Origin of the sequence: Micromonospora sp. NPDC049060, from assembly GCF_040649055.1 — a bacterium.
Taxonomy (GTDB): Bacteria; Actinomycetota; Actinomycetes; order Mycobacteriales; family Micromonosporaceae; genus Micromonospora; species Micromonospora reichwaldensis.
In genome coordinates this window covers 1-55,151 of the sequence record NZ_JBEZEV010000011.1, presented here as the reverse complement: position 1 = coordinate 55,151, position 55,151 = coordinate 1, and the positions used below count along the sequence as shown (strand labels likewise).

Here is a 55,151-nt window from a genome sequence, read left to right as displayed (position 1 = left end):
CCAGCAGCCGTCGGGCGGGCGCGGTCAGCGACTCCTCGGATGCCAACGGGATGTTCAGGGTCACCGTGAGCATCGGTGCGGCGGTGTTGGCGGGACGACGCTGGCCCCCCGGGGGTCGTCCGGGAACAGCGGGCTGGGACGTATGCCATCCGGCGCGCGACGAGGCGGGGCTGACCGACATGGTCCTCCTTGGCTGGTCCGGGTATCTCCCCACGGCCCGGGACGCCGCTCCATCGATGCTTCCCGGCGCCCGGGCGAGGGTCAAGGGGCGGCTGCGTTGCATGAATGTGACAATTGACGAACGCATCGGAGCCGGATGCTCGCTCTGCGTACGAAGCCTGATGATTACAGCAGAGCCGCCGGGTTGACCCGATAGGGGGGTGCCCGCCCGGTTCACGGTGGTCGGCGGGGGTGCGCCGGGAATGGATGAGCGTGGATCGCGTCGGCCCTCCGGAGGTCCGTGGGCGCGCGACCGGGGTGCCGCGCGGCGTACCGGCGACGGGACACCGCGGCCCCGGACACGGCGACGCGGCGCGCCCGGGATCGGGCACGCCGCGCGGGGTGGCGCCGTCAGCGACTGTGCTCGATCTCGATCCGGGCCTCGTCGGCGAGGCGGTAGCCCACGCCGTAGACGGTGGTCACCACGGGCATGTCCGGGTCGAGCTTGGCGCGCAGCCGGCGGACGTGCACGTCGACGGTGCGCGCCACCGCGTGCTCGTAGCCCCACACCCGACTCAGCAACTGGAGCCGCGTGAACACCCGGCGGGGCTGCTCCGCCAGGAACAGCAGCAGGTCGTACTCGATGCGGGTCAGCGGGATGACGCGGGCGCCCTGGTGGACCACCCGCGAGCCGGTGGCGATCCGGATCGCCTGGGGGTCCATGACGGCCGGCACCGGCCGGGGCGCCGCCGGCCGGTCCTCGGCGACGCCGGGACCCAACCGCCCCTCACCCGACTCGGCGAGTTCGCCGATCAGCTCCAGCAGCCGGGCCAGGCGGGGGCTCACCGACCCCGGGACGAGGTCGAGGGTGATGGTGACGGTCGGGGCGGAGCGCGGCCGGACCGCTCCGATCCGCTCGGGGCGCGCGGACGAGTGGTGTCGGGTGGGGATGGCGACGACGGACATGGAGCCTCCTGGGCGGCGGTGCCGCCACGCCCGGTGGAGCGTGACGGTCAGGACGGCGCCCGACCGGCGGTCACCGGGGGCGCGGGGGTGGGCGTGGGCTGCGGCGGGGTGGGGCCGAGCACGGGCAGGCCGGCGAGCCGCCAGGCGACGAAGCCGCCGACGACGTCCGTGGCGTGGCGCAGCCCGAGATCCCGGAGGGCGGCGGCGGCCAGCGAGGAGGTGTAGCCCTCCTGGCAGATGACCATCACCCGCAGGTCGTAGCCGACGGCCTGCGGCAGCCGGGCCGGACAGCGGGGGTCGAACCGCCACTCCAGCACGTTGCGCTCGATCACCAGCGAGCCGGGCACGGTGCCGTGGGCGGCCCGCTGGGCGGCCGGGCGGATGTCCACCAGCAAGGCCCCGCGCCGGTGCGCCAGGTGTGCGCGCTCCGGGTCCAGCCGGTCCAGCCGCGCCCGGGCGGCGGCCAGGATCTCGTCGATGCCCCGGGAGCCCGGCGGCACCACCGGGGCCGGACACGCGTGCGGGTCGTCGGTCTGCGGCATGGTCGTTCCCTCCACTGGTTGCTGACGGTGCACGTACGGCGGGGGGCCGCCGGCGCGGGGCGGGCGGCGCGCAGGGGGTCGCGGGCGCCCCGGGCGCGACGGCGTCGCGCTCACCAGGCCACCCCGGCCTCGGCCACCTCGGCGACGCGCAGCCGGCCGTCGGTGAGCCGGTAGCTGGTCATCCGGCGCAGCGCGGGCCGGTAGACGTGGACGCTCACCGCCGGCTCGTCGTCCCGGTTGGACACCAGGTGCACGTGCCGCGGGCCGAAGCGACGCCCGGACCCGGCCGGCAACCGGTGCGGGCGGAGCACGCCCCCGCCCACCGTCTCCTCGGTCAGGACCCCGGAGACGACCAGGAACGCGCCGCCGCAGCCACCGTGGTCGTGCAGGTCGGTGCCCTGGCCGGGCAGCCAGCTCAACGCCCACACCTCGTGGTCGGTCTCGTGGGCGAGCCGGGCGTACCAGCGGGAGACCGGGTCGAAGCGCAGCGGCACCGGCCAGCGGGCGGGGTCGGTGGCCCACCGCCGGGCGGTGGCGAGCAGGTCGGGTGGGCGTCGGTCGGGCATGGCGGTCCTCGCGGTTCGGCGGTGCGTCGACCAAGCATAGGCTGCAAACCCTATTGGTTTAGTAGGCATTCCCAGACGCTGGGACGCGTCAGCGGCGAACCGGCGGTTCCACCCGGTAGCCGGGGATCGACGGCCAGCGCACCGTCAACACGACCGACTCGCGCTCGGCGTACCAGGAGTGGTCCACGCCCCGCCCCCACACCACGTAGTCGCCGGGCTCGCCGAGCACCACCGTCCGGTCCGGCAACTCGACCCGGAACCGGCCGCTGACCAGCACCAGCAGGGCCGTACGCCGCTCCTGCGTGGCCCACCGGGAGCGCGCCTCCCCCGCCGGATGGACTCCCCACTTCACCTCGACGTCGACGCTGTGCCGGGCGTCGCCCGGCGGCATGAAGTGGCCGAGCAGCCAGCCGGCGTTCGTCGCCCCGTCCACGCCCGCGTTGCCCACGTACACCCTGTCGTCCATCGCACGCTCCCCCGGTACGCCGGCCGAGCAACGTACCAGGGGAGCGTCCGACTAACCTGGACCGGTGAGTGAGGAACTCGACGCGGAGACGCTGGCGTTCGCGCACCGGATGTTCGACCTGGCCCGCGACGGGGCCTCCGCCGAACTGGCCGACTACGTCGACGCGGGGCTGCCAATCGACCTGACCAACGACAAGGGCGACACCCTGCTGATCCTCGCGGCGTACCACGCCCACGCCGAGACCGTCGCCGCGCTGCTCGCCCGCGGCGCCGACCACTCCCGGACCAACGACCGGGGCCAGACGGCGTTGGCCGCCGCCACCTTCCGCAGCAGCTCCGAGGCCGTCCGGGCGCTGCTCGCCGCCGGGGCCGACCCGCACCACGGCAACCCGTCGGCGGTGGAGACCGCCCGCTTCTTCGACCTGCCCGAGATGCTCGCGCTGCTGGCCGCGCCGACCGGCTGACGCCGACGCCCGGCGCATCCGGTCCGCGCCCGGTATACAGGGTCGGTGGAGGATCCGCTGCCCGAACAGATGCGCACCGCCGCCACGGCGCTGCTCGCCGCGCTGGACGAACCCGCCCGCGCCCAGGCCGCCCACCGGTTCGACGACGAGGCGGCCCGCCGCTGGCTCGAGTACCGGCCGCGCCCCCGGCCCGGGGTCTGCCTGGCCGACCTGGACCGCGCCGGGCGCAAGGCCGCGCACCGGCTGCTGGCCACCGCGCTGAGCCCACCGGCGTACGCCCAGGCGGTGGCCATCGTCGCGCTGGAGGAGGTGCTGGACCGGGCGGAGGGATGGCGTCGGGGCCGGCACAGCGGCGACTACTGGGTGGCCGTCTTCGGCGACCCGGCCCGCGACGACGCCTGGGCATGGCGCCTGGAGGGGCACCACCTCTCGGTGAGCATGACCGTGGTGGCCGACCAGGTCTCCCCCGCCCCGATCTTCCTCGGCGCCAACCCGGCCACCGTCCGGTACGCCGGCCGCCCGGTCTCCCGGCCGCTGGGCGTGGAGGAGGACCTGGCCCGCGCCCTGCTCGACGCGATGGGCCCGGCGGGCCGGGCGGCGGCGATCGTCGCCGACGAGGCGCCCGGGGACATCATCAGCGCCACCCGCCCCCGGGTGGACGGGCCGCTGGAGCCGCTCGGGGTGCCCGCCGACCGGCTCGGGCCCACCGGGCGGGCCCTGCTGGACCAGCTCGTGGCGCTCTACCTGGACCGGCTCCCACCCGAGCTGGCGGTCCGGGAGGCGCGTCGGCTGGAGTCCGGGCAGCTGCACTTCGCCTGGGCCGGCCCGACGGTGCCCGGTCGGCGCCACTACTACCGCGTCCAGGGCGACGACCTGCTCATCGAGTACGACAACACCACCGACGACGGCAACCACGCGCACACCGTCCTGCGCCGCCCGGCCAGCGACTTCGGCGCGGACGTCCTCGCCGCCCACCACGCCGAGTCCCACCCCCGCTAGCCGCCCCAGCCCAGCCTCGCTAGCCGCCCTCGTCCCGGCCCCGCCCGCCCCCAGCCTCGCTAGCCGCCCTCGGCCTCGTCGATCAGGCAGTGGTGGTGCCCCGCGAAAGGGGCGAACAGGCCTCTACCGGCCACCACAACTGCATGATCGACGCCGCCGGGACGGGCGGGCGGGCGAACGGTCAGGGGCGGTGGTGGGCCAGGTCGACGGTGGAGTCGGAGGCGCTGGAGAACGCGTCGAAGGTGGTGGGCTCGGCCCGGCGCCCGGCGTCGAAGCGGCGGACCAGCCGGGCGCCCAGCGCGACGCCGACCGCGCCGATGCCCAGCGCCACCACCTCGGTGAGCAGCAGCACGACGGAGGCGCCCTGCTGCGGCGCGTCGGCGCGGACGAGGCAGGAGATCAGGAACAGCGCGGCCATCGCCACGTTCACCAGGTTGAAGGTGACCGCCGTGCGCCGGGTCCGGTCGACCGGCACGTCCCACAGGTCGATCATGCCGGCCACGGCGGTCAGCGCGGCGGCGACCAGCGCGGCCACGGACGTCCAGTAGCCCACCTCACCGAGGAAGGCCGGCCCGCCGAGCACGTCGGTCAGGTCGAACACGGTCGCGCTCACGAAGAGCCCGAACGGGAACGTCACCAGCATCGGTTGGATCGGGTGCCCCTGCACCCGCAGCCGGCTCTGCATGGTTCCTCCCCAGGTAGGCACACGTCACCAGTCCAGGGTGCTACCCGGGCGCCCGTACGCCGAAACGACACGCGGCCCGCGGGTCACCGCCGTCCCGCAGGTCCCGGTCGTCACACCGGCCACGAAGGGCCCACGGCGCCACCCCGGCCCGGGACGGCCGGAGCGTTCAGTTGTCCCGGGGGCGCGACACGGTGGCGACCAGCCGGTCGGCCACTTCCCGCAGCGGGATGTCCAGCGACGACGCCGCGCTGCGCAGCACGTCGAGCGCCTCGCCGGCCGGGCAGCCGCGCTGGGTCATGATCACGCCGATCGCCTGCCCGATCACCCCGTCGCCGAGCACCGAGGGGTCCAGTTCCCCGGCCTCGGCCGCCTTGCGCGCCCGGTCGCGAACCGCCGCGAGGAGCAGCCCGGCGTGCTCGGCGAGCAGCATCGCGGTGAGCTGGTGCCCCGGGGTGAGCAGGTCGGCGGCGCCGGCGTACAGGTTGATCGCCCCGATCACCTGTTCGTCGACGTCGACCGGTGCGGAGATCACCCCGTGCACGCCCAACTCCCGGGCCCGCGGCGTCCAGGACGGCCAGCGCTCCTCGCGATCCAGCCGGTCGGAGAGGATCATCTCCCGCCGCCGGATCGCGTCCATCGCCGGCGAGTCGGGGCCGTGCCGCAGGTCGTCCAGCCCCGCCAGGCGCGCGTCGGAGGCCGCGACCCCGGCCGGTTCGCCGGCGCGCAGCGCGGTGAAGCCGCACCAGCTCACGCCGGCCACCGCCCCGCGGGCGGTGCGCACCAGCGCGTCCAGCGCCTCGTCGAAGTCCTCGACCGCGATCAGGGCGGCCGTCAGCTCGCGCAGCAGGGCGGCGGTCTCCAGGACACCGAGCCGCTCCACCGTCGGGTCCCACATCTCCAGGTTCACCGCTCCACAGCCCCCACCGTCCCGGCGCGTGCTCCCGCACGGCCGACCGGCGCCGTCACGTGTTCCATCGTCTGGTCTCTCCCGACTCCTCGGACCCGGCCTACTACCCTCGCAAACCGGGATCGAAACGGCGCAAAAGGGGGCCCCTCCCGGCACCCGAAGGCGCCGGAAGGGGCCCCGGAGCGTCAGCGCGACGCGGAGCTGAGCCGCCGCCCCACCGAGGCGATCAACCGGTCCAGCTCCGAGCCGAACGGGTTGTCGTGCACGAGGTACGTCCAGGTCGCGCTCGGCCGCACCAGCTTCGCCTCGTCCGGCTCCCAGTCGTCGGTGAACTCGGTCTCCTCGAAGGTCTCGATCGTCCGCCGCTCGATCTCCGGGATCAGGTTGTTGAACGCCGGCACCGCCGCCCGGTGGAACTCGTCCAGCGGGTCGAGCCGACCCAGGGCGCGCAGGTGCACGCCCTCGCGTACCTCGGAGAGCTCCGCGAGGTGGTCCGTCCAGAGCCGGTCGAGGTGGTAGAGGGCGATCGAGCGGGCGACCCGGGCGAGCAGGTCCTCGTCCATCTCGCCGGCCTTCTCCGGCACCCGGTCCAGCAGCATCAGCGCCGCCACGTCGCTGGTCAGCAGCCTTTCCCGGCGCTCCGCGAGGGCCTTGCGCTGCTGCTCGATGACGACGCTGTAGCGCCAGGTGTTGCGGTGAATCTCGTGGTTGACGCCCTCGGCGACCCGCTGGGCGTGCTCGACGGCGTACTCGACCTGGTCGTCGGTGACCAGGCCGTCGGCGTTCATCCGGGGCGAGGCAGGGACGGCGTCGCCGGCGTGCCGGGCGACCAGGTCGTCCTCCAGGCTGACGAAGAAGACCGAACCGCCCGGGTCGCCCTGCCGCCCGGCCCGGCCGCGCAGCTGGTCGTCGACGCGCCGGCTGTCGTGCCGGCCGCTGCCGATCACGTAGAGGCCGCCCAGCTCGGCGACCCGGTCCCGGTCGGCCTGGTCGCTGCCGCCGAGGCGGATGTCGACGCCCCGGCCGGCCATCTGGGTGGAGACGGTCACCGCGCCGTACGCGCCGGCCTCGGCGATGATCGTCGCCTCCTCGTCGTCGTTCTTCGCGTTGAGCACCACGCAGGGCACCCCGATGGCGTTCAGGCCGGCCGCCAGCCCCTCGGACTCCTTCACGTCCAGGGTGCCGACCAGCACCGGCCGCCCGCGCTCGTGGTGGCGCTTGATCTCGTCGACCAGCGCCTCCTCCTTCTCGGCCCGGGTGGCGTAGATGCGGTCCGTCTCGTCCTCGCGCACGCACGGGGTGTTCGGCGGGATCACCGCCACCTCGAGGCCGAAGAACTCGCGGAGCTGGTCGCCGACCAGCACCGCGGTCGCCGTCATGCCGCACACCTTGGGGTAGAGCGCGATGTACGCCTGCACGGCGATGGTGCCGAGCACCTCGCCCTCGGCGGTGGCGTCGAGGCCCTCCTTGGCCTCCACGGCCGCCTGGAGCCCGTCCGGCCAGCGGCGACGCTGGGCGACCCGGCCCCGCATCTCGTCGATCAGCTCGACGGAGCCGTCGCGGACGATGTAGTCGACGTCGCGGTGCAGCAGGGCGTGCGCGTGCAGCGCCACGTTCACGGCGGAGAGCTGCGCGACGTGCTCCTCGTCGTACAGGTCGATGCCGAGCTTGGCCTCGACGGCGGCCAGGCCGGCGGCGGTGAAGGCGACGCTGCGGCCGTCCTCGGCCACCGTGTAGTGCTTGCCCTTGCGCAGGCCCCGCACCTGCGCGGCGGCGGCGTGCACCGGGTCCTGCTCGCCGGCGACCGAGCCGGCGAGGACCATCGGCACCCGGGCCTCGTCGATGAGGATCGAGTCGGCCTCGTCGACGATCGCCGTGCGCAGCGGCGGCTGCACCCGGTCCTCCACGTCGGTGACGAGCTGGTCGCGCAGGTAGTCGAAGCCGGCCTCGCTTACCGAGACGTAGGTGACGTCGCAGGCGTACGCGTCGCGCCGCTCCTGCGGGGTGGACGCCTCGTTGACCCAGCCGACGCTCAGGCCGAGCAGCTTGTAGACCGGCTCCATCCAGAGGGCGTCGCGCCGGGCCAGGTAGTCGTTGACGGTGAGCACGTGCACCGGGCCGTTGCCCAGCCGGACGTGCCCGTAGGCGGCGATTGTCGCGGTGAGCGTCTTGCCCTCACCGGTGGCCATCTCGGCGACCTTGCCCGAGAGCAGCGCCATCGCGCCCAGCAGCTGCACGTCGTACGGCCGCTGGTCGAGGCCGCGGCGGGCGGCCTCGCGGCCGATCGCGCAGATCTCCTCGTAGCCCGTGGTCTTGCCGGCGGCCTCGGTCAGCTCGGCGTCGTCGAGCGCCGACAGCTCGTCCTCGCGCGCCTCGACGGCCGGCAGCAGCTTCTCCAGCGGCCCCAGGTCGACCGTCGTCCCCGGGCGCTGGAGGAACCGGCGGAACCTGGTCTTCAAGCGTTGCGACACACCCATGAGCGGCAACGGTACGCGACCGGACCCGGTGTTGGCGGCCCGCCCGGCGCGCCGCCGCGCGGGTGTCGTCGCCGGGCGGGTCGCGGGCGCGGACCGCTCAGCTCACCAGGAGCTGGTGCGTGGCCAGCTCACGGTAGAGCGGGCTGGTCCCGGTCAGCTCGTCGTGGGTGCCGGTGGCCGCCACCCGGCCGCCGTCGAGCACCACGATCTGGTCGGCGTCGACGACGGTGGAGAGGCGGTGCGCCACGATCAGCAGGGTGCGCCGGGCGGCCACCGCGTCGATGGCCCGGCGCAGCGCGGCCTCGTTGCGGGCGTCGAGGTTGCTGGTCGGCTCGTCGAGCAGCAGCACCGGCGGGCCGGCCAGCAGGGCGCGGGCGATCGCCAGCCGCTGCCGCTCGCCGCCGGAGAGCAGCACCCCGCCCTCGCCCACCTGCACGTCCAGCCCCTCGGGGGCGCGCTCGGCGAGGTGGCCGAGGTTGACCTCGTCGAGCACGGCACGCAGCCGGGTCTCCGTGGCCTCCGGCGCGCTGATCAGGAGGTTCTCCCGCAGCGTGCCGGCCAGCACGGGCGCGGACTGCTCGACGTAGCCGATCCGGGCGCGCAGCGCGTCGCGGGGCAGGTCCCGCACGTCGACCCCGTCGATGCGCAGCGCGCCTCCGGTGACCTCGTAGAAGCGCTCGACCAGCGCCAGCAGCGTCGACTTCCCGGCGCCCGACGGGCCGACCAGGGCGGTGCGGGTGCCGGCCGGCACGGTGAAGCTCACCTCGTGCAGCACCGGCGGGCCGCCGGGGTAGCCGAAGCCCACCCGGTCGAACTCGACGGACGCCGGGGCCCCGCCGGGCAGCGCCCGGGACGGGACGGGCGCGGGCCGGTCGGCGGCCCCCTCGACCGGCACGGCGAGCATCTCCTCGATGCGCTGGAGCGCGCCCAGCCCGGTCTGCAACTGGGTGTAGGCGTGCACCGCCTGCCCGAGCGGAAGGACCAGGAAGAACAGGAACATGATGAAGGCGACCAGGTCGCCGACGGTGATCGCGCCCGCCCCCACCCGCGCCCCACCCACCCCGAGGACCAGCAGGAACGCCCCCTGGATGGTGACGCTGCTGGCCGGGCCGACGAACGCCTGCACCCGGGCCACCCGCAGGCCCGCCGCGTACGCCTGCGCGGCGCTGACGCCGATCGCGTCGGCCTCGCGCCGCTCCGCCCGCGCCGCGCGGATCGTCCGGGCGGCGGAGATGGCGCGCTCCACCGCCGAGGTCATCTCGCCGACGCGTTCCTGGGCGGCGCGGGCCAGGCCCCGCACCCGGTGGGCGAAGGCGACGGCGATGGCGATGCCGGCGGCCACCCCGAGCAGGGTCACCCCGAACAGCACCGGGTCGAGCAGGATCATCGCGCCCGCCGCGCCGAGCACCATCACGGCGCCGGTGACGACCTCGAACAGGCCGGAGGTGACCACCGCGCGCAGCAGGGTGGTGTCCGAGCCGACGCGGGAGAGCAGGTCGCCGGTGCGGCGGCGGTCGTACTCGGCGATCGGCAGCCGCAGCAGGTGGCCGGCCAGCCGCCGTCGGGTGCCCAGCACGACCCCCTCCGCGGTGCGTTGCAGCAGGTAGTCCCGCACCCCGCCGATCGCCGCGGCCACCAGCACCAGGGCGACCAGCGCCGCGACCAGGCCGCCCACCGATCGGCTGCCGGAGAGCCCGTCCAGCACCGAGCGGGTGAGCAGCGGCTGTGCCAGTGACGCCGCCGCGCCGGCCAGCGACAGCGCGCCTACCACGGCGAGGGTGCCGCGGTGGGCGCGCAGGTACGGCAGCAGGGCGGCCAGGCCGACCCGCCGGTCGTCCACGCTCCCGTCCGGAGCGCCGGCGGCGGTCGGTGCGGGGTCGTCGGCGGTCGTCACGGGAGCGGCGGCGGTCATGGCTGGCACGGTATCGGGCCGCGCCACCCGCCCGGGGGGCGACGCGGGGACCTCAGACGGTCAGCACCACCTGGAGCTCCTGGCGGCGCCGCTCGGCGAGATCGGTCAGCAGGGCCGGGGCCTGCTCGAACGGCACCACCGCCGAGACGAGGTGCTTGCGGATCACGTCCCCGTACGCGCGCAGCAGGTCGATCGTCTCGGCGGAGAGACGCTCCCGGTCCCAGGTGGGGGCGAGCCCGCGCGGTACCCGGCCGATCTGCGCGCACCGCAGCGACAGTCCGTTGTGGTGGAACTCCTCGCCGAACCGGACCGCGTCCGCGCCGGCCTGGTAGAAGGCCAGGTCGACGACCGTGCCCTGGGGGCGCAGCAGGCGCAGCGCGAGCTGCAACGCCCACGCCTGTCCCCGGCACTGGAACACCACGTCGGCACCCCGGTCGCTGGGCCCGTGCGCCCAGCGGGTCTTGAGCACCACCGCCGGGTCGTCGGCCTCCGGGTCGAGGGTCTCCAGGCCCAGCGCCTCGGCGACGGCCCGCCGCTGCGGGGTGGGGTCGAGCACCACCACCGAGGCGGCGCCGTGCCGCTTGGCGAACAGGGCGGTGAGCAGGGCCACCACCCCGCTGCCGACGACCGCGACCCGCCGGCCCCGCACCCCGTCGCCCAGCGACCGCACGTCGGCGCCGTGCAGGTCGGCGGCGGCGTGCAGCACCCCGTTGGCGCAGATCGGGCCCATGTGCGCGACGTAGACGCCGAGCAGCGGGTCGAGGTCCTCGGGCAGCGGCACGAACCGCTCGGCGACCGGGTCGGCCACCCAGCCGGTGCGGTGGCCGTACGTCATCGCGCCGACCGTGCCCACGGCGACGGCGGGCGTACGGCTCTCCACCACCCGGCCGACCTGCATGTAGCCCAGCCGGGTCACCGGGTACGGGGTGCTGGCCGCGCCCGGCTGGAAGAGCCCGAGGTCGGCGTTCCAGGTGACGTTGAGGTAGGGGTTGGTGCCCTTGACGTAGCTGAGTTCGGTGCCCGCGGAGACGCCGCTGAACAGCGTCTCGACCCGGAACGTGCCGTCGGTCAGCTCGGCGGCGTCCTGCTCGACCAGCTCCACCCGGCCCGGGCCGCTGACCACCACGACGTGGTCACGCATCGACGGTCACCCCCGCGGCGAGCGGCGCGGCGACGGGCGTGTCCAGCCGTACGGGCCGGCCGGTGCGGGCGGAGTCGGCGACCGCGAGGGCGAGCCGCTGGGTGCCGAGGGCCTCGGCGTACGGGACGCGGACGTCGTCGCCGACGCCCCGGACCGCGTCGACGAAGGCCCGGTCCACGGCGACCCGGGCGGCCTCGGGGTCGGCGTCGAAGCGGCGTTCCCCGTCGGCGTCGCGCACGACCAGGCCGTCCTCGCTGAGCGAGAGGGCCAGCCCGTCGGCGAGGATCTCCAGTCCGGCGCGGTGCTTCCAGCCGAGCACGCAGGCGGCGGTGAGCGTGCCGACCGCGCCGCCGGCGAAGCGCAGCGTCGCGGTGGTCACCGAGTCGATGTCGGCGCCGTCGACGGGCGGCGGGGTGCCGTTGCCGTACGCGGTGACCTCGGTGGCCTCGCCGACCAGGCACCGGATGAGGTCCAGCACGTGGGCGGCCTGCTCGACCACGGGGCCGCCGGAGCGGTCCCGCCGCGACCACCAGGCCACCGGGGGCACCTTGTCCCACCACGCGCCGCTGACCATCCGCACCGGACGGTCGCCGAGCAGTTCCCGGGCCTGCTGCACCACCGGCAGGTACCGCCAGTGGTGCCCGACGCCGGTGAGCAGCCCCCGCCCGGCCACCAGGTCGGCGATCCGCTCGGCGGTCACCAGGTCAACGGCGACCGGCTTCTCGACGAACATCGGCACCCCGGCCGCGACGACCGCCTCCTCGGCCGGCCCGTGGGCGAACGGCGGCACGCAGACGTAGACCGCGTCCGGGCCGGCGGCCAGCAGTTCCTCGACGTCGCCGAACGTCCGGGCGCCGTGCGCGTCCGCCAGTTCCGCCGCCGCCTCCGGCACCACGTCGGTCACCCCGAGCAGTTCCACGTCCGCGAAGCCGCCCAACACCCGGGCGTGGCGTTGCGCCACCCCGCCGGCCCCAACCAGTCCCACCCGGCACGTGCGCATGTAAGAGACCCCTTCGCCACAGTTTCGCGTTCGCGACTGCACTCCCCCCGCATGCGCGCAACCAAACGTTCACCAGGGCGGAACCCGGTCACGTCACTGCCGTGATCAAGCTGTTAGGCATGCTGCGGTTAGCGCGAGTGCGGTAGTGGGAAAAACAAGGAAGGTTTTTCCGCCACGATCTGGGGGTGCCTGTGCGGAATACGGAAACGATGGTGTCACCGGTGGTGGAGGCGTGGGCCACCTACCGCACCACGTCGGCGGGTGACTGGCCGGCGCGGCGGCTGATCCGCGCCAAGGGGGACAGCAGGGTCAGCGTGGTCCTGCCGGCCCGCAACGAGGAGGCCACGGTCGGCGCGATCGTGTCGACGATCCGCGAGCACCTGATGGAGCGGGTGGCCCTGGTCGACGAGCTGATCGTGGTGGACTCCCGGTCCACCGACCGCACCGCCAGCGTGGCCCGCGCCGCAGGCGCGGAGGTGGTCAGCCAGGACGCGATGACCCGGGGCCTGCCCCGGCTGACCGGCAAGGGCGACGCGCTCTGGGCGGGGCTGGCCGCGGCCGAGGGCGACGTGGTGGCGTTCATCGACGCCGACCTGCGCGAGTTCCGCCCGCACTTCGTGACCGGGCTGATCGGCCCCCTGCTGACCGATCCCTCGGTGGACTTCGTGAAGGGCTTCTACCACCGCCCGCTGGTCGGTGCGGCGAGCGTGGAGGCCGACGGCGGCGGCCGGGTGACGGAGCTGATGGCCCGGCCGATGCTGAACCTGTTCTGGCCCGAGCTGGCGGGCTTCGTGCAACCCCTCGCCGGTGAGTACGCCGGCCGCCGGGAGGTGCTGGAGCGGGTGCCGTTCGTCTCCGGCTACGGGGTCGAGACGGCGATGCTCATCGACCTGCTCGAGCTGGTCGGGTTGGACGCGCTGGCCCAGGTGGACTTGGGCGAGCGCAAGCACCGCCACCAGGACACCGCCGCGCTGGGCCGGATGTCGGCCCAGATCATGCTGACCGCCTGGTCGCGGCTGCAGCGGCGCGGCTGGGCGGCACCGGGGGCGATGCCCGCCGCGCTGCTGACCCAGTTCCGGCGCGGCGGCTCCGACGCCCTGCCGAACCTGGACCGGGAGATCGTCGTCAGCGACGTCTCCGTCGAGGAGCGGCCGCCCCTGGCCGAGCTGCGGCACCGGATCCCCCGCCGACGGGTCGCCGCGGCGTGAACACGCGACCCCCCGTGACCGCGAATGACCGGGCGCGGACGGCCCCGGCCCCCGCCGAGGGAAGGAATCCCGCATGAGCCTCACCGTCCTGATGAACGCCGGTCCGTGGCTGTCCGTGCCGCCGCCCGGCTACGGCGGCATCGAGAACGTGATCGCGACGCTGGTGCCGGAGCTGCGCCGCCTCGGCGTACGGGTGGTGCTCGCGTCGGTCGACAGCAGCACGCTGCCGGTCGACGAGAAGTTCTCCGTCTTCCCCGACGGACAGTTCCACGCCCTGCAACGGCCGTACAACCAGGTCTGCGGCATCTCGCAGGCGCACCTGAACGGGGTGGTGCGCGCGTTGCACTCGCGCGACGACATCGACCTGGTGCACGACCACGTGGAGGCGGTCGGCCTGGCGACGCTCGCCGCGATGGGCCCGGACGCCCCGCCGGCCCTGCACACGCTGCACTGGGACCTGGCCAAGCACCCGGCGCTCTACGGCAACGTCGACGGCGGCGACCGGGTCCGGGTCAACGGGGTGTCCGCCTCGCAGCTGGCCCGCGCGCCCCGGGCGTTGCGGGAACACTCGGTGGGCCACGTGCACCTGTCCACCCCGCTCGCCGTCGACGCGGACCGTCGGCCCCGGGCGGAGAAGGGCGACTACCTGATCATTCTGGGCCGGATCAACCCGGGCAAGGGCCAGGACGTGGGCGCGCGCCTCGCCCGGCGGGTGGGGGTGCCGTTGGTGCTCGCCGGGCCCGTCGGCCCGTACCACCGGCCGGAGGACCTGGCCGCCGCCGGGGACGAGGCCCGGCAGAACCCGGACGTCCGGTTCTTCTACGACGAGGTGGCGCCGCACGTCGACGGTGACCTGGTCCGCTGGGTGGGCACCGTGGCCGGGCAGGAACGCGACGACCTGCTGGCCGGCGCCCGGGCCTCGCTGTTCCCGCTGCGCTGGGAGGAGCCGGGCGGCACGGCGGTGGTCGAGTCGCTGGCCCTGGGCACGCCGGTGGTGGCCACCGCCCGGGGCTGCCTGCCCGAGCTGATCGAGCACGGCCGCACCGGCCTGCTCACCACCGACGAGGAGGAGCTGGGCGACCTGCTGCTGGCCGCCAGCCTGCTGGATCCGGACGAGTGCCGGCGCGAGGCCGCCGTCCGCTTCACCCCCGCGGTGATGGCCGAGAAGTACGTGGGCCTGTACGAGCGGGTCCGCCAGCTCGCCGCCGCACCGCGCCTGCAACCGGCCTGACCGACGATCCGCACCCCGGGGCCGGCCCGCCGTCACGGTGGGCCGGCCCCGGTCGCGTGCCGGAGCGCGTGGGTCGGGGCGCTCCTCCGGGGGCGGGGTTTGACGCCTGGAGCAGCGGGAAGGCGCGATCCACTCAGCGTTCTCGCACAGTGAGGAGACGGCGGTGACCGGTCCCATGGCGCACTCCCGCGCCCGGCACAACCCGGCCGACGGCAGGGCTCCCGTCCGGCGGGCCGCCACCGCCGTGGCGGTGGTCTTCCTCCTGGTCGGCGTGCTCGGCTTCGTGCCGGGCATCACCAGCAACTTCGGCGACCTGCGCTTCGCCGGGCACGACTCCGAATCCAAGCTGCTCGGCCTGTTCCAGGTCTCGGTGCTGCACAACATCATCCACCTGCTCTTCGGGGTGGCCGGGCTGCTGCTGGCCCGCACCGTCACGGGCGCGCGGACGTTCCTGGTCGGCGGCGGCGCGATCTACCTGGTGCTCTGGCTCTACGGCCTGGTGATCGACCACGACAGCGCGGCCAACTTCATCCCGGTCAACAACGCCGACAACTGGCTGCACCTGTTCCTGGGCCTGGGCATGATCGCGCTCGGCATCCTGACCACGCGGGACCGGACCCGCCGGTGACGCATCGTGACCGGCCGGGGCGGCGACGCCCCGGCCGGTCCGGTTTGACCCTTCACGCGGCCGGGTAGTTCGCAGATCCCGACGACGCGAAACGAGGGCACGATGCCGAGCCGGATCACCTGCGAGGTGCACGACGAGTCGCCAGTGACCGTCGTACGCCTCCATGGCGACCTCGGCATCGACACCATGCGCACGGTGCGGGGCGTGCTGGACGACTGCCTCGCCAGCCAGCCCGACGCCCTCGTGGTCGACCTCACCGACGTCACCCTCCGTGACCGGCTCGCCCTCTCGGTCTTCGCCGCCACCGCCCGTCGGGCGGCCGACTGGCCGGCGGTGCCCGTCGTGCTGTGCGCCCCGCCGCCCGAGGCGGCGACCTGGCTGGCCCAGTCGACCGCCTGCCGGGTGGTGCCCGTGCGGCACGACTGCGACGAGGCGACCCGGGTGGCGAACGCGGCGGCGGCGCCCCGGCTGCGCGCCCGGCTCGAACCGGTGGCCGAGGCCTGCCGGCGGGCGCGGGAGCTGGTCACCGACGCGTGCGCCCGCTGGAACCTGCCGGAGGCCGTCGGGCCGGCGTCGCTGGTGCTCAGCGAGCTGGTCGGCAACGTGGTCCGGCACGCCGGCACGCCGATGCAGGTGACGCTGACCCTGCGCCGGCCGTACCTGCACCTGGTGGTCGCCGACGGCAGCCGGACCTCGGTCCGGATCGGCGCCGGCGACCTGCGGGCCGAGGGCGGCCGGGGGCTGATGCTCGTGCGCGAGACGGCCCAGCGGTGGGGCAGCGCGCCGGCCGGCGACGGAAAGGTCGTCTGGGCCATACTGCCCGCGAATTGACAGAATTTACCACTCTCGCCTGAATAACCCCTGTCGCCTGGTTTCATGGGATGAGGGGCGGGTAGCCGCGCCGTCCTATCTGTCGTCTGGCGGGGTGAGAGTCACATGCCCAATCGGGTAACCACGGAACCACGCGACCGGGGACCGGCGATCCTGGCGCCGGCACGCTTCGGTGGCTACCCCGGGCCACTGCGCAAGGCGCTTCCCGGCGGCAAACTGACCCGTTTCCTGGCCACCACCGACCACAAGCAGATCGGCCTGCTCTACCTGCTGACCTCGTTCGGCTTCTTCCTGGTCGCCGGGATCCAGGCGATGCTGATGCGCGCCGAACTGGCCCGGCCCAACTTGCAGTTCCTCTCCGCCGAGCAGTACAACCAGCTCTTCACCTCGCACGGCGCGGTCATGCTGCTGCTGTTCGCCACCCCCGCGGCGTTCGGGTTCGCCAACTACATCGTGCCGATCCAGATCGGCGCCCCCGACGTGTCGTTCCCCCGGCTCAACGCCCTCGCGTACTGGCTCTACCTGTTCGGCGGCCTGATGGTGCTCGGGGGCTTCCTCACCCCGGGCGGCTCCGCCGACTTCGGCTGGACCGCGTACTCGCCGCTGAGCAGCCAGGAGCACTCCCCCGGCGTCGGCGCCAACATGTGGGTGATCGGCCTGGTGATCTCAGGGCTGGGCACCATCCTCGGCGCCGTCAACCTGATCACCACGATCCTCACCCTGCGCGCGCCGGGCATGACCATGTTCCGGATGCCCATCTTCACCTGGAACATGCTCTTCACCAGCGTGCTGGTGATCCTGGTGTTCCCGCTGCTCGCCGCCGCGCTGATGGCGCTCGCGGCGGACCGGCTGCTCAACGCCCACGTGTACGACCCGGGGACCGCCGGCCCGATGCTCTACCAGCACCTGTTCTGGTTCTTCGGCCATCCCGAGGTCTACATCATCGCGATCCCGTTCTTCGGCATCATCACCGAGATCATCCCGGTCTTCTCCCGCAAGCCGATCTTCGGCTACACGGGGCTCGTGCTGGCCACCGCCGCGATCACCGTGCTGTCGATGACCGTGTGGGCGCACCACATGTTCGCCACCGGCCAGGTGCTGCTGCCGTTCTTCAGCATCCTGAGCTACCTGATCGCGGTGCCCACCGGGGTGAAGTTCTTCAACTGGATCGGCACCATGTGGAAGGGGCAGATCACCTTCGAGACGCCGATGCTCTTCGCGATCGGCTTCCTGGTCACCTTCCTCTTCGGCGGCCTCACCGGAGTGCTGCTGGCCAGCCCGCCGGCCGACTGGCACACCCACGACACGTACTTCGTCGTCGGGCACTTCCACTACGTGCTGTTCGGCACCGTGGTCTTCGCGCTCTTCGGCGGCTTCTACTTCTGGTGGCCGAAGATGACCGGGCGGCTGCTCGACGAGCGGCTCGGCAAGGCCCACTTCTGGACCATGTTCCTCGGCTTCCACGGCACCTTCCTCGTCCAGCACTGGCTGGGCAACGAGGGCATGCCCCGCCGGTACGCCGACTACCTGCCCAGCGACGGGTTCACCGCGCTGAACACCTTCTCCAGCATCTCCGCGTTCGTGCTCGGCGCGTCCACGCTCTTCTTCATCTGGAACGCCTGGAAGTCCTGGCGCTACGGGGCGATGGTGAACGTCGACGACCCGTGGGGCTTCGGCAACTCGCTGGAGTGGGCCACCACCTGCCCGCCGCCGCTGCGCAACTTCGACCGGATGCCCCGCATCCGCTCGGAGCGGCCCGCCTTCGACGCCAAGTACGGCCCGCTCGTCGCCGACCTCGGTCGGGACCTGCCCCAGCGCAGCACCAAGCCGCCGCAGGAACTCCGCGACGAGCTGCACCGCGAGAGGCACGTGCCCGAGGCGCCGGCCGCCGAGGGGGCGCACGGCGCGCGGGAGGCCGCCGCGTACCAGCCCGCGGCGCAGTCCGGGGCCCGGCCCGTGGACGTCCCCGAACCGGACGAGATCCGTCGGCCCAGCTTCGAGCAGACCGAGGAGCCGGAGGAGCCCCGCCCCGGCGCCGACCGGGAGCCGCCGGCCAGGGAGCGCTGGCGGCATCCGCGCGGGCCCGGCGACACGCCCGAGCGCTGAGCGGGCGTACGCGAGAGAAGGGCCGGCACCCCGGGGGGTGCCGGCCCTTCCGCGTACGTGGTCTCAGCCCTCGCGGACCGCCGCCAGGCCCGCCGCCGTGAGCGAGCGGCGCACGGCCGGCTGGACGCGGGTCAGCCGCAGCGGTACCCCGGTGCGGGCGGCGGCCTCGCGGCCCGCCATCAGCGCGGCGATGCCGCCGGCGTCGAAGCCACCGGCGCCCACCAGGTCGACCACCACCTCGGCGGGCTGCCCGGTCACCGCCTCCAGCATCGCCCGGCGGAGCTGGTCCGCGCCGTCCCGGTCGACCTCCCCGCCGACCTCCACGACCACCCGGTCGCCGTTGTGCCGCACCGAGATCCTGGTCTTCGCCGGCTCGGCCGACTCGGCGGTCCCGTTCTGCCACGGCGGCGGGGCGTCGGCCAGCATCGCCTGGCGCAGCCAGGTCAGCGCCCGCGACAGCAGCCGGGAGACGTGCATCTGGGAGATGCCGAAGCGGGCGGCGATCTCCGCCTGGGTCTGGTTGCCGTAGAAGCGCATGGCCAGGATGCGCCGCTCCCGCCAGGGCAGCCGGTGCAGCAGCCCGCTCACCGTCACCCGGTCGTCGACGGACTCCAGCGCGTTGTCGGACTCGCCGACCAGGTCGCCGAACTCCGCCGAGCTCTCCCCGCCGACGGGGGCGTTCAGCGAGGCCGGGCTGTAGCCGGCGGCCGACTCCAGCGCGGCCAGGATCTCCTCCTGCGGGGTCTCCAGCCGTTCCGCCAGCTCGGCGACCGTCGGGGCCCGGGACAGCTCGCTGGTCAGCGCGGAGGTGGCCTGCCCGACCTCCAGGATCAGGTCGCGCAGCCGGCGCGGCACGTGCACGCCCCAGGTGCGGTCGCGGAAGTGCCGCTTGATCTCGCCGACGATGGTGATGGCCGCGTACGCGGTGAAGGAGCCCCGCTCCGGGTCGTACCGGTCGACGGCGTTGACCAGGCCGAGCCGGGCGACCTGCTCCAGGTCCTCCAACGGCTCGCCCCGCCCCCGGTAGCGGCGGGCCAGCCGGCCCGCGAACGGCAGGGCGAACCGGACGAGGTCGTCACGTGCCTCCTGGCGTCGTTCGGGCGGTAGCCCCTCGATCCGCGCCGCGTACGCCAGTGCGGCCGCGTCGAGGTCCTCCAGGCCCCGATCGGTCGGAGGTGGTGTGGTCGTGGTGGTCTGTCCGAACATCCGCGCCTCCCTCAGGAAGGTCCCCCGCCCGGATTCAGGAAACCGGTCGTGCGCGCGCGTGGTCGCACCACGCCCGGGCCGGAAAATGGGTCACATGACTGGGATGTCAGCGGGCGACGGCGCCACGCCGGACGGCGTGATCAGGCCGTCGCAGCCAGCGGTGTTCCCGCTCCGTAGGTACTCAATCACGGGACCCGGGGTTCGCGAGGATGTTTCGAAAGGGCCGACTCAACAGACGAGTAACCCCTGGTGGGAGCCGCCGTCGCGCAGCGCGGCGAGGGCCTCGGGGACGGTCATCGGCGGCGGCGTCGGCAGGTCGTACGGCTGCGCCCGCAGCACCTCCGTCGCCCGGCGGGTGGGCACCGAGGTGACCGGGTAGCCGCGCGCCGAGGTGCGGTCCAGCGCCCGCCGGCGGCGCCCGAAGCCGGCGACGGCCAACCACTGCGGCAGCCCGGCCAGCGCCGGCGACCGCAGTCCGGGCGGCTCGGGCAGCACGTCCACCGAGCTGAACGGCTCGCTCCCGGCGAGCCACCACTCCGCCGCCTCCACGCTGCGCCGGGTGGCGTTCTCGCACCAGTACGGCACCATCCCGGCCCGCACCACCTGCCACGGGTCGAGCAGCCGGCCGCACTCCACCACCAGCCGGTCGCCGGTCTTGCCGGCCGCGCGCAACCAGCGCCGGTACAGGTCGGCGGTCGCGGCGCTGAGCGCCTCCGGCCGCGGCACGAGGACCCGGTGCAGCGGATGCCCGTGCCCGCCGGTCCACTCCCGGACGCCGGCCTCGAAACCGGACTCCACGCCGTGTTCCGCCGGCTCGGGCGGCGAGGCGACCTCCGGCGGCTCCCAGTGCGCGCCGTCCCCGCCGGCCGAGCGGAGCACCTGGCGCAGGGCGTGGCTGTCCGGGTGGAAGTCGACCGGGTCGAGGCCGCTGCCCGGGCAGCCGACCTGGAAGCTGTGCCCGGGGGCGGAGTCGAAGACCGGCCAGGTGCGGGCGTCGCGCAGCAGCAGCACCGGGGCGCCGGGCGCCAGCCGGTCGGCCAGGAACCGCGCGTACGCGGCCGGCAGGGACCGCCACCGGGCCGCCAGCGACACCGTGGCGCCGGCCAGCGCGCCCCGGCTCGCGGGGCAGTGCACCTGGCGGACGTGCAGGTCGGCGTTGCCGCCGAGGAGACGGGCGGTGAGCGCGGCACCGTGGTCCAGGGCGGCCTGCGGCCGGTCGACGGCGCCCTGCGCCCAGTGCACGGTCATCTCGAACCCGGCCGGCAGCCAGGGCACGCCGAGCGCCATCGCCAGGTGCGCGGCCGCGCCGTGCGGGGAGCCGATCAGGACGCCCGGGTAGCGGCGGCGCGGGTACTGCTCGGCGAACCAGCGGGCGACCCGGCCCGCGTCGACCTCGGCGGTCTGGCCGGGGGTGAGCGCCACCCGGCCGGCCGCCCGGATCACCGCCGCCCGCCGCACCGGTTCGGGCGCGCCGACGAACCGCGACAGCGGCCCCGGGTGTCCCGGGTGTCCGAGGTCGGCGCAGTCGGTGCCGCGCAGCGCCCGGGCGGTGGCGGCCACCAGGACCCGCGCGGCGCTGCCGGCGGCCACCACCCGGTCGCCCGCCAGCCCGGCACCCTCGGCCGTGAGCCCCTTGCGCACCTTGTGCCCCGGCTCCACCTTGCCTCGTTCGCTCACCACGCGGCCCGGCTTCCCGTCCCGATGGGGTTCAAACGGGGCATCCCCCACCGGGCGGGAGCAATCAGAAGATCCCGGGCGGGTGACCGCCGAACCGCCGAACCGGGTGACGACGCCGGTCACGCACCGCGACGGCACGTCGGTGAGCAGGGGTTTCAGTGCCGGAGCAAGGGGCACTTCAGCGCCCATGCGCACCGACGACGACACTCCCGCGGCGGCCACCATCACCCCCTACCAAGACGGGCCGCTGCTGGTCCGGGGCGACTTCGCCCTGGTCACCCCCGACGGGGAGACCATCGACGCGCGGCGGGGCACGGTGGCCCTGTGCCGCTGCGGGAAGTCGGCGCTCAAGCCGTTCTGCGACGGCACCCACAAGGCCGTCAACTTCCGCGCCGCCCCCACCCGCGAAACCCCCTGACCCACGCCCCGCGCCGCCCCCACCCGCGAAACCCCCTGACCCACGCCCCGCGCCGCCCACGCGTCCCCCGCCGACCGGCCGCGTCGATCATGCACTTCTGGTGGGCGGAAGCTGGCGCTTCGCGGCTTTTGCGGGGCACCACAACTGCATGATCCACGGCCCGCACGCGGGCGGCCCGCCCTGCCCTGCCCTGCCGGGCGGGGCTCGCACGGCCCGCACGGGGGCGGGGTGGGGTGGGGTGAAGCCGGGTGGGTCAGGCTACGGCGGCGGGTCGGCCGCCGGGGCGCGGGCGGTCGCGCAGGTCGATGCGGATCGAGGCGGCGGTGGCGCGCAGGGAGGTGCGGCCGGCGGCCCAGGCGTCCAGCAGGTGCGCGGCGAAGAGCCGGTCCACCGCCAGCGCGGCGGCGGCGCCGAAGAGGACGTCCGGGGCGAGCGCCGGCTCCACCCGGACCAGCCCGCCGCACAGGTCGTACGCGGCGATCTGCTCGTGCACCGCGTCGGCCTCGACGTGCTCGTCGTAGAAGCGCGTGGCCGCCTCGCCCAGGCCCAGGCGGCGCAGCCCGTTGCCGTACCGGCGGTTCGGCAGCGAGGAGGTCATCTCGTACGCGGCGAGGTGCCCCAGCAGCGCCCCGCGCAGCCGCCGGTGCAGCCCGAACAGCGACATGAGGTTGTTGGTGGCCAGGGTGACCGCCGGCACGGCGTCCAGGTGGGCGGCGTAGCCGGTGTCCAGCCCCAGCTCGGCCAGGGTGACCCGGAACAGCTCGGCGTGCATCCGGTCCAGCCGCCCGTTGCCGTACTCGTCCATCTGGATCTCCACCAGGGCGGCCTTCGCCGGCCCGCCGAGGCGCGGCAGGGCCCAGCTGTGCGGGTCGGCCTCGCGCAGGTGGTAGATCGAGCGGTGCGTGACGAACTCCCGGAACTGGGCCAGCGACGCCCGGCGTTGCAGGTGTCCGGCGAGCGACGGCCCGTCGTCGGCGGCGACCACGTCGGCCAGGGCCGCCGGCACCCCGCCGGGCAGCGCCGCCGGCAGGGGTCCCACCAGCGCGCGCACCGCCGCCTCGAAGTGCCGTTCGGCGTACGCGCGCAGCGCGAGCAGGGACGGCTGCCACTCCCAGTCCTCGTCGACGCCCTGCCAGCCCCGGTAGTGCAGCTCGTAGCAGCAGAAGAGGGTGAGCTGGAGGTCCTCGTCGGTGAGGGCGTCGGCGGGGGCGAGCCCGGCGCCGAGCCCCGCCGGGAGGTCGTGCGGCGCCCGCCGCAGCGCGTCCAGCAGCGCCGCCGACACCGGCCCACGGGGCTGCGGCAGGGGCGCGGGGCCGTACCGGCGGTCCGGGGACTCTGACAAGGTGACCTCCAGCGTCGTACTGCCCGTCCTCAGTGCCCCTCGACCAGAGCGTTAAACGAGGTCGTCGACCTCCACGGCCACCCCGGCGGCGAGCATCCGGTCGCGTACCCGCCGGGCGGCGTCGCCCTCGGCGAACACCTCGCGCAGGTCCGCGAACGCGGGCTCGGGCGGCGCCAGCCGCACCGCCGGGTCGACCACCGCCTCCAGTACGCAGGGCCGGTCGGCCGCCAGCGCCTCGTCCCAGGCCGCCCCCACCAGCTCGGGCCGGTCGACCCGCACCCCGTGCAGGCCGAGCAGCCGCGCCCAGCCGGCGTACGGCACGTCGGGCAGGCGGCGCGTCGGGTCGGTCGGCGTACGGCCACCGCCCATGCCGGACAGGTCCCGGTTGTTCAGCACCAGCACCACCAGGCGGGGATCACGCCACTCTCGCCAGTGGTGTGCCACGGTGATCAGCTCGGCCAGCCCGTTGAGCTGCATCGCGCCGTCGCCGAGCAGGGCGAGCACCGGCTGGTCCGGGGCGGCGAGCTTGGCCGCCACGGCGTACGGCAGGGCACAGCCCACCGTGCCGAGCGTGCCGCAGAGCTGCGCGTTGACGCCCGGCGGCAGCTCCAGGTGCCGGGCGTACCAGTACATGACCGACCCGACGTCCACCGCCACCGCCCCACGCGGCGGGACCCGGGTGGAGAGTTCGTGCAGCACGAGCTGCGGGTTCACCGGCTCGGCGGGGGCGGTGGCGCGGTCGGCCCGCTCGGCCCGCCACCGGTCGACCGAGCCCTCGACGGTCTCCCGCCACCGGGCGTTCGGCCGGTCGGGCACCCGGGCCAGCAACGCCCGCAGCGTCTCCTGGGCGTCGCCCACGAGCGGCACGTCCACCGGGTAGCGGGTGCCGATCCGGCGGCCGTCGATGTCGATCTGCACCGTGCGGGCCTGCCCCGGCATCGGGAAGTAGTCCGTCCACGGATCGTTCGTGCCGATGAGCAGCAGCGTGTCGCAGCCGCCCATCAGCTCGGCGGCGGCCGGGGTGCCGACCTCGCCGAGCACGCCGGCGTGGAAGGGCAGCCGCTCGTCGAGCACCGGCTTGCCCAGCAGCGAGGTCGCCACCCCGGCGCCGAGCCGGTCGGCGAGGGCGACGATCTCTCCGGCCGCGCCCCGGCCGCCCTGGCCGACCAGGATCGCGCTCCGCTGGCCGTTGGCGAGCAGTTGGGCGGCCGCGTCCAGGTCGGCGTCGTGCGGCAGGACCCGGGCCAGCGGCTCGCCCGGCGTCGCCGAGAGCACCCCGGCCGCGTGGGACTGCAGGTCGGGCACGGTGGCCTCCTGCAACTGCCGCGGCAGCACCACGCAGACCGGGCTGCGGGTGGCGGCGGCGGTGCGGAACGCCTGGTCGAGCAGGGCCGGCACCCCGTCGGGGACCCGGCCGTAACGGACGAACTGGTTGCACACGTCGGCGAACAGCCGGCTCAGCCCGATCTCCTGGTGGGCGCCGCCGAGCGGGCCGGAGACGTCCTCGCCGACGATCGCCACCACCGGCTTGCTGTCCAGCTTGGCGTCGTAGAGGCCGTTGAGAAGCTGGACGGCGCTGGGCCCCTGGGTGGCCAGGCAGACGCCGATCCCGCCGGTGAACTTGGCGTGCCCGGTGGCCATGTAGGAGGCGGTCTCCTCGTGGCGGGCCGGCACGAACGCCGGGTCCCCGCCCGAGGCGTCCAGCGCCTCGAGCACCGGGGCGATGGCCTCCCCGGGGTAGCCGAAGACGCGGGGCACCCGCCAGGCGCGCAGTCGCTCGACCACCAGGTCGGCCACCGTACGCTCAGCCATCGCCACGCCCCGGCGTGCCGGTGTCGACGTAGCGCAGCACCGCGCCGACGCCGTCGGTCAGCTCCGGCGCCTCGTCCGGGCCCAGCACGGTCAGCTCGGCGTCGGTGCCGACCAGCGCGCGCACGAGGGCGGCGTCGGCGCGGACCTTCTCCGGGTCGCGTACGGACATGGCGGCGAGCTGCCCCGGCTCGGTGGCGATCTCGGTCGGGTCCGGCCCGATCCAGAGTTCCCCGGTGGCGGACGGGTCGTCGACGATGAGCATCGTCTCGACCTGGTTGCGTTGCAGGGCGGACACCACGGCGTCCAGCCCGGCGCCGACGTCCTCCTGCATGCCGAACCGGTCCAGCACGGCGGTGATCCGCTGGTCGGCCACCTCGGCGATGGTCTGCACGGTGAGGTCGTCGAGCAGGCTCTGGTCGGCGCCGCCGCCCCGGGACCCGGCGTCGGTGCGCACCATCAGGTCCTGCCAGCGGTCCGGCATCTGGGCGGCGATCACGCCGGTGGCGCGCACGTCGCCGGCGACCACCACGACCTCCGCGCCGACCTTCTCGGCCAGCTCCACCGTGGCGGCGGTGACGTCGCCCGCGTTGTGGTGCCAGGCCTCCATGGCGGCCCGCTGGTGGTGCGACTGCGACCAGCCGCCGGGCTGCACCCGGCGCAGCTGGAAGTCCTCCCGGCCGCTCACGTGGGCCCGGCGCGGCACGCCGCCGGCGCTGATCGCCATGGCGTCGGCGCCGGTCCGGTCGGCCAGCACGCGCACCCAGGCCACCTGCTCGCCGCGTTGCGCCAGCATGGGCATCACGTGCGGCAACGAGGTGTACGCGGCGAGGTCCCGCAGCGGCGGGGCGGAGAGGTACTCCGACAGCACCACCCGGCCCCGGGCGCCGAAGACCGCCAGCCCGTAGCCGCCGGGCATCGGATCGTGGCCCCGCACGACGCGTTCGACGGCGTCGATGGTGTCCACGTCGGCGCGCTGCTGTTGAAGTTGGTCACGCAGGCCGCGCCAGCGCAGATCGAGCGCCGCGTGGGCGTCCTCGACGTTGGCGGACGCGTCCAGGTACACCGAGACCCACGGCCCCGGCCGGTCGTAGAGCGGGCGCAGGAAGGACAGCTGCATGCTCGACCCCTTTCCAGCTCGGCCCCCCGCTTACCCGTGCCGCTGCGGTTGTCACCTGGCCGCCGCGAGCGCGTGACCGCATTTCATTCATGTCGTTCAACCCGGACGACCGATACCATGAGTGAACGCAACCGGACTCTGGGTGGTGTAGATGGACAGCGACCTGCACATCCGGCGGATCGTCCATCCGACCGGCCGGATCGTCACGGGGCGGATCGTCCGGCTGATGGACGGCTACCCGCGCGAGGTGCGCATCGGCCAGCCGGTGCTGGTCGCGGTGCTCGTGGCCGCCGGGATCGCCGGCCTGCTGATGGCGCTGGCCCGCTCCCTGCTCTCCGCCGGCTCCGGCGCCGCCCGTCGAAGCTTCAAGGACCTGAAGAAGGGCCCGGAATACCTCGTCACCCCGGTGCGGCTGCGCGACGCCGCCGGGCGGCTCTGCGAGGTCGAGCTGCACGGGCACCTGCCGCAGAGCGCTCTGCACCCGGCGGACCACGTGCAGCTCACGTTGCGTCCGCAGGGCGACCCGGACCTGCCGCCGAAGATCGAGCGGATCGTCAACCTGACGACGGGCCAGCTGCTCACCCCGCGCACCGCCACCCTGTGGTCGCACCTCGGGCCGCCGCTGCTGCTCCAGGCGGTGCTGGGCGGGCTGCTGGTCGCCGCCGTGCTGGCCTGGTCCGCGCTGACCTGACGGCCGGCGCGGTTTCCGGCGGCACGCCCGCGGGCACCGTGGCGGACATGTTCGAGGGATTCACGCTGGAGCGGATCGACGTCGGCGACGTCCAACTGCGGGTCCGCCACGGCGGCTCGGGGCCACCCGTGGTGCTGCTGCACGGCCATCCGCGCACCCACGCGACCTGGCACCGGGTCGCGCCGCTGCTCGCCCGCGAGCACACCGTCATCTGCCCGGACCTGCGCGGTTACGGCGCCTCGTCGAAGCCGCCGAGCGACCCGGGGCACACCACGTACGCCAAGCGGGCGATGGCCCGCGACGTGGTCGGCCTGCTCGACGCGCTCGGCCACGACCGCGCGGCGGTGATCGGGCACGACCGGGGCTGCTACGTGGCGATGCGCACGGCGCTGGACCACCCCGAGCGGGTCAGCCGGCTGGGCGTGCTCGACGGGGTGCCGATCGGCGAGGCCCTGGCGCGCGCCGACGCCCGGTTCGCGGCCCGCTGGTGGCACTGGTTCTTCCTCGGCCAGTCGGACAAGCCGGCGGAGCGAATGATCACCGCCGACCCGGACGCCTGGTACGGCGGGTCGCCGGCGGCCATGGGCGAGGAGGCGTACGCCGACTACCGCCGGGCCATCCACGACCCGGCGACGGTGCACGCGATGTGCGAGGACTACCGGGCCGGGCTCGGCCCGGACCGGGCGGCCGACGACGCCGACCGGGCCGCCGGGCGGCGGATCGCCTGCCCGGTGCTGTTCTGCTGGTCGCAGCGGGACGACATGGTCGACCTGTACGGCGACCCGGCGGCGATCTGGCGGGACTGGGCCGACGACGTGCGGGTGGCCGCGATCGACTCGGGCCACCACATGGCCGAGGAGGCCCCGGAGCAGCTCGCCGCCGCGCTGGCCGACTTCCTCGCCGGCTGACCGGTCAGCCGACGGGGGTCAGCGGCCGGTCCGGCTCGCCCGCCGTGCGCAGTATCCCCCGCCGGGCGGCCCAGCGCTCGAAGATCAGGGTGGCGAACGGCGGTACCGCGCAGGCCAGGGCCACGAGGGTGGGCCAGGGCCGCCACCGGTGCAGCCGGGCCATCGCGAGGACCAGCAGGCCGTACGCGACGAAGAGCGCGCCGTGGATCGGGCCGAAGATCTGCACGCCGATCTCGTTGCCCGGGGGGCCGTACTTGACGGCCATGCCGATCAGCAGGGCCAGCCAGGAGCAGGCCTCGGCGATCGCCGCCGCCACGAAGAGCCTGGTGATCTTCTCGCGCATCGTCACTCCCCCACCGGTTGCCGCACATGCTAACCACCCCGCCGGCCGCGCCGACGGCTCGACGGGCGGAGGCGACAGGGATCACGCGGGCCCGGGCTGGGTACGTACAAGGAGCTTCGGGTCTTCCCCGGCCCGCCCTGCGCGTGCGAGGTTAGGGGAACCAACGGTGACAGGGCGGTGACCATGGGCGAGGACGTCGGCGTACGGACCTTCAGTCGCGAGGACCGGGCCCGCTATCGCGAGAAGGTACGGCGGTGCCTGGACGTCTTCGCCGAGATGCTCCGGGAGTCCCGGTTCGACGTCGAACGGCCGATGACCGGGCTGGAGATCGAGCTGAACCTGGTCGACGACGACGCGATGCCGACCATGCGCAACGCCGACGTGCTGGCCGCCATCGCGGACCCGGACTTCCAGACGGAGCTGGGCCAGTTCAACGTCGAGATCAACGTGGCGCCGCGCCGGCTGGCCGGCACCGGCACCCGCGAGTTCGAGGAGGCCGTGCGGGCCAGCCTCAACGCCGCCGAGACGAAGGCGCGGGACGTGGGCGCGCACATGGTGATGATCGGCGTCCTGCCGACGCTGCGGCCGGAGCATTTGACCGCCGAGACGCTGTCGGCCAACCCGCGCTACGCGCTGCTCAACGAGCAGATCTTCGCCGCCCGCGGCGAGGACCTGCGGATCGCGATCAACGGCGTGGAACGGCTCGCGGTCACCGCCGACACCATCACCCCGGAGGCGGCCTGCACGAGCACCCAGTTCCACCTCCAGGTCAGCCCAGCCCAGTTCGCCGACTACTGGAACGCCGCGCAGGTGATCGCCGGCATCCAGGTGGCCCTGGGGGCGAACTCGCCGCTGCTCTTCGGCCGGGAGCTGTGGCGGGAGACCCGCATCCCGCTGTTCCAGCAGGCCACCGACACCCGGCCCGAGGAGATCAAGGCCCAGGGCGTACGTCCCCGGGTGTGGTTCGGCGAGCGCTGGATCACCACGGTGTTCGACCTGTTCGAGGAGAACGTGCGCTACTTCCCGGCGCTGCTGCCCGTCTGCGACGCGGAGGACCCGGCGGAGGCCCTGGCCCGGGGGGACGTGCCGAGGCTCGCCGAGCTGCGGCTGCACAACGGCACCGTCTACCGCTGGAACCGCCCCGTGTACGACGTGCTGAAGGGCCGTCCGCACCTGCGGGTGGAGAACCGGGTGCTGCCGGCCGGGCCGACGGTGCTCGACACCGTGGCCAACGGCGCCTTCTACTTCGGTCTCGTCCGGGCGCTCGCCGAGGCCGACCGGCCGCTGTGGTCGCAGATGTCGTTCAGCGCGGCCGAGGAGAACTTCAACGCCTGCGCCCGCTACGGCATCGACGCCCAGGTCTTCTGGCCCGGCCTCGGCTATCTCCCGGTCACCGAGCTGGTGCTACGCCGGCTGCTGCCGCTGGCCCACCACGGGCTGGACCGCTGGGGCCTCGACCCGGTCGAGCGGGACCGGCTGCTCGGCGTCATCGAGCAACGGTGCCTGACCGGCCGCAACGGGGCGAGCTGGCAGGTGGAGACCCTGCACCGGTTGGAGTCCGCCGACCATCTCGACCGGCCGGAGGCGCTGCGGGAGGTGGTGCGGCACTACGTGACGCTGATGCACACCAACCGGCCGGTCCACGAGTGGCCCATCCCCTAATGGGCCGCCGCGCCCGCCCGCCACCGCCGTGCCCCAGCGCCGTTCCGGCGTAGCCGCCGTCCACCTGTCGGCTCCGCCCGTCGTCCGGCCCGGCCGGCACGTCAGGCCGGGCCCGGGTCCTCGCTGAGGTACGCCCCCGACAGGTCCGAGCGCGCCGTCCAGCCGAGCGCGCGGTACAGGGCGCGTCCCTCGTCGGTGGCGACGAGGATCCCGGTGCGCATGCCGAGCTTCGCCGCGTGGTCGCAGAGCGCCCGCATGACGACGCTGCCCAGCCCGCGCCGCCGATGGGCGGGCTCCGTCTCGACCTGGTCGACGATGCCGAACTCCCCGGCGGCGGCCAGCCGCCCGATGGCCGCCCTGTGCCCGTACGCGTCGAGGACCGTCGCGACGACGACCCCGCCCTCGGCGACGACCCGCGTCGCGTACGGTGCGGGCGGCTCGGCCGCGCCCGGCGTCAGCGGCGCGCTCATGAGGTGTCCGGCGACGTCCAGCGTCCAGGCGTCGGGCAGGGCGGCGCGGAGGCCGGCACGGTCCCCGCTGACCTTGATCCAGGTGCCCGGCTCCGTCAGCTCCGGCCGAGCCGCCCGAGCGAGTCGGCGTCGTAGGTGTGCAGCACGTGGCGTACGCGGTGGCCGGGCCGGCCCACGTCGATCCGGAAGCCGCCGGGGACCGCGACGGGCGCGGGCGTGTCCCTGGAGACCGCCCAGCCGCACCCCCAGGCCATCACCAGCTCGGCCAGGGTGTGTGGCGGACCGTCCACGGCGGACCGGGCGGGCGCGTCGGGCATGGGTGTTCCTCTCGCGGCAGTCGTCGTCCGCCCGCCAGCTTATTGCAAAATATTGGCAACAAGGGTCGCACGGTCGCCTTCCCGATCACCCGAGGCGACGACAGGCCGGACGGCGGACGACACCCCACGTCCTTCGCGGCGCCGACCCCCGACGATCTCCAAGGCGCTTCATCCACGCGTCTGCGGCGGAGGCGGGCAGCCGGACCGTCCTGGAGTTGACCGGCACCCGGAGCGGGCGAAACGGCCCGGGAGATTGCGCACGATGGAAGAACCGAGCCGACGGCGGCCACCCCATGATGAAACGCGGACATCGACCCGTCCCCCTCCCACCGGCCCCTCCCCCACCCCGAGGAGCGCATGTGACGCAGACCCAGAGGTCTTCCCGGCGACCCGACGCGCCCGTCCGGCTCAGCCCCGACCCCGCGCGGAGCGGGACGTCCGCGTTCGTCAACGGGCACTTTCCCCGGCGGCGAGGGCTGATCATCCTCCTCAGCGTCCTCGGCGGGTTCCTGCTGACCGTCATCTGGTCGGCGGAGTTCGTGGACCGGACCATCGGCGACAACGTCGCCAACACGCTGCTCGGCCACGACGCCAAGGAGACGCCCATCCAGGGCATCGCGGCGGGCATCCTGTTCGCCTTCGTCTCCGGCATCGCGGGCACGTTCACCGCCTGCAACATCGCCGCGTTCGGCGCCCTGGCCCCGCTGACCGGCACCACGGGCAGCAGGTTCAGCCGGATCGTCGCACCGCTGAAGCCGTTGGGCTGGATGTCGGTGGGCATGGTCGCGGTGTCGGCCGCCTACGGCGCGGTCGTCGGCCTCGTCGGCACGTCGATGCCGCAGTTCTCCACCGCACCCAACGCGCCCGGCGGACTGTCCCCGAGGAGCATCCAGTCCATGGTCGTCTTCGGCGCGATCGGGCTCATCATGATCTATCTCGGTCTGGCCGCGCTGGGCGTCGTGCCGGACCCGTTCGCCCGGATCGCCCGCCGGTTCCCCAACGCCCCGATGGTGTTCATGGGCGCACTGATCGCCGGCTTCCTGATCGGCCGGCCCTTCGCCTTGTTCCGGCAGATGTTCCGCGACGCCGCCGAGAGCGGCAACCCGCTCTACGGCGCGGCGGCGTTCACGCTGCAGTCCCTCGGCAACATCGTCATCATGGCGGTGCTGTTCCTGCTGCTGGCCTGGCTCGCCGGTTCCCGCCTGCAACGCTGGTTCAGCGCCCGGCCGAGCCGCCTGGCCGTCCTGACCGCTGTCGCGTTCATCGTCGCCGGCGCGTTCACGTTCCTCTACTGGGACGTACGGCTGCTCGCCCGCCGCGAGATCATCCCCTGGTACCCGACGGCCCCCTGGGCCTGACCCGCCGCCGACGAGACCCGGGGACGGCCGGTTTCCGCCGCCTCCGGGCCTCGTCGGCGCCCGTACCGGGGCTCAGACCTTGAGGACGACCTTTGTGCACTCGTCCTGCTTCTTCTGGAAGATCTTGTAGCCCTTGGCCGCGTCCTTGAGTCGCATCCGGTGGCTGATGATGAAGCTGGGGTCGATGTCGCCGCGCTGGATGCGGTTGAGCAGCGGACGGGTGTAGCGCTGGACGTGACACTGACCGGTACGCATGATCAACGACCGGTTCATCAACGCGCCCATCGGGAACTTGTCGACGAAGCCCCCGTACGCGCCGACCACCGAGACGACGCCGCCGCTACGGCAGGCGAGGATGGCCTGGCGCAGCGCGAACGGGCGTTCCGTCTCGACCCGGGCGGCCTGCTTGGCCCGGTCGTACGCGTAGACGGCGGTGTTGCCGTGGTGCCCCTCCAGGCCGACGGCGTCGATGCAGGCGTCGGGCCCCCGCCCGGCGGTCATCGCGTTGAGCGCGTCGAGCACGTCGGTGTCGTCGTAGTTGATGGTCTCCGCGCCGGTGTGCTCCTCGGCGAGCCGCAGCCGGTACGGGTACCGGTCGATGACGATCACCCGCTCCGCGCCGAGCATCCGGGCGCTGGCCGCGGCGAGCAGGCCCACCGGGCCGGCCCCCCACACGGCGATCACGTCGCCCGGCTTGATGTCGCACATCTCCGCGCCCATGAAGCCGGTGGGCAGCACGTCGGCGAGCATCACGGCCTGGTCGTCGGGGACCTCGTCGGGCACCTTGATCGGGCCGACGTCGGCGAACGGCACCCGGGCGTACTCGGCCTGGCCGCCGGCGTAGCCGCCGAGCAGGTGGGAGTAGCCGAAGATGCCGGCCGGCGAGTGCCCCATGATCTTCTCGGCCACCCCGGCGTTGGGGTTGGAGTTCTCGCAGACCGAGAAGAGCCCGCGCTGGCAGGAGGAACAGTGCCCGCAGGCGATCGGGAACGGCACCACCACCCGGTCGCCGGGGCGCAGGTTGCGTACCTGCGGGCCGACCTCCACGACCTCGCCCATGAACTCGTGGCCGAGGACGTCGCCCTTGCGCATGGCGGGGATGTAGCCGTGGTAGAGGTGCAGGTCCGAGCCGCAGATGGCGGTCGAGGTGATCCGTACGATCGCGTCGCGCGCGTTCATGATGGTCGGGTCGGGCACGTCGACGACCTTGACGCTGTCCTTGCCCATCCAGGCGGTGGCCTTCATCGTTCGTCCTCTCGGGTGGCGGGCGGTCAGCGGCGGGCGATGGGCAGCGGCTGGGCGGGGCGTTGCATGACCTGCTGGCGCACGGAGATGCCGTCCGGGCTGCCCTCGGAGCGGACCACCTCGCCGGTCTCCACCACCTGCTTGAACCGGCGCAGGTCGTCGCGTACCTGCTGCTCGGGTTCCTCGCCGAAGAGCTTCGCCACGGCCCGGCCCAGCGCGCCGGCCGGCGGGGCGTAGCGCAGCCGCACCCGGACCTCGGTGCCGCGATCGCCCGGCGCGGGCACGAACCGGACCCGGCCCGCGTTGGGCACGCGGGTGCCGGGCAGCGACCGCCAGGCGAGCGACCGGTTCGGCTGGTCGTCGACGATCTCCGCGTCCCACTCGATCCGGCGGGCGGCCGGGCCGTGCGCGGTCCAGTGCGACCGGCGCAGGTCGTCGGCGCGTACCGACTCCAGGTGGGACATGAACCGGGGCAGGTTCTCCAGGTCCCGCCAGAAGCGGTACGCCTCGGCCGGGGACCGGTTGACGGTGACCGCGACCTCCATGTCGATCACCCGCCGGTGCGCGGCCCGGGCCCGACCGGCGCGCACGGCGGCGATCAGGTCGACGGCGGCGATACCGGCGACGGCGGCGGTGGTGAGGCCGACCCGCCGACGCCGCTCGCCGCACCGGTCCGCCCAGGCCCGTCCGAGCAGGGTGAGGTCCAGCGCGTCGCCGGCCACCCGGGTCCACGCCCAGCCGGCCGGGCTGCGGCCGGCGAGCAGGCCCGCCGCGTGGGCCAGTTCGCGGGCGCCCACGGCGGCGACGACCGCGCGGGCGGCGGGCGAGTCGTCCACCCCGGTCAGCCGGGCCACCGCACGCGGGGCGAACAGGCTGCCGGCACCGAGGGCGAGGCTGACCGCGCCCAGCAACCGGGGCAGCCCGGCGCCCTGGCCGCGTCGTCCCCGCTGGTCCAGCATCATCGGATCGGTCTCGTCCACGTCGCACCACCGTCAGATCGTCCTGACCCGCCCCCCGGGCAGCCCCGGCGGCGGGAAGCCGCCACGCCTGACGCTATGCCCACGAATCACCCGATGGACCCCGAATCTCGACAGACCCCCGCGCCATCCGCGCGCCCGCGATTGAGGGGTATGGCGGTTGATCTATGCCTTGTAGCGTGGGTCCCCCATCACCCACCCCCAGGAGGGAAGTGATCATGCCCACGGTCACCGTTCGCGTCCTCGGTGCCCTCAGCGCCAGCGTGCTGAGCGCGACTCTCGGCGTCCTGGCGGTCGCCGCGCCCGCGCAGGCCGCGGCCCGCGACGGAGCATGCAACACCGGCGAGTTCTGTTACTACTACAACAGCAACCACGCGGGCTCGATCTCCGATCACGCCGGCTCGCTGGCCGACTACGGCACCGCCCAGCCGGGCTGCTACGAGTTCAAGGGCGCCGGCAGCGGCAAGGGCCAGTGCATCAAGAACAACGCCGCCTCGGCGTGGAACCGCACCGGGAAGACGGTGCGCGTCTACTACAACACCGGCTACAACGGTTCCCACGCGTACCAGGACTTCGCGCCCGGGGCGAAGAAGAACCTCAGCACCACGCTGAAGAACAACAACGCCTCCCACCAGCTGATCTCCGCCGGCGCCAGCTACCCGGCCAAGGACGACTACCCCTACAAGGGTCAGACCTCGGGCATCGATCCCTGGAACTTCTACAAGGGGCAGTGCACCAGCTTCGCGGCCTGGGCGGTGCGCAGCCGGGTCGGCGTCGCCTTCCACAACCAGTACAAGGGCCAGGCGCGGTGGGGCAACGCCAAGGAGTGGGTCGCCGCCGCCGGACGCGCCGGCGTGCCGGTGTACAACAGCCCGAAGGCCGGTGACGTCGCGGTACGCCTGGGCGGCACCTACGGTCACGTCGCGTTCGTGACCAGGGTGAACGCCAACGGCACCTTCGAGATCGACGAGTACAACTACGTCTCCGCCGACCGGTACAGCCACCGGACGGTGTCGGTGGGAACCGCCAACAACCAGTTCTCGAAGTTCATCCGCTTCAAGTAACCCTGCCGCCCCGGACGGGAACCTTTTGCCGTTGACGGAGCACCGCGCGCAGAGCCCCGGCCGCGTGGCCGGGGCTCTGCCGTTCACGTGCCCTTACGCCGGGGAGAGACCCTCCGCGAAGTCGTAGAGGCTCTTGATGTCGTCGTCGAAGTACGGACCGTCGAACTGACCGTTGCCCGGGTTGTCGCCGTGACTCACGACGCTGTTGATGAACCCGAGGCCATTCTGGTCGTTGTATTCCTGGAGCCAGGGACCGCCGCTGGAGCCGTAGGTCATGTTGCACCACATCCGGATCTGCTGGCCGCCGGCGTGCCAGGTCCCGCTCTGGCAGAAGTACTGGCTCTCGCCGCCGCCGAGGTTGGACGGATAGCCCAGCGCGGTCATCAGCGAGATGTTGTAGCCCCAGTTCCAGCGCATGCCGTGGCCGCCGACCGTCTCGACGACCTTCAGGCCCCAGTTACCGCCGTTGTGCATGATGGCGATGGCCATGTCCTCGTCGTAGCTGCTGCTGTTGATCCACGCGGTGCGGGCCGCGAGCTGGTACGCCACGAACGTGCCGAACGGCCGCGCGCCGTCGCGGTAGCGCGGCACGAACTGCCAGTTGCTGTACCACTGCCCGCCGGCGCCCTGGTGCACGCAGTGCCCGGCGGTCATGACCAGTCGCGCCTTCCCGCTGGCGACCGCGCTCGCCGAACACGAGGCGGAGCCACCGTTGGGGGTGGTGAAGTAGACCTTGCCGACGACCGCCGACTCGTTGAGCTGGATGCCGACGTCGGCGCCGCTGACGGCACTCGGCCGCACCGGCGCGACCGAGCCCGCCGGTCCGTCGGGCTTCGGCGCCCGGCTCGTGGACTCGGTGGCCTTCGCCGACTTCGCGATGTCGAGGTCGACGGCGCTCGCCATCCGCTGCGGCGTCCAGAACCTGGCGACCTCCTCGGCGATCTTCTCGTTGGTGATCGCGCGACCGTCACTGGTGCGGGCGACGGCGGTGGTGTTGCCGTTCCTCTCGACCGTGGTCGGCTTCGCCTGGGCGACCGCCGGAGCGGTCACGACCATCGCGAGTGCCAGGCTGGCCGATGCGGACCAGCGCAGGGTTGATCTCAACAGTTGCCCCCTTTTTCGGGTACTCCAACTCGGACCAGCGAAACCTATCGATCAGATTGCTTTGATCACAACGTGATGGAATGACAGGTAATTGACATTGACTTCGTGGCGACCGAAAAGGACCACGGCCGGCGACAAACAAAGCGTCCCCACCCCGAACAGAAGCCCCGAAATTGACTCGCAAATCCCATCGCCGCGAATCCGCGCTTTCGATTCCAGGACGTTCGCCGCTGTCGACAGTTGGGAATTGCGGTTGCCTCCGATGGGATTCCTCACTCGCGGGGACGACACCGACGACTGGCCGCCGGAGCCGGAGCCACGCCGCGAGCAGCGCATCCACGGCCGGCAGGCATCCACCGAGCGATCGTCACGATCCCGGGCTAAAGCACTAGTACTCCAGCAGGAAATCCGTTCTGACCTGCTGTGACGGTGTGGTTTTGTCCGTGGTCAGCAAGCAGCCACCGCTGGGTCTCGTGGTTGTGTGGACCCAAGATGCGGCGGTGGCTGCCGCCCACAGTTTCGTCGCTGGTCTCCTTGCTCCGGTGCCGGCCAAGAACTGCTGGACGATCGCTGAGCACGCCGGCGATGACGGCCCCGGTGGGATGCAGGATCTGATCGGCCGGGCCAGTTGGGACGACGCGCTCGTCCGTGCCGACGTGCGGGACTTCGTGACGGCCGTCTCGGGCACCCGGACGGGGTGTTGCTGATCGACGAGACGGGTGATCTGAAGAAAGGCACCAGTCACTACGCCCGGCAGGCCCTCACCGAACCCTGACGGGCCCACCATCATCTGATGCAGCAAGATGACGAGATGGCCGCCGAGGACGCCACCCCAGATCGCATGACCGACGCGGAGATTCACCAACTCGCCAGGCTGCTCGCACGCTACGCGGCCCAAGAGTTGGACCAGTTCGAGCATTGGTGTGTCGAATCGCCGTATGGGCCGGTGTTCATCGACATCAGCCGACGATGCGCTCCAGGCACCGAAGACGCGTACCACGTCCTCTGGCCACTACCCGGTCAACCCCGCGACCGCACCAATCTCGCTTGAACCCGCGAGAACCACGGCGCCTGCACCCGACCACCGAGCGATCTTCTGCTGGAGTACTAGTCTGGGCGGCAAGGTGCTCGACTGCGGCGCCTCATCCTCGGAAGGTGGAAACGTGGACCTGGAGAGGACCCGGCTGTTCGGCGTCGGAGAGTCGTACGCGTTCGTCACGGGGACGGGCCAGCGAGGCGCGGTGATCGTGCACTTCGACGGCCGGCGCGACATCGTGCTCTACGACCCCGCCGACCCCGAAACCGCCCAGCACACGTTGACGCTGGAGAGCACGGAGTCGCGGACGATCGCCGACCTGCTCGGCCTTCCGCTGGTCATGGACAACCTGACGGAGCTGGTCCCGCCCCTGGAGGGCGTCGAGACCGTACGCATGCCGATCCCCGCCCGGTCGCCGTACCTCGGGCGCAAGCTCGGCGACACGCGCGCGCGGACCCGCACCGGCGCGTCGATCGTCGCGGTGGTCCGCGACGGTCACGTGATCCCGTCGCCGGGTCCCGACTTCACCCTCCAGGCCGGTGACTCGCTGGTGGCCGTCGGCGACGGCGCCAGCCTCGTCGCGATCCGCGAACTCCTCACCAACGGCTGACCCGCCGGCGGCACGCCGGTCGCCCGCCGCGGCACCGGATCAGCGGGTCAGGCCGACCAGCGTCGCCAGGCGCGCCACGCCGGCCGGCGCCGGATGGGCCCGGGCGACCTCGGCGACGACCGTACGCGCCAACGGCCGGCACCGGACTTCGGCGGGCGCGACACCGTCCGCGTCGACCAGGACGCGTCCCGCACCGCACAGGTCGCCGACCTGGAGGTACGCCCGCGCGGCGTCCACCAGGTACGCGGCCCGGTACTCGGCCGGCAGCCGCCGCCACGCCTCCTGCCGTACCGCCTGCTCGTGCCGGCGCACCGCCTCTCCGGCGTCCCCCCGCTCGAGAGCCGCGACCACCCGGGCCGCCTCGACGGCGCCCGGCCCGAAGCCGGTCCGGTGCGGGTCGTCACCGGCGACCCGCGCCGCCACCCGGGCGGCCCGCTCGACCAGCTCCTCGCTGCGGCCGGTGTCGCCACAGCCGGCGGCGGCCAGCGCGGCCTGGATCAGCAGGGTCCCGTGCACCACCTCCGACGCGGGCGCGACGCGACGCGCGGCCGCCAGCGTCGCCACCAGCGCCAGCCGGTCGCGGCCCAACGCGCGCAGCGCCTGACCGACCGCCACGGTCGCCGCCCCCGCCAGCACCGGATCGCCGCCGGCCACCGCCATCGCCCGGTCGGCGGCCAGCCACGACAGGTCGGCCTCGCCGAGCTTCACGAGCACCGACGAGGTGATCCGGTACGCCTGCACCAGCAACCCCGGCTCCTGCGCCCGCGCGCCCTGCGCGGCGTGCAGCAGCCTCGGCAGCAGCCGCACCACCTGGGCGTAGTGCCCGTGCTGGTAGGTCAGCCAGGCGTGCGCGACGTGCCGGCCCGTCTCCACCACGGACGCGGTCACCCCGTGGTCGTCGTAGCGGGCGAGGGCGGCCCGGACGCCGTCCACCCCGTCCACCGGGCCGGCCGCGATCGGCGGCGGGCGGTGCTCGCCGAGCAGCACCATCGGGTCGACCCGCAGCACCCGGGCGATCTCCTGGATCACCGGGTAGCGGTCCAGCGGCCGTACGCCCCGCTCGGTCTTGTCCACCCAGCTCTTCGACCTGCCGAGCCGGTCGGCGAACATCTGCTGCGTCATCCGCCGCCGCGCCCGCCAGCGGGCGACGCGGCGACCGATCGGCTCGTCAGCGCTGGTCACGCCGCCACCGCCGGTCCGGCACCGCCCGGGTGGTCTCCTCCACCGGTACGCGCTCCGCCTCGGCCTGATCCAGGAGGCGTCGCTTGGCCGCCTCCCGCTCCGCCGCCTCGACCTGCTCGCCCCGGCTCGCCGAACCGATTCCCTGATCGTCCACTCTGCCTCCGCTGGCGCAGGGCACAGCGGCGACACCTCAACGCCGTGCCCGAACCCGGAGAGGCGGTCGCCCCTCAGAACGGACACTAGGGCGCATCAGTGATGGAGCAATTACCGCCAGTTATGCGGCCAGGTTGATGCCCATGCGGCTGGCAAGTGACCGCAGTTCGTCAGGCACAGCCCGCCGCTTCGCCCGCTGCGACAGCGCGACCACTGCGTCCCGGGCGAGGGGGTTCAGCACGAACGGCACCGGCGCAGCCCGCTCTGCCTGCACAAACGCAGCAAGCGCCTCCGCATCCCGGCGACCATTGTCCGCATACGCTCGGCCGAGGTCGAGCCAGTAGGACAGTTGGCGAGTCGACGCCACCAGAATTCGTGGCCGCACTCGCCGGGAAAGCTCGATCACGCGGCCGGCCTCACCCTGCTCCGCCGCGATGGACATCTCCCAGAGCCCCACGTTTGTCGGTCCGAAACAGCAGCCGTTGAAGCCGGCCCCGTCGGACGGATCCCCGAGGCTCCCAGCCTCCCGCCCCGCCTCGGTCAGGTGATCGCGGGCGACATCCGGACGACCACTCACCGTGGAGGTCAACGCGGCCGAGAGATGAAGCTGACCCAGCATCTGTCGGACGCGGACGTCGGCAGCGTGCGCTTGGAGTTCCGTCAGTGAACGGTCCGCCGCTCTCGCGGCAAGCGGCGCGGACTCGATCGGCAGACTCTGCACGTAGGCGAACCGGGCTGCCCCGGTCCATGCCGGGTCTCCCACGTCCTCTGCGGCCGACACGGCGACCCGGGCTGCGTTGAGGGCCAGATGCCGGTATCCGAGATGCCGGAGGCACGTCGATGCCTGGTAGGCCACTTGGGCGAGCACGACACCTCCGGCAGCCGCGGCCTCCAACAGCAGGCCGGGGAGCAGACGGGCCATAGCCGGATAGTTGCAGCTGTTGCGGAGTTGATCGCTGCGGGCGATCTCAGCGGCAAGCTGCTCCCTCGTGCAAGTCGCCGGTCGGCGCTCGCCGTCCTCGATCTCGATCAGGGCGGACCAGATCGCCGGAACACGCTCGGCCGCGCCGTCACGGGCAGGGTCGCCGGGCTCCGCGCCCTGCCCGAGCAGGTCGGCCACCGTGACCTGAAGAGCGGCAGCGAGGGCGACCAGGGTGGAGCGGCGATCGATGGTCTTCCGACCAGACTCGACCTGCGACACGTAGGACTGGCTGACGCCGGCTAGACCGGCAAGAACGGCCTGGGTCATACCTCCACGGCGCATCCGCCAGTACCGGATCCTCGCACCGATGGTGTCAGCGTTCTTGACCATGACTTCGCCTGCTTCCCAGGTAGCGGGCGGGGACAGCGGTCATCAACCTCGCCGATGACGTCGCAATTGCACCGTACACGTTCGCAAGCTCTGAATAGCGCCCTGAATAGCGCCCTGATTCGCGTGCCCCCAGCCGTTCTGCCGATGTGCACCATTGAAGCTTGTCACGATCCTGGACGGCACGCTGATCCCGATCGACCGGTTCGCCGACCAGAAGCCCCACTACTCGGGAAAACACAAACGCCACGGCGCGCCGACGCGACGGGCCGCCTCGGCGCCGCTAGAGGTCGAGCCGGATCTCCCGGATCGCCTGCTGAATCCGGCGGTTCCCGTCGGATGCCTCCAACCGCGCGAGCTCTCGCTGGAACTCTGGTGCCTTGGGCTCGAGGACGCCCAGGAGTTGCAACGCACCGATCCTGGCTCCGACATGTGATGAACACAGCCAGGGGTAGTAGGCCGCCCGACCGCTGTGGATGATGGCCCGGGTCCGGGTGACGAACTCGGACAGGTGCGTGTCATCAGGGCGCAGGGGCGCGGGGTGGAATGGGCCGTCGTCGCCGACACAACTCAACAGGAGGCTGAGCGCCTCGGCGGCCACCTCGGGCCGTTCACCGCGGCATAGTTCGATCAGGAACGGGGCGGCCGGTTCGGCGGTGCGGAAGTACAGGCCGGAATGGCCGTGGATCAGGGCGCCCCTCAGCGCCTCGCCCCACTCGCGTGCCGCCTGGCCTTCCGCCGTTGCCAAGCCGCGGATCAGGTCTGGGACCTCACACGCGTCGCGTTCGGCGTCTGTGGGACTGGGCGGTCCGAACCTCGCCCAGTCAACCAACTCCAGCCCCGCAAAGGGTTCGGGACGGGAGCCAGGCGGCGAAGCAACCATCGACTCAGAATACTGGGGAACACCTGGGGCAAGGCGTGGCGCGAAGCCGCCTGAACGAGGCCGCTCAGTGCTCGCCCCATGGACCCGTCGGCACCCGAGTTACGAGACGTCCCTTGGACAGGATGAACACGGCTCAATGAATTCGCCCCGCACGACGGACGCAGAAGGGGCGCCCGCCTGGCGGCGGGTGCCCCTTCGCGAACAGACGTGTCTAGTGACTACCGGAAGGTGACGTCACTTCTGTTGACCTTGCAGTTGGCGTCGTTCCAGCCCTCGCCGAGGTAGCTGGGTTCGCTGCCCTTGGGCACACCCTTGTACTTGCCGCAGATGGTGGCCGAGCCGATCACGACCACGCGAGTGATCGTCGCGGTGTCGTTCCAGTTGCTGTTGATGCCGGCGAGCATGTCGATGTCGTCGACGAGGACGTTGTCGATACGCACGTGACGGGTGTGCGAGGTGGAGCAGTTGCCACAGGCGCGGTACAGCTTGCCGGACCCCTTGAGGTAGAAGCCGGAGATGTTGACCGTGCCGTTGCCGTTGTGCTGGAAGGTCTTGTCGCTGCCGTTGCGCGCGCCGCCACCGATGATGTAGGAGGTACCGCCGTTGGTCTGCTTGAAGGTGGCGGCGTCCTCACCGATGTCGTTCCACCACACGTTGCGCAGTGTGCAGGTGCCCTCGCAGTGCACGCCGTCACCGGCGGGCGAACCGAGGATGACGTTCTGCAGCGTGCCACCATTGGCGATCTTGAACATCGGGTCCTGCGACTCCCCCTGTCCACCGTCACCGATGCAGCAGTACGTCTTCATCCCGCCGTCGAAGGTGCCGGAGACGCTGACCGTGCCCGAGATGCTCACCGAACCGGCCGACGACGGCCACGCACCAGTCGGCGCGCCTGGGTTGCTGGTCGGACTGGCCGTCGGACTGGCCGTCGGACTGCTGGTGGGGCCACTGGTCGGACTGGTGGTCGGGGTCGACCCGCCGCTGGAGTACGTCTCGAACTCGGCGATCCGTGGGGTGCCGGACGCGCTGGTGATGACGAAGGAGATCTTCTTCAGCGACGTCGAGGAGAAGTTGATGGTGCTTGGGGCGCCGCTGCCGCTGGCCAGGACGGAGCCCGTGTCGTGGTTCTTGAGCTGCCAGCCGCTGATCGAGCCGCCGCCCGAGGCCTGCACGATGGCGGCCGAGGACACCGTCGTGGCGCTGCCCCACTTGACCGAGACCGTTCCGGTCGAGCCGCTCGGCGACCAGTAGGTGCTGGGGTTGCCGTCGATGACGTTGCCATAGCTGGTACCACTGGCCTTGCTGGAGCCGTCAGCGCCGGCGCCGAGGCTCAGGTTCGTGGCGGCCGAGGCGTTGGGAACCTGCAGCGCCAGGGCGACGACGGCACCTGCGACCGCGGTGGCACCACCGGCCAGCCACCGCGTGGCGACTTTGCGTCTCATCTGAGTTCACCTTTCAGGCATGAGCACGGGGACGGGAAAGCGCTTTCCGCCAACGATAGAGACTCACCAATGAAGAGGCAAGGATCACTTTTTGTTGACGATCGCTTCCCGTACGTAATCCGTGCGGTGGTGACCCCGACGGCGGATCCGGCGGCGAGGCGGGGTGTAGGTGTCACCGTTGCGCAGGTGGGCCGGGGCGTGTCGGCCGTCGCCCAAGCCCCCGGGCAGCGCAGCCTCAAGCCGAGTTTTCAGCTCTCAGGCGGTTCAGGATGATCCGGGCCAGCGCGGCGAGCCGGGTTTGCAGGTCCTCGTCGGCCCGCCCGCCGAGATCGTCTTCGAGATGTGCGACCAGGGCGGCGACCGTCGGGAGCAGGTCGTCCAGCGGGCTGCCCTCGTGTCCCACCACGTAGAGACGGTGGGTTCCCACCTCGGCGGGGATGCTGTGGTCGAGGATCCGCTCGCAGGTGTCGGCCGCGATCAGCGCCACCGCCGTCGGTAGCTCCGGCTCCGGGAGTCCGAGTTCGGCGGTGACCGCCGCCAGGCGCCGATTCGCGTCAGGCGCTGGCAGTGTCCGAGCTGATTCTGCCGCCAGCGCCACCACGGCGTCGCCGTCGACGCCGGCCACCAACAGGTCGCAGGCCAGCATCACCGCGTGGTGCGGGTCGGCGTCGTAGAGCAGCGCCCGGGCCTGTTCGGCCCTGAGCCGGCGAAGAATTCCGGCATCGCCAACCTCCACAACATCATCCTCGCCGGCTGACGACCGGCCCGATGCCGGGCAACGCCTTCACCAGTTACGAGACGTCCCTCAGACCGGGACGAAGGTGGCGGCCAACACCCGCCAGTTGCCGTCCTCACGCACCCAGAGTCGGGTGTAGCGCAACCGCGCGGACATGGCGGCACCGCCCTGAACGGCATCCACCGCAGCGACCATGCGAGTCACCCCGGTCTGACCGTCTTCCTGGACGTCGAGCGACTCCTCCACCAGGCTGGTGATTCGCAGTGCACCGGAGCGGTAGCCCTCCAAGTCGTCTTCCTTCGTGAAGACCGTGCCGTCCGGTCCGGCACCCACGACCTGCGGGTGCAGTAGCGCGTCGAGGGACTCGACGTCGGCGGCGCGCTGGGCGGCTTGGAGTTGCCGTTCCGCGGTGAGGAGATCCATCCACCGATCCTCCGCAGCGCGCCCCAGCAAGACAAGCGGGTTCGCTCGCGGCAGAACGGCGTCGTCAGCCCGGTAGGGCGCCTACGGCACGACCGTAGCTCGGCACGACCATGGTCGGCCCAACTGGGAGGGTTTCTGCCTTGCTCTGCGGCGCGGAATCATCGGTCCTGTCGAACCTGGACATATGTCGGTGCCACGGGCGGCGGCTCCGGCGCGAGCCTGCGCAGCCCCGGCACCCCACCGCCGCCGAGCAGAGGGCGGCACCCACAGGGTCACGGTCGTCCGCCGAACGCCCACGCGTGGACCTCGATCTCGGCGTACCGGTCCGGGGTCAGCACGGCACGCGCCCCGTCCGGGTCCTCCGCACGGACCAGCGCCGCCGTGCCCAGCCACCTGCCGCCGTCGTCCGACAGCAGCGGCCCGTACGCGATCAGCTCGTCCCGGTCCGCGCTCACGTCCAGGTCGGCGGCCTCCCCCGCCCCGAGGCCGAGCACCAGGAACCGGTCACCACCCGTCCGGCCGCCGGGGAAGTCCCACATGGTGCGCCCCAGCGTGTTGCGCCACCGGCGCAGCAGCACGTCCCGGTACGCGCCGGCCTGGTAGTTGGGCTCGTCGAGGGCGAACGCCCGGGCGGCGGCGGGGTCGGGCAGGTCGACGATGTGCACGCTGCCGTTCGGCGTCTTCCCGTCGGCGGCGAACGTCGGCCCACGGGCGATCATCCGCTCCGCGTACCGGTCCATGTAGGACCAGTGCTCCTCGCGCAGCTCCTTGCGCAGAGCCAGGGAGCCGGACCGGTCGCGGTGGTAGCAGAAGAACTCCATACCGCAGATCCTGACGCCGGTGCCGAAACCCGGGGCGCGTGGGGCCGCTTTCCGCGCGTAGCACCGGATCTGTCACCCGTCGGTCGTACGCTCGCCGTCATGACGACGATGGAGACCCACACCCTCGCCGCGCCCGGCGTCGACCTGGTCTACGACGTGCGCAGTCCACTGTCGGCCTCCGGCGGGCACCGCACGCTGCTCATGATCGGTCAACCGATGACGGCGGAGGGCTTCAACGCGCTCGCGACCCACTTCACCGACCGGACGGTCGTCACCTACGACCCGCGCGGGCTCGGCCGCAGCATCCGCAGCGACGGGCGGTCGGACCACACGCCGCAGCAGCAGGCAGCCGACCTGCACCTGCTGATCGAGGCGCTCGGCGCTGCTCCGGTCGACGTGTTCGCCAGCAGCGGCGGGGCGGTGACCGCGCTGGAGCTGGTCGCATCCCACCCCGGGGACGTGGCGACGCTGGTCGCGCACGAGCCGCCGATCACCACCGTGCTCCCCGACGCCGCGGCGGCCGAGCGCGCCCAGGCCGCCGTCCACGAGGCGTACCAGGCGAAGGGCATGGGCGCGGGCATGGCCGCCTTCATGGCGTTGGTCTCCTGGCAGGGCGAGTTCACCGACGCCTACTTCGCCCAGCCCGCGCCCGACCCGGCGGCGTTCGGCCTGCCGACCGAGGACGACGGCTCCCGCGACGACCCGCTGCTGTCGAAGGCCTCCGGGACGGTCACCGACTACCGGCCCGACGTGGCGGCGCTCACGGCGGCGCCGACCCGGATCGTGATCGCGGTCGGCGAGGAGACGGAAGGGACCTACACGGCGCGTACGGCCGTCGCCACCGCGGCGCTGCTCGGCCAGGAGGCCGTGGTGTTCCCGAGTCACCACGGCGGCTTCCTCGACGGCGAGTTCGGCTACGCCGGCAAGCCCGCCGAGTTCGCGGCCAGGCTGCGCGAGGTGCTGGACGCCGGCTGACCACGTCGACGACGGGGGCGGGCCGGTCGCCGCCGGCAGCCGCCACCGCGCTGCCGACGGCCGGTGACATCGGGCGCCGCTCAGAGCGCCACGATCGCCGCCGTCTCCGCCGGCAGCTCGATGCGATCGCGCATCACCGTGACCCCCTCCCCCGTCGCGAGCAGCACCCGGCGCGCCACCCCCGGCAGCGTGATCCGCTGGGGTTTGGCGGCCAGGTTCGCCGCCACCAGGGTCCCGCCCCGGCGCATCACCAGGAACTGGTCGCCGGGGCGTACGTCCACGGCGTGCAGCCTCGGGTCGGACAGGTCGGGGCGGCTCTTGCGCAGCGCGATGAGCCGCTTGTGGAACTCGTACATCTCGCGGTGTTCGGGTTTGTCCAGCTCGGCCCAGTCGAGCCGGGAGCGGACGAAGGTCTGCGGGTCCTGCGGGTCCGGCACGTCGCCCTCCGGCCAGCCGTGCGCGGCGAACTCCCGCTTGCGCCCGGTGGCGACGGCGGTCGCCAGCTCCGGCTCGGGGTGGCTGGTGAAGAACTGCCACGGGGTGCTGGCGGCCCACTCCTCGCCCATGAACAGCATCGGGGTGAACGGGGCGGTGAACAGCAGCGTCGCGCCGACGCGCAGCAGCCCCGGGGAGAGGGTGGCGGAGATCCGGTCGCCGGTGGCCCGGTTGCCGATCTGGTCGTGGTTCTGGAGGTACGCGACGAAACGGTGGCCGGGGGTGCGCTGCCGGTCCACGGGCCGGCCGTGGTGGCGGTTGCGGAAGCTGGACCAGGTGCCGGCGTGGAAGAAGCCGCCGGTGAGCACGTCGGTGAGGCATTCCAGGGAGCCGAAGTCGCCGTAGTAGCCCTGCCGCTCGCCGGTGAGCAGGGTGTGCAGGGCGTGGTGGGCGTCGTCGTTCCACTGGGCGTGCAGGCCGAAGCCGCCGGCCTCCCGGGGCGTGATCAGCCGGGGGTCGTTGAGGTCGGACTCGGCGATCAGCGACAGCGGCCGGCCGAGATGGGTGGCGAGCGCCTCGACCTCGATCGCCACCTCCTCCAGCCAGGGAGTGGCGCGGGAGTCGGGCATGGCGTGCACGGCGTCGAGCCGCAGGCCGTCGACGTGGTAGTCGCGCAGCCACATGAGGATGCTGTCGACGATGTAGCGGCGCACGCCGTCGGAGTGCGGTCCGTCGAGGTTGACGGTGCGGCCCCAGGTGTTGCTCTGCTCGGTGAGGTACGGCGCGAACATCGGCGCGTAGGCCCCGGAGGGCCCGAAATGGTTGTAGACGACGTCGAGGATCACCCCCAGGCCCTTGGCATGGGCGGCGTCGACCAGCCGTTTCAGGCCGTCCGGCCCGCCGTAGGGCTGGTGCGGGGCATACCAGCAGACCCCGTCGTAGCCCCAGTTGTGCTCGCCGTTGAAGGCGTTGACCGGCAGCAGCTCGATCATGTCGACGCCGAGGTCGACGAGGTGGTCGAGGCGGCCGATGGCGGCGTCGAAGGTGCCCTCGGGGGTGAAGGTGCCGACGTGCAGCTCGTAGAGGACGGCGCCGGGCAGCTGCCGGCCGGTCCAGGCCTGGTCGGTCCACTCGAACGCCGCGTGGTCGTAGCGCCGGCTCGGCCCGTGCACGCCCTCCGGCTGCCAGGGCGAGCGGGGGTCGGGCAGCGCCCGCTCGTCGTCGTCGAGCAGGAAGGCGTAGTCGGTGCCGGGGCCGGCGGCGGGCACCTCGACCCGCCACCAGCCGTCCGGGCCGGAGCGCATCTCGTGGTCGGCGACGCCTGGCAGGCGCAGCCGGACGCGGGCGGCCTGCGGCGCCCACACCGTGAACTCGGTCATGAAGCCTCCACGGACTCGGTGGTGGGAGCCAGCAGCGCGACGGGGTAGGTGGCCAGCAGGTCGGCCAGCGAGGTCTGCCCGCCACTGTAGGACCGGCCCGTGAACAGGTCGGTCACCTCGTGAACGGGAAGTGACAGAGTCGTGTCGCCCCAGCCGCCGGCGCGCGCCAGCCCGAGCGGCAGGCGGGTGGCCACGGCGACGGCGCCGCCCCGGTCGAAGGCGAGCGCGTGCCGCCCGGCGCGCCCGTGGGCCGGCACCGGCCGGTAGCCGGTGAACAGCTCCGGGCGGTCGCGGCGCAGCCGCAGGGTCCGCGACACCACGAGCAGCTTCGCCGCGCCGCCGGCGTCCACCGGCGGGGGCGGGCCGGCGTCGAGGCGGGCCAGCAGCTCCCGGCGTACGGCGAAGTCGACCGGCCGGCGGTTGTCGGGGTCGACAAGCGAGTTGTCCCACAGCTCGGTGCCCTGGTAGGTGTCGGGCACCCCGGGCATGGCGAGCTGCACCAGCTTCTGCCCGAGCGAGTTGGACCAGCCGACGGGGGCGATCTCGGCGGCGAAGGCGGTCAGTTCGGCGTGCAGCTGCGCGTCGTCGTACATCGCGTCGACCACGTCGTGCATGGCCCGCTCGAAGACCGGGTCGGGGTCGGCCCAGCTCGTCGACGCCGACGCCTCGCGGGCGGCCTTCTCGACGTACGCGTGCAGCCGCTCCCGTTCGATCGGCCAGGCGCCGACGGCGGTCTGCCACAGCAGGTGCGCGAAGGCCGGGTCGGGCAGCGGCGCGCGGGCCGTCCACCTGGCGACGAGGTCGGCCCAGCGTCCCGGCAGCTCGCTGAGCACGGCGAGGCGGGCCCGGACGTCCTCGGAGCGCTTGGTGTCGTGGGTGGAGAGCGTGGTCATGCTCGCCGGCCAGCGCACCTGCCGGGCGGCGGCGAAGCGGTGGAACTCGGCCGGCGGTACGCCGAAGTGCGCGGGGCTGCCGCCGACCTCGTTGAGCGCGACAAAGCGGCTCCACCGGTAGAAGGCGGTGTCCTCCACGCCCTTGGCCATGACCGCGCCGGTGAGCTGCGGAAAGCGCTTCGCCAGCTCGTCGTCGGGGTCGCGCAGCCGGCGGGTGAGCGCGTCCAGCACCGCGGTCAGGTCGGGGCGGCGGCGGCCGGCCTCGGCCCGGGCGGCGGCCAGGTGCCGGGCGCCGTGCGGCGGGTAGCCCCGGTAGACCGGGAACGCGGCGGCCAGCTCGGCCAGCGCCGCGCGGGCGGCGTCGTGCTCGACGTCGTCGGCGAGCGCGGCGAGGCGGGTCAGCTCGGCCGACAGCAGGCGGGTGGCCGCGGCGAGCTTGGTGTCGTGGGTGAGGTCCTGCCAGGAGGTGTGCCGGCCGACGAGGTGGGTGTCCAGGGCGGTGAAGTCGCCCTCCGCGTCGGGGTCGACGAAGAGCCCGCAGACGGCGGCGAGGGCGTCGTAGCCGGTGGTGCCCTCCACGGGCCAGTCCGGCAGCTCCTCGCCGTACTCCAGGATCTTCTCCACCACCAGCCACGCGTCGGGCGCCGCGGCGCGCAGCCGGGCCAGGTAGGCCGAGGGGTCGCGCAGCCCGTCCGGGTGGTCGACGCGGATGCCGTCGACCTCGCCGGCCGCCGCCCAGCGCAGGACCAGCTCGTGGGTGGCGGCGAAGACCTCCGGGTCCTCCACCCGCAGCCCGGCCAGGTCCGAGACCGCGAAGAACCGGCGGTACGTCAGCTCGGTGTCGCCGCGCCGCCAGGAGACCAGCTCGTAGTGCTGCCGGTCGTGCACCTCGCGGGGGCTGCCGTCTGCGGTGCCGTCGGCGATCGGGAAGCGGTGCTCGTGGTAGCGCAGCTCCCCGTCGGCGAGCTTGAGGTCGTCGAGGGCCTCCGGGGTGTCGGCGAGCACCGGCAGCAACAGCCGCCCCCGGTCCCAGTCGACGTCGAACCAACCGGCGTACGCCGAGTCGCGGCCCCGGCGCAGCACGTCCCACCAGGCGGGGTTCGCGGCGGGCACGGCCACGCCGGCGTGGTTGGGCACGATGTCGACGACCATCCCGAGGCCGGCGGCGCGCAGTGCCCGCAGCAGCCGCTGCCGGGCCGCCTCGCCGCCCAGCTCGGGGTTGACGGCGCGGTGGTCGACCACGTCGTAGCCGTGCGCGGAGCCGGGGGTGGCGGTGAGCAGGGGCGCGCTGTAGAGGTGCGTGACGCCGAGGCCGGCCAGGTAGTCGGCCAGCTCGGCGGTGGCGTCCAGGTCGAAGCCGGGGCGGACCTGCACCCGGTAGGTGGTGCCCACCCGGGGCGCGTCGGGTCGAGGGGTGCTCGACATGTCAGGCCTTCCTCTCCAGCACCACCACGCACCGGTCGGGCACGCAGAGGGTGCCGCCCGCCTCGACGACCGTGGTCTTCTCCGGTTCCGGTTCCGCGGTGCTGATCACCACCTCCCAGCGCGGCCCGAACTCGGGGCCGGGCACGGTGAAGTCCAGCGGGGCGTCGTGGGCGTTGAAGCAGAGCAGGAAGGAGGCGTCCACGTGGCGCTGGCCGTACTGGCCGCGTTCGCGGATGCCCTCGCCGTTGACGAAGAGCGCCACCGAGCGGCCGAAGTCGTTGCCCCAGTCCTCGCCGGTCATCTCCCGCCCGTCGGGGGTGTACCAGGCCAGGTCCGGCAGGGGCTCGTCGACCAGCCGGGAGCGCACCGGCAGACCGGTGAAGAAGCGCCGCCGGCGGAACACCTGGTGGCGGCGGCGGAAGTCGACAAGCTTGCGGGTGAACTCCAGCAGGTCGGTGTCGGCGGCGTCCCAGTCGACCCAGGCCAGCTCGCTGTCCTGGCAGTAGGCGTTGTTGTTGCCCCGCTGGGTGCGGCCCAGCTCGTCGCCGTGGCCGATCATCGGCACGCCCTGGGAGAGCACGAGGGTGGTCAGGAAGTTGCGCCGCTGCCGGGCCCGCAGGGCGCGTACCGCCTCGTCGTCAGTGTCGCCCTCGACGCCGCAGTTCCAGGACCGGTTGTGGCTCTCGCCGTCGCGGTTCTCCTCGCCGTTGGCCTCGTTGTGCTTGTCGTTGTACGACACCAGGTCGCGCAGCGTGAACCCGTCGTGGCAGGTGACGAAGTTGATGCTGTGGAACGGGCGGCGCCCGTCGTCCTGGTAGAGGTCGGCGGAGCCGGAGATGCGGGAGGCGAACTCGGCGAGGGTGGCCGGTTCGCCGCGCCAGAAGTCGCGCACGGTGTCCCGGTACTTGCCGTTCCACTCGGTCCACACCGGCGGGAAGTTGCCCACCTGGTAGCCGCCCGGCCCGACGTCCCACGGCTCGGCGATGAGCTTGACCTGGCTGACCACGGGGTCCTGCTGCACCACCTCGAAGAAGGTGGAGAGGCGGTCGACCTCGTAGAACTCGCGGGCGAGGGTGGCGGCGAGGTCGAAGCGGAACCCGTCGACGTGCATCTCGGTCACCCAGTACCGCAGCGAGTCCATGATCAGCTGAAGCGAGTGCGGGCTGCGTACGTTGAGGCTGTTGCCGGTGCCGGTGTAGTCGACGTAGTAGCGGCGGTCCTCCTCGCTGAGCCGGTAGTAGCTGGGGTTGTCGACGCCCTTGAAGCTCAGCGTCGGGCCGAGGTGGTTGCCCTCGGCGGTGTGGTTGTAGACCACGTCGAGGATGACCTCGATGCCGGCGGCGTGCAGCGCCTTGACCATGCCCCGGAACTCCTGCACCTGCTGGCCAAGGTGCCCGAGCGCCGAGTAGCCGTGGTGCGGGGCGAAGAAGCCGATGGTGTTGTAGCCCCAGTAGTTGCGCAGCCCCATGTCGGCCAGTCGGTGGTCGTGCACGAACTGGTGCACCGGCATCAGCTCGACGGCGGTCACGCCGAGCTTCGTCAGGTGCTCGATCATCGGCGGGGAGGCGAGGCCGGCGTACGTGCCGCGCAGCTCGTCGGGGATGTCCGGGTGGCGCATCGTCAGGCCGCGCACGTGCGCCTCGTAGATGACCGAGTGGTGGTACGGGATGCGGGGCGGGGAGTCGTTGCCCCAGTCGAAGTACGGGTTCACCACCACCGACTTCGGCATGAACGGCGCCGAGTCGGTGGTGTTCATCCGCTCCGGGTCGCCGTGCTCGTAGTCGTAGACGGCCGGGTCCCACCGCACGTCGCCGTCGATAGCCTTGGCGTACGGGTCGAGCAGCAGCTTGGCCGGGTTGCAGCGCAGCCCGTTCGCCGGGTCGTACTGGCCGTGCACGCGGTAGCCGTAGCGCTGCCCCGGCTCGATGCCGGGGATGTACGCGTGCCAGACGTACGCGTCGACCTCGCGCAGCTCGACCCGCCGCTCCGCCCCGGTGTCCCACTCGTCGAACAGGCACAGCTCGACCCGCTCGGCCACCTCGGAGAAGATGGCGAAGTTGGTGCCCATCCCGTCGTAGGTGGCCCCCAGGGGGTACCGCTCACCCGGCCAGACCTGCATGTCGCTCCCTTTGCGCAAGATCATGAGCGCGCACCGCACCATGAGCGCACCACACGACGGGGCCGGGTGGCGCGCGTGCGGGTATTGCCCCACGCGCTCCGCCGCCAATCCACCCGATCGGAGGATGACCGTAATGCACCCGACTGGTAGCGGGTGGACGTTTCGACGCCCCCGGTCACCGTGGCCCCGCTGTCGGTCCGCAACGGATCATGCTTGCGGTCACCATCTTGCGTCCGCACTGGTCAAGTCGATGATCATCGGACAGACTCGCAGGATCCGGCGGGGGACGAGGTCCGGGGGGCGTGCGTGCGGGTGCTCCTGGTCGAAGACGACCTACGCGTGGCGTCTGCCCTCGCCAAGGCGCTGCGCCGCCGGGGACACGAGGTGGTGTCGGCGCTGACGGCCGCCGAGGCGATCCGGGCCGACGCCGTCGACCTGGTCCTGCTGGACCTCAACCTGCCCGACCGGGATGGCCTGGAGGTCTGCCGGCGGCTGCGGCAGGTCGACGAGGACGTCGCGATCATCGCGGTCAGCGCCCGCGCCGAGGAGTACGACCGGGTGGCCGGCCTGCGCGCTGGCGCCGACGACTACGTCGTCAAGCCGTTCTCGATGGTGGAGTTGCAGGCCCGCATCGAGGCGGTGATGCGGCGCACCGCCCGCAGCACCCGGGGCACCCGCAGCACGGGCGAGTTGCGGGCCGGCAGGCTGCGCATCGACGTGCACGCCCGGCAGGTCTGGGTGGGCGACCGGGAGGTCAACCTCGCCCGCAAGGAGTTCGACCTGCTGGTGGCGCTCGCCCGGCAGGCCGGCACGGTGGTGCCCAGGGACCGGTTGCAGCTGGACGTCTGGCAGACGACCTGGGGCAGCCGGCACAACCTCGACGTGCACGTCGCGGCCCTGCGGGGCAAGCTCGACGACGCCGGCCTGGTCGAGACGGTGCGCGGCGTCGGCTACCGGCTGCGCACCGGATGAGGACCCTCGGTGACCTGAACCGCGACCCGCGCCCCGGTTACCGCGTCGGGAATCTCAGGTGATCCTCAAGAATCGCAGGCTGCCCGCCACCGGCGGGCCGAGTACGGGTGTGCTGGGCGCACCCAGCCATCCCTCCTGTTTGGAGATCCTTTTGAGATACAGACGGACAACGGCCGGTGTGTTCTCCGCGCTGCTCGCCGCCGCCCTCGTGGCGACGGCGGTGCCCGCGCAGGCGCAGGGTCAGCCGAGCGCTGCCCTTCAGCAGGCGGAGCCGAACCAGGTGCAGGGCCTCACGGTCGTGCAGGGTGACGGGTACGCCACGCTGGCGTGGACCCGGGTGGAAGGGGCCACCGACTACCAGATCGAGCGGACCCCGCTCGCCGCGGACGGCACGCCCGGCACGCCGGTCATCGCCGGTGTGTGGCGCCCGAACCGGCAGGTCAACAACGACGAGCCGGCCTTCGCCGACGCCGGCTTCGCCCCCGGCAACGGCTTCCAGTGGCGGGTACGGGCCCGCTTCGGCACCGAGGTCCAGCCCTACTCGGCGCCGGTCAGCGGCACCACCCGCGGCCACTGGGGCGACCCGGGCACCCCGGGTGAGAACCTGCGCACCCAGTGGGAGGAGACGCTGGGCGCGCAGTACACAAGCGACGTCAACGAGTACGCGTACACCGCCGCGCTCGACGGGGCCAGCGACCGGGTCCGCGTCGTCGAGATCGGCCGTACCGTCCTGAACCGGCCGATCAACATGCTGGTCATCGGCTACCCCCGGCCGGCGGCGACGCCGGAGGCGGTGGCCGCGACCAACCCGCTGATGGTCAACTGCAACGTGCACGGCAACGAGCCCGGTGACCGCGAGGCCTGCCTGATCATGGCCCGGCAGCTCGCCTTCACCAAGGACGCCAAGACCCTCGACCTGCTGTCGAAGACCACCATGCTCATCGTGCCGACGCTCAACGGCGACGGGCGGGCGGCCAACTCCCGGGGCAACTCCACCGGCCAGGACCTGAACCGGGACCACTCGCTGATCCGCCAGCCGGAGACCCGCGCCCTCGCCGAGATGGTGCGCGACTACCGGCCGATCGCCGGCTACGACGGCCACGAGTACGGCAACACCAACACCGGTGACCTGCCGATGCTGCCGCCGCGGCACCAGAACGTGGCGCAGGGCATCTTCGACGAGTCGCAGAAGATGATCGAGGGCCACATGTACACCGAGGGCGCCCGGGACGGCTGGTGGGCCTGTCCGTACGGGTGCACCACCGGGGCCAACGTGGGGCTGAGCGAGGAGACCATCCTGCGCAACACCCTCGGCCTGAAGAACGTGGTCAACTCCCTGCTGGAGCTGCGCAGCTCCGGTGGCCCGACGCGGCCCGACGAGTCCAACACCGCGAACAACCGCCGGCGCAAGACCTACTCCGCGCTGTGGACGTTCAACCAGTTCCTCACCTACCACGGCGCCAGCGTCCAGGGCATCACCAAGGCCCGTGCCGAGGGGATCCTGTCGCAGTCCGCCAACGAGGGACGCATCGTGTTCCGGGGCTCCCGCAAGATCGAGGCGTACCCCGCCCCGCACCCGGGTGAGGCCCCGCCGCCCGCGGACGCCCCCACCCCGGAGCGGATCCTCGAGCAGGCGCCGTGCGCGTACCGGCTGACCGAGGAGCAGTACCACGGCGAGCGCACCGACGGCCCGGCCGGCCAGCGCACCACCGTGGCCCAGCGGCTCGCCGCCCACGGCTGGAAGGTGATCAAGGTCGGCGACAGCTACCTGGTTCCGCTGTCCCAGCCGCAGCGGGGCCTGATCCCGCTGCTGCTCGACGAGCAGGCCGTGGAGGGCCTGGTCGCCGGCGAGCGGGTCGCCCCCACCCTGACCGGTACCCGCAACGGCCCGCTGGTCGTCTCCGGCGTCGCCTGCCTCGACGGGGCCACCGTCCGGGGTCCGATCCAGGTGCGTCCCGGCGCGGTGCTGATCGTCAACGGCAGCTCGATCAACGGGCCCGTCGACGCCACGGGCGCCGCCGGGTTCGTCGTGACCGACAGCAGGGTCAACGGTCCGGTGCGCGCCACCGGCACCCAGGGCCCGGTCGTGGTGGTCGGTAACACGCTGACCGGCCCGGTCGGCGTGGTCGACGGCAAGGACGTGGCCCCGCTGGTGGCCGGCAACACCGTCAACGGCCCGCTGGACTGCACCGGCAACTCCCCGGCACCGACGAACCTGGAGGTCGCCAACTCCGTGAGTGGTCCGAAGTTCGGCCAGTGCGCGCAGCTGTGACCTGCTGAGTGCACGCCGACCTCGCCGACCTCGACCGGCTCTCCCCGGCCGAGCGGCACCTGGTCAGCCGCCTCGTCGCGTTCTTCGC

The 55,151-nt window shown here is 73.0% G+C and carries 51 protein-coding genes and 2 pseudogenes (1 of these 53 running past the window's edge); 20 read left to right on the top strand and 33 right to left on the bottom strand.

Annotated elements, in window-relative coordinates; translation table 11 throughout:
* From AB0B83_RS07570 to AB0B83_RS07550, 5 genes are all read right to left on the bottom strand, one after another.
* Positions 1-181 carry the start of a winged helix-turn-helix domain-containing protein gene (locus AB0B83_RS07570; protein WP_357577470.1) on the bottom strand. Its footprint begins 422 nt before the window's first position, so 181 of the gene's 603 nt are visible here — the first part of the coding sequence; its start codon is at positions 179-181; its stop codon lies beyond the left edge, outside the window.
* A gap of 389 nt (positions 182-570) precedes the next feature.
* Entirely contained in the window at positions 571-1,125 is a 555-nt protein-coding gene (locus tag AB0B83_RS07565) for a winged helix-turn-helix domain-containing protein (protein WP_357577469.1), read from the bottom strand.
* A gap of 47 nt (positions 1,126-1,172) precedes the next feature.
* Positions 1,173-1,667 carry a rhodanese-like domain-containing protein gene (locus tag AB0B83_RS07560; protein WP_357577468.1) on the bottom strand — a complete coding sequence of 165 codons (495 nt, stop codon included), beginning with the start codon at positions 1,665-1,667 and terminating at the stop codon, positions 1,173-1,175.
* A 110-nt stretch (positions 1,668-1,777) separates the two neighbouring features.
* Positions 1,778-2,233 carry a cysteine dioxygenase family protein gene (locus AB0B83_RS07555; RefSeq protein WP_357577467.1) on the bottom strand — a complete coding sequence of 152 codons (456 nt, stop codon included), beginning with the start codon at positions 2,231-2,233 and terminating at the stop codon, positions 1,778-1,780.
* Between the two features lie 88 nt (positions 2,234-2,321).
* Complete coding sequence (locus AB0B83_RS07550; RefSeq protein ID WP_357577466.1) at positions 2,322-2,699, bottom strand: signal peptidase I; 378 nt, start codon at positions 2,697-2,699, stop codon at positions 2,322-2,324.
* Positions 2,700-2,763: 64 nt separating this feature from the next.
* Here AB0B83_RS07550 and AB0B83_RS07545 point away from each other — a divergent pair, with 64 nt between their 5' ends.
* Both AB0B83_RS07545 and AB0B83_RS07540 read left to right on the top strand, forming a co-directional pair.
* Positions 2,764-3,162: an ankyrin repeat domain-containing protein gene (locus AB0B83_RS07545; protein WP_357577465.1), complete on the top strand. Its 399-nt coding sequence runs from the start codon at positions 2,764-2,766 to the stop codon at positions 3,160-3,162.
* 45 nt (positions 3,163-3,207) lie between these two features.
* Positions 3,208-4,161, top strand: coding sequence for a DUF3500 domain-containing protein (locus AB0B83_RS07540; protein WP_357577464.1), 954 nt, complete (start codon positions 3,208-3,210; stop codon positions 4,159-4,161).
* A 181-nt stretch (positions 4,162-4,342) separates the two neighbouring features.
* Here AB0B83_RS07540 and AB0B83_RS07535 read toward each other — a convergent pair whose 3' ends face one another.
* From AB0B83_RS07535 to AB0B83_RS07510, 6 genes are all read right to left on the bottom strand, one after another.
* Positions 4,343-4,846 (bottom strand): DUF2231 domain-containing protein, encoded by a 504-nt coding sequence (locus tag AB0B83_RS07535; RefSeq protein WP_357577463.1) that lies wholly within the window; start codon positions 4,844-4,846, stop codon positions 4,343-4,345.
* 166 nt (positions 4,847-5,012) lie between these two features.
* A complete protein-coding gene (locus tag AB0B83_RS07530) occupies positions 5,013-5,753 on the bottom strand; it encodes a GAF and ANTAR domain-containing protein (protein WP_357577462.1) in 741 nt (246 codons plus the stop codon).
* Positions 5,754-5,938: 185 nt separating this feature from the next.
* A complete protein-coding gene (gene secA2 / locus AB0B83_RS07525; RefSeq protein WP_357577461.1) occupies positions 5,939-8,230 on the bottom strand; it encodes an accessory Sec system translocase SecA2 in 2,292 nt (763 codons plus the stop codon).
* A 97-nt stretch (positions 8,231-8,327) separates the two neighbouring features.
* Positions 8,328-10,142 carry an ABC transporter ATP-binding protein gene (locus tag AB0B83_RS07520; protein ID WP_357577460.1) on the bottom strand — a complete coding sequence of 605 codons (1,815 nt, stop codon included), beginning with the start codon at positions 10,140-10,142 and terminating at the stop codon, positions 8,328-8,330.
* A 52-nt stretch (positions 10,143-10,194) separates the two neighbouring features.
* Entirely contained in the window at positions 10,195-11,283 is a 1,089-nt protein-coding gene (locus tag AB0B83_RS07515; RefSeq protein ID WP_357577459.1) for a zinc-binding alcohol dehydrogenase, read from the bottom strand.
* On the bottom strand, positions 11,276-12,283 hold the full coding sequence (locus AB0B83_RS07510) for a Gfo/Idh/MocA family oxidoreductase (RefSeq protein WP_357577458.1): 1,008 nt from the start codon (positions 12,281-12,283) through the stop codon (positions 11,276-11,278). The genes AB0B83_RS07515 and AB0B83_RS07510 overlap by 8 nt, the downstream gene beginning before the upstream one ends.
* A gap of 191 nt (positions 12,284-12,474) precedes the next feature.
* Between AB0B83_RS07510 and AB0B83_RS07505 the strand changes: the two genes are divergently transcribed.
* The 5 genes from AB0B83_RS07505 to ctaD all read left to right on the top strand — a co-directional run bounded on the left by AB0B83_RS07505 (position 12,475) and on the right by ctaD (position 18,287).
* Positions 12,475-13,491, top strand: coding sequence for a glucosyl-3-phosphoglycerate synthase (locus tag AB0B83_RS07505; RefSeq protein ID WP_357577509.1), 1,017 nt, complete (start codon positions 12,475-12,477; stop codon positions 13,489-13,491).
* Positions 13,492-13,564: 73 nt separating this feature from the next.
* Entirely contained in the window at positions 13,565-14,722 is a 1,158-nt protein-coding gene (locus AB0B83_RS07500) for a glycosyltransferase (protein WP_357577457.1), read from the top strand.
* A gap of 175 nt (positions 14,723-14,897) precedes the next feature.
* Positions 14,898-15,350 (top strand): DUF4383 domain-containing protein, encoded by a 453-nt coding sequence (locus tag AB0B83_RS07495; RefSeq protein WP_357577508.1) that lies wholly within the window; start codon positions 14,898-14,900, stop codon positions 15,348-15,350.
* 102 nt (positions 15,351-15,452) lie between these two features.
* Positions 15,453-16,181 (top strand): ATP-binding protein, encoded by a 729-nt coding sequence (locus tag AB0B83_RS07490; protein WP_357577456.1) that lies wholly within the window; start codon positions 15,453-15,455, stop codon positions 16,179-16,181.
* 105 nt (positions 16,182-16,286) lie between these two features.
* Complete coding sequence (ctaD, locus tag AB0B83_RS07485; RefSeq protein WP_357577455.1) at positions 16,287-18,287, top strand: cytochrome c oxidase subunit I; 2,001 nt, start codon at positions 16,287-16,289, stop codon at positions 18,285-18,287.
* Between the two features lie 63 nt (positions 18,288-18,350).
* Here ctaD and AB0B83_RS07480 read toward each other — a convergent pair whose 3' ends face one another.
* Both AB0B83_RS07480 and AB0B83_RS07475 read right to left on the bottom strand, forming a co-directional pair.
* A complete protein-coding gene (locus AB0B83_RS07480) occupies positions 18,351-19,493 on the bottom strand; it encodes a SigB/SigF/SigG family RNA polymerase sigma factor (protein ID WP_357577454.1) in 1,143 nt (380 codons plus the stop codon).
* A gap of 228 nt (positions 19,494-19,721) precedes the next feature.
* Complete coding sequence (locus AB0B83_RS07475) at positions 19,722-21,134, bottom strand: hypothetical protein (RefSeq protein WP_357577507.1); 1,413 nt, start codon at positions 21,132-21,134, stop codon at positions 19,722-19,724.
* A gap of 223 nt (positions 21,135-21,357) precedes the next feature.
* Here AB0B83_RS07475 and AB0B83_RS07470 point away from each other — a divergent pair, with 223 nt between their 5' ends.
* The gene (locus tag AB0B83_RS07470) at positions 21,358-21,588 is read left to right on the top strand and encodes a CDGSH iron-sulfur domain-containing protein (RefSeq protein WP_311410258.1); all 231 of its coding nucleotides are present in this window, start codon (positions 21,358-21,360) and stop codon (positions 21,586-21,588) included.
* 253 nt (positions 21,589-21,841) lie between these two features.
* Here AB0B83_RS07470 and AB0B83_RS07465 read toward each other — a convergent pair whose 3' ends face one another.
* From AB0B83_RS07465 to AB0B83_RS07455, 3 genes are read right to left on the bottom strand one after another with little or no spacing between them, the layout of a single operon-like run.
* A complete protein-coding gene (locus AB0B83_RS07465; RefSeq protein WP_357577453.1) occupies positions 21,842-22,930 on the bottom strand; it encodes an iron-containing redox enzyme family protein in 1,089 nt (362 codons plus the stop codon).
* Positions 22,931-22,981: 51 nt separating this feature from the next.
* Positions 22,982-24,742, bottom strand: a complete 1,761-nt coding sequence (locus AB0B83_RS07460; RefSeq protein WP_357577452.1) for a thiamine pyrophosphate-binding protein — start codon at positions 24,740-24,742, stop codon at positions 22,982-22,984.
* Entirely contained in the window at positions 24,735-25,859 is a 1,125-nt protein-coding gene (locus tag AB0B83_RS07455) for a Vms1/Ankzf1 family peptidyl-tRNA hydrolase (protein WP_357577451.1), read from the bottom strand. The genes AB0B83_RS07460 and AB0B83_RS07455 overlap by 8 nt, the downstream gene beginning before the upstream one ends.
* Positions 25,860-26,010: 151 nt before the next feature.
* Here AB0B83_RS07455 and AB0B83_RS07450 point away from each other — a divergent pair, with 151 nt between their 5' ends.
* Both AB0B83_RS07450 and AB0B83_RS07445 read left to right on the top strand, forming a co-directional pair.
* Positions 26,011-26,550 (top strand): hypothetical protein, encoded by a 540-nt coding sequence (locus AB0B83_RS07450; RefSeq protein WP_357577450.1) that lies wholly within the window; start codon positions 26,011-26,013, stop codon positions 26,548-26,550.
* 47 nt (positions 26,551-26,597) lie between these two features.
* Positions 26,598-27,458, top strand: a complete 861-nt coding sequence (locus AB0B83_RS07445; protein WP_357577449.1) for an alpha/beta hydrolase — start codon at positions 26,598-26,600, stop codon at positions 27,456-27,458.
* Between the two features lie 4 nt (positions 27,459-27,462).
* Here AB0B83_RS07445 and AB0B83_RS07440 read toward each other — a convergent pair whose 3' ends face one another.
* Entirely contained in the window at positions 27,463-27,801 is a 339-nt protein-coding gene (locus AB0B83_RS07440; RefSeq protein WP_357577448.1) for a DUF3817 domain-containing protein, read from the bottom strand.
* A gap of 183 nt (positions 27,802-27,984) precedes the next feature.
* Between AB0B83_RS07440 and AB0B83_RS07435 the strand changes: the two genes are divergently transcribed.
* A complete protein-coding gene (locus tag AB0B83_RS07435; protein WP_357577506.1) occupies positions 27,985-29,463 on the top strand; it encodes a glutamate--cysteine ligase in 1,479 nt (492 codons plus the stop codon).
* Positions 29,464-29,564: 101 nt separating this feature from the next.
* Here the strand turns inward: AB0B83_RS07435 and AB0B83_RS07430 are convergent, their stop codons facing one another.
* Positions 29,565-29,933, bottom strand: a complete 369-nt coding sequence (locus AB0B83_RS07430; protein ID WP_357577447.1) for a GNAT family N-acetyltransferase — start codon at positions 29,931-29,933, stop codon at positions 29,565-29,567.
* Between the two features lie 95 nt (positions 29,934-30,028).
* Positions 30,029-30,250, bottom strand: coding sequence for a hypothetical protein (locus AB0B83_RS07425; RefSeq protein WP_357577446.1), 222 nt, complete (start codon positions 30,248-30,250; stop codon positions 30,029-30,031).
* A 359-nt stretch (positions 30,251-30,609) separates the two neighbouring features.
* On the opposite strand from AB0B83_RS07425, the gene AB0B83_RS07420 reads away from it, so the two are divergent.
* Positions 30,610-31,608: a hypothetical protein gene (locus AB0B83_RS07420; protein ID WP_357577445.1), complete on the top strand. Its 999-nt coding sequence runs from the start codon at positions 30,610-30,612 to the stop codon at positions 31,606-31,608.
* A 72-nt stretch (positions 31,609-31,680) separates the two neighbouring features.
* Here AB0B83_RS07420 and AB0B83_RS07415 read toward each other — a convergent pair whose 3' ends face one another.
* Together AB0B83_RS07415 and AB0B83_RS07410 are read right to left on the bottom strand one after the other, a co-directional pair.
* Positions 31,681-32,853, bottom strand: a complete 1,173-nt coding sequence (locus AB0B83_RS07415) for a zinc-dependent alcohol dehydrogenase (protein ID WP_357577444.1) — start codon at positions 32,851-32,853, stop codon at positions 31,681-31,683.
* Positions 32,854-32,879: 26 nt separating this feature from the next.
* Positions 32,880-33,833 (bottom strand): SRPBCC family protein, encoded by a 954-nt coding sequence (locus AB0B83_RS07410; RefSeq protein ID WP_357577443.1) that lies wholly within the window; start codon positions 33,831-33,833, stop codon positions 32,880-32,882.
* Positions 33,834-34,048: 215 nt separating this feature from the next.
* Here AB0B83_RS07410 and AB0B83_RS07405 point away from each other — a divergent pair, with 215 nt between their 5' ends.
* The gene (locus tag AB0B83_RS07405; protein WP_357577442.1) at positions 34,049-34,894 is read left to right on the top strand and encodes a CHAP domain-containing protein; all 846 of its coding nucleotides are present in this window, start codon (positions 34,049-34,051) and stop codon (positions 34,892-34,894) included.
* Positions 34,895-34,987: 93 nt separating this feature from the next.
* On the opposite strand, the gene AB0B83_RS07400 is transcribed toward AB0B83_RS07405, so the two are convergent.
* Positions 34,988-35,998 carry a hypothetical protein gene (locus AB0B83_RS07400; protein ID WP_357577441.1) on the bottom strand — a complete coding sequence of 337 codons (1,011 nt, stop codon included), beginning with the start codon at positions 35,996-35,998 and terminating at the stop codon, positions 34,988-34,990.
* 473 nt (positions 35,999-36,471) lie between these two features.
* Here AB0B83_RS07400 and AB0B83_RS07395 point away from each other — a divergent pair.
* The 3 genes and pseudogenes from AB0B83_RS07395 to AB0B83_RS07385 form a co-directional block, all read left to right on the top strand.
* A pseudogene (locus AB0B83_RS07395) lies at positions 36,472-36,734 on the top strand (transposase); the annotation flags it as partial.
* Between the two features lie 57 nt (positions 36,735-36,791).
* Positions 36,792-37,049: a hypothetical protein gene (locus tag AB0B83_RS07390; protein ID WP_357577440.1), complete on the top strand. Its 258-nt coding sequence runs from the start codon at positions 36,792-36,794 to the stop codon at positions 37,047-37,049.
* Between the two features lie 112 nt (positions 37,050-37,161).
* Positions 37,162-37,644, top strand: coding sequence for a cation:proton antiporter regulatory subunit (locus AB0B83_RS07385; RefSeq protein ID WP_357577439.1), 483 nt, complete (start codon positions 37,162-37,164; stop codon positions 37,642-37,644).
* Between the two features lie 39 nt (positions 37,645-37,683).
* Here AB0B83_RS07385 and AB0B83_RS07380 read toward each other — a convergent pair whose 3' ends face one another.
* From AB0B83_RS07380 to AB0B83_RS07370, 3 genes are all read right to left on the bottom strand, one after another.
* A complete protein-coding gene (locus tag AB0B83_RS07380) occupies positions 37,684-38,826 on the bottom strand; it encodes a helix-turn-helix transcriptional regulator (RefSeq protein WP_357577438.1) in 1,143 nt (380 codons plus the stop codon).
* On the bottom strand, positions 38,813-38,980 hold the full coding sequence (locus tag AB0B83_RS07375; protein WP_357577437.1) for a hypothetical protein: 168 nt from the start codon (positions 38,978-38,980) through the stop codon (positions 38,813-38,815). The genes AB0B83_RS07380 and AB0B83_RS07375 overlap by 14 nt, the downstream gene beginning before the upstream one ends.
* A 120-nt stretch (positions 38,981-39,100) precedes the next feature.
* Positions 39,101-40,291, bottom strand: a complete 1,191-nt coding sequence (locus AB0B83_RS07370; protein WP_357577436.1) for a helix-turn-helix domain-containing protein — start codon at positions 40,289-40,291, stop codon at positions 39,101-39,103.
* A 169-nt stretch (positions 40,292-40,460) separates the two neighbouring features.
* Here AB0B83_RS07370 and AB0B83_RS07365 point away from each other — a divergent pair.
* A pseudogene (locus AB0B83_RS07365) lies at positions 40,461-40,541 on the top strand (IS5/IS1182 family transposase); the annotation flags it as partial.
* Positions 40,542-40,571: 30 nt separating this feature from the next.
* Here AB0B83_RS07365 and AB0B83_RS07360 read toward each other — a convergent pair.
* From AB0B83_RS07360 to AB0B83_RS07340, 5 genes are all read right to left on the bottom strand, one after another.
* A complete protein-coding gene (locus AB0B83_RS07360) occupies positions 40,572-41,171 on the bottom strand; it encodes a hypothetical protein (protein WP_357577513.1) in 600 nt (199 codons plus the stop codon).
* Positions 41,172-41,389: 218 nt separating this feature from the next.
* Complete coding sequence (locus AB0B83_RS07355; RefSeq protein WP_357577435.1) at positions 41,390-42,613, bottom strand: pectate lyase; 1,224 nt, start codon at positions 42,611-42,613, stop codon at positions 41,390-41,392.
* Between the two features lie 235 nt (positions 42,614-42,848).
* The gene (locus AB0B83_RS07350; protein WP_357577434.1) at positions 42,849-43,259 is read right to left on the bottom strand and encodes a hypothetical protein; all 411 of its coding nucleotides are present in this window, start codon (positions 43,257-43,259) and stop codon (positions 42,849-42,851) included.
* 159 nt (positions 43,260-43,418) lie between these two features.
* Positions 43,419-43,772, bottom strand: a complete 354-nt coding sequence (locus tag AB0B83_RS07345; RefSeq protein ID WP_357577433.1) for a nuclear transport factor 2 family protein — start codon at positions 43,770-43,772, stop codon at positions 43,419-43,421.
* A gap of 272 nt (positions 43,773-44,044) precedes the next feature.
* On the bottom strand, positions 44,045-44,593 hold the full coding sequence (locus AB0B83_RS07340) for a YciI family protein (protein WP_357577432.1): 549 nt from the start codon (positions 44,591-44,593) through the stop codon (positions 44,045-44,047).
* 99 nt (positions 44,594-44,692) lie between these two features.
* Between AB0B83_RS07340 and AB0B83_RS07335 the strand changes: the two genes are divergently transcribed.
* Complete coding sequence (locus AB0B83_RS07335) at positions 44,693-45,568, top strand: alpha/beta hydrolase (RefSeq protein WP_357577431.1); 876 nt, start codon at positions 44,693-44,695, stop codon at positions 45,566-45,568.
* Positions 45,569-45,648: 80 nt separating this feature from the next.
* Here AB0B83_RS07335 and treZ read toward each other — a convergent pair whose 3' ends face one another.
* The 3 genes from treZ to glgX are packed head-to-tail and all read right to left on the bottom strand — an operon-like array spanning position 45,649 to position 51,819.
* Positions 45,649-47,382, bottom strand: a complete 1,734-nt coding sequence (gene treZ / locus AB0B83_RS07330; protein WP_357577430.1) for a malto-oligosyltrehalose trehalohydrolase — start codon at positions 47,380-47,382, stop codon at positions 45,649-45,651.
* On the bottom strand, positions 47,379-49,700 hold the full coding sequence (gene treY / locus AB0B83_RS07325; protein ID WP_357577429.1) for a malto-oligosyltrehalose synthase: 2,322 nt from the start codon (positions 49,698-49,700) through the stop codon (positions 47,379-47,381). The genes treZ and treY overlap by 4 nt, the downstream gene beginning before the upstream one ends.
* Before the next feature lies 1 nt (position 49,701).
* Positions 49,702-51,819 (bottom strand): glycogen debranching protein GlgX, encoded by a 2,118-nt coding sequence (gene glgX / locus AB0B83_RS07320; RefSeq protein WP_357577505.1) that lies wholly within the window; start codon positions 51,817-51,819, stop codon positions 49,702-49,704.
* 306 nt (positions 51,820-52,125) lie between these two features.
* On the opposite strand from glgX, the gene AB0B83_RS07315 reads away from it, so the two are divergent.
* Both AB0B83_RS07315 and AB0B83_RS07310 read left to right on the top strand, forming a co-directional pair.
* Positions 52,126-52,791: a response regulator transcription factor gene (locus AB0B83_RS07315; protein WP_357577428.1), complete on the top strand. Its 666-nt coding sequence runs from the start codon at positions 52,126-52,128 to the stop codon at positions 52,789-52,791.
* A gap of 178 nt (positions 52,792-52,969) precedes the next feature.
* Positions 52,970-55,063, top strand: coding sequence for a M14 family metallocarboxypeptidase (locus AB0B83_RS07310; protein WP_357577427.1), 2,094 nt, complete (start codon positions 52,970-52,972; stop codon positions 55,061-55,063).
* Positions 55,064-55,151 lie beyond the last annotated feature (88 nt).

Excerpts from the sequence above, each read along its gene's own strand:
- AB0B83_RS07565 (WP_357577469.1), bottom strand. The coding sequence starts at position 1,125 with ATGTCCGTCGTCGCCATCCCCACCCGACACCACTCGTCCGCGCGCCCC.
- AB0B83_RS07560 (WP_357577468.1), bottom strand. The coding sequence starts at position 1,667 with ATGCCGCAGACCGACGACCCGCACGCGTGTCCGGCCCCGGTGGTGCCG.
- AB0B83_RS07555 (WP_357577467.1), bottom strand. The coding sequence starts at position 2,233 with ATGCCCGACCGACGCCCACCCGACCTGCTCGCCACCGCCCGGCGGTGG.
- AB0B83_RS07550 (WP_357577466.1), bottom strand. The coding sequence starts at position 2,699 with ATGGACGACAGGGTGTACGTGGGCAACGCGGGCGTGGACGGGGCGACG.
- AB0B83_RS07535 (WP_357577463.1), bottom strand. The coding sequence starts at position 4,846 with ATGCAGAGCCGGCTGCGGGTGCAGGGGCACCCGATCCAACCGATGCTG.
- secA2 (WP_357577461.1), bottom strand. The coding sequence starts at position 8,230 with ATGGGTGTGTCGCAACGCTTGAAGACCAGGTTCCGCCGGTTCCTCCAG.
- AB0B83_RS07520 (WP_357577460.1), bottom strand. The coding sequence starts at position 10,142 with ATGACCGCCGCCGCTCCCGTGACGACCGCCGACGACCCCGCACCGACC.
- AB0B83_RS07515 (WP_357577459.1), bottom strand. The coding sequence starts at position 11,283 with ATGCGTGACCACGTCGTGGTGGTCAGCGGCCCGGGCCGGGTGGAGCTG.
- AB0B83_RS07510 (WP_357577458.1), bottom strand. The coding sequence starts at position 12,283 with ATGCGCACGTGCCGGGTGGGACTGGTTGGGGCCGGCGGGGTGGCGCAA.
- AB0B83_RS07500 (WP_357577457.1), top strand. The coding sequence starts at position 13,565 with ATGAGCCTCACCGTCCTGATGAACGCCGGTCCGTGGCTGTCCGTGCCG.
- AB0B83_RS07495 (WP_357577508.1), top strand. The coding sequence starts at position 14,898 with ATGGCGCACTCCCGCGCCCGGCACAACCCGGCCGACGGCAGGGCTCCC.
- AB0B83_RS07490 (WP_357577456.1), top strand. The coding sequence starts at position 15,453 with ATGCCGAGCCGGATCACCTGCGAGGTGCACGACGAGTCGCCAGTGACC.
- ctaD (WP_357577455.1), top strand. The coding sequence starts at position 16,287 with ATGCCCAATCGGGTAACCACGGAACCACGCGACCGGGGACCGGCGATC.
- AB0B83_RS07480 (WP_357577454.1), bottom strand. The coding sequence starts at position 19,493 with ATGTTCGGACAGACCACCACGACCACACCACCTCCGACCGATCGGGGC.
- AB0B83_RS07470 (WP_311410258.1), top strand. The coding sequence starts at position 21,358 with ATGCGCACCGACGACGACACTCCCGCGGCGGCCACCATCACCCCCTAC.
- AB0B83_RS07460 (WP_357577452.1), bottom strand. The coding sequence starts at position 24,742 with ATGGCTGAGCGTACGGTGGCCGACCTGGTGGTCGAGCGACTGCGCGCC.
- AB0B83_RS07455 (WP_357577451.1), bottom strand. The coding sequence starts at position 25,859 with ATGCAGCTGTCCTTCCTGCGCCCGCTCTACGACCGGCCGGGGCCGTGG.
- AB0B83_RS07450 (WP_357577450.1), top strand. The coding sequence starts at position 26,011 with ATGGACAGCGACCTGCACATCCGGCGGATCGTCCATCCGACCGGCCGG.
- AB0B83_RS07445 (WP_357577449.1), top strand. The coding sequence starts at position 26,598 with ATGTTCGAGGGATTCACGCTGGAGCGGATCGACGTCGGCGACGTCCAA.
- AB0B83_RS07440 (WP_357577448.1), bottom strand. The coding sequence starts at position 27,801 with ATGCGCGAGAAGATCACCAGGCTCTTCGTGGCGGCGGCGATCGCCGAG.
- AB0B83_RS07435 (WP_357577506.1), top strand. The coding sequence starts at position 27,985 with ATGGGCGAGGACGTCGGCGTACGGACCTTCAGTCGCGAGGACCGGGCC.
- AB0B83_RS07430 (WP_357577447.1), bottom strand. The coding sequence starts at position 29,933 with ATGAGCGCGCCGCTGACGCCGGGCGCGGCCGAGCCGCCCGCACCGTAC.
- AB0B83_RS07425 (WP_357577446.1), bottom strand. The coding sequence starts at position 30,250 with ATGCCCGACGCGCCCGCCCGGTCCGCCGTGGACGGTCCGCCACACACC.
- AB0B83_RS07415 (WP_357577444.1), bottom strand. The coding sequence starts at position 32,853 with ATGAAGGCCACCGCCTGGATGGGCAAGGACAGCGTCAAGGTCGTCGAC.
- AB0B83_RS07405 (WP_357577442.1), top strand. The coding sequence starts at position 34,049 with ATGCCCACGGTCACCGTTCGCGTCCTCGGTGCCCTCAGCGCCAGCGTG.
- AB0B83_RS07390 (WP_357577440.1), top strand. The coding sequence starts at position 36,792 with ATGCAGCAAGATGACGAGATGGCCGCCGAGGACGCCACCCCAGATCGC.
- AB0B83_RS07370 (WP_357577436.1), bottom strand. The coding sequence starts at position 40,291 with ATGGTCAAGAACGCTGACACCATCGGTGCGAGGATCCGGTACTGGCGG.
- AB0B83_RS07360 (WP_357577513.1), bottom strand. The coding sequence starts at position 41,171 with ATGGTTGCTTCGCCGCCTGGCTCCCGTCCCGAACCCTTTGCGGGGCTG.
- AB0B83_RS07355 (WP_357577435.1), bottom strand. The coding sequence starts at position 42,613 with ATGAGACGCAAAGTCGCCACGCGGTGGCTGGCCGGTGGTGCCACCGCG.
- AB0B83_RS07350 (WP_357577434.1), bottom strand. The coding sequence starts at position 43,259 with ATGCTGGCCTGCGACCTGTTGGTGGCCGGCGTCGACGGCGACGCCGTG.
- AB0B83_RS07345 (WP_357577433.1), bottom strand. The coding sequence starts at position 43,772 with ATGGATCTCCTCACCGCGGAACGGCAACTCCAAGCCGCCCAGCGCGCC.
- AB0B83_RS07340 (WP_357577432.1), bottom strand. The coding sequence starts at position 44,593 with ATGGAGTTCTTCTGCTACCACCGCGACCGGTCCGGCTCCCTGGCTCTG.
- AB0B83_RS07335 (WP_357577431.1), top strand. The coding sequence starts at position 44,693 with ATGACGACGATGGAGACCCACACCCTCGCCGCGCCCGGCGTCGACCTG.
- treZ (WP_357577430.1), bottom strand. The coding sequence starts at position 47,382 with ATGACCGAGTTCACGGTGTGGGCGCCGCAGGCCGCCCGCGTCCGGCTG.
- treY (WP_357577429.1), bottom strand. The coding sequence starts at position 49,700 with ATGTCGAGCACCCCTCGACCCGACGCGCCCCGGGTGGGCACCACCTAC.
- glgX (WP_357577505.1), bottom strand. The coding sequence starts at position 51,819 with ATGCAGGTCTGGCCGGGTGAGCGGTACCCCCTGGGGGCCACCTACGAC.